At 40.7% G+C, this 57,671-nt stretch carries 58 protein-coding genes (1 of these 58 running past the window's edge); 40 read left to right on the forward strand and 18 right to left on the reverse strand.

All coding sequences use genetic code 11. From position 1 onward, the window contains the following. Positions 1-1,945, reverse strand: partial view of a multifunctional 2',3'-cyclic-nucleotide 2'-phosphodiesterase/3'-nucleotidase/5'-nucleotidase gene (locus tag FXF70_RS15435; protein WP_148780622.1) — the beginning only. Its footprint begins 2,336 nt before the window's first position; only the first 1,945 of its 4,281 coding nucleotides appear in the window; it begins with the start codon at positions 1,943-1,945; the stop codon falls past the left edge of the window. A 254-nt stretch (positions 1,946-2,199) separates the two neighbouring features. Between FXF70_RS15435 and FXF70_RS15440 the strand changes: the two genes are divergently transcribed. After that, on the forward strand, positions 2,200-2,718 hold the full coding sequence (locus FXF70_RS15440) for a type 1 glutamine amidotransferase domain-containing protein (protein ID WP_007496591.1): 519 nt from the start codon (positions 2,200-2,202) through the stop codon (positions 2,716-2,718). Between the two features lie 107 nt (positions 2,719-2,825). On the opposite strand, the gene FXF70_RS15445 is transcribed toward FXF70_RS15440, so the two are convergent. Both FXF70_RS15445 and FXF70_RS15450 read right to left on the reverse strand, forming a co-directional pair. Beyond that, positions 2,826-3,041: a DUF1128 domain-containing protein gene (locus tag FXF70_RS15445; protein ID WP_008341757.1), complete on the reverse strand. Its 216-nt coding sequence runs from the start codon at positions 3,039-3,041 to the stop codon at positions 2,826-2,828. A 75-nt stretch (positions 3,042-3,116) separates the two neighbouring features. Next, positions 3,117-4,472, reverse strand: a complete 1,356-nt coding sequence (locus FXF70_RS15450) for an alanine/glycine:cation symporter family protein (RefSeq protein ID WP_007496593.1) — start codon at positions 4,470-4,472, stop codon at positions 3,117-3,119. Between the two features lie 174 nt (positions 4,473-4,646). Between FXF70_RS15450 and FXF70_RS15460 the strand changes: the two genes are divergently transcribed. From FXF70_RS15460 to FXF70_RS19105, 4 genes are read left to right on the forward strand one after another with little or no spacing between them, the layout of a single operon-like run. Then, entirely contained in the window at positions 4,647-5,117 is a 471-nt protein-coding gene (locus FXF70_RS15460; RefSeq protein WP_019743535.1) for a low molecular weight protein-tyrosine-phosphatase, read from the forward strand. A gap of 20 nt (positions 5,118-5,137) precedes the next feature. After that, positions 5,138-5,470 carry a hypothetical protein gene (locus tag FXF70_RS15465; protein WP_019743536.1) on the forward strand — a complete coding sequence of 111 codons (333 nt, stop codon included), beginning with the start codon at positions 5,138-5,140 and terminating at the stop codon, positions 5,468-5,470. Between the two features lie 18 nt (positions 5,471-5,488). Beyond that, positions 5,489-6,307, forward strand: coding sequence for a YihY/virulence factor BrkB family protein (locus tag FXF70_RS15470; RefSeq protein WP_008341753.1), 819 nt, complete (start codon positions 5,489-5,491; stop codon positions 6,305-6,307). A gap of 31 nt (positions 6,308-6,338) precedes the next feature. After that, entirely contained in the window at positions 6,339-6,482 is a 144-nt protein-coding gene (locus FXF70_RS19105; RefSeq protein WP_019743537.1) for a hypothetical protein, read from the forward strand. A 32-nt stretch (positions 6,483-6,514) separates the two neighbouring features. On the opposite strand, the gene FXF70_RS15475 is transcribed toward FXF70_RS19105, so the two are convergent. Together FXF70_RS15475 and FXF70_RS15480 are read right to left on the reverse strand one after the other, a co-directional pair. Beyond that, on the reverse strand, positions 6,515-7,024 hold the full coding sequence (locus FXF70_RS15475) for a GNAT family N-acetyltransferase (protein WP_099496390.1): 510 nt from the start codon (positions 7,022-7,024) through the stop codon (positions 6,515-6,517). Between the two features lie 14 nt (positions 7,025-7,038). Beyond that, positions 7,039-8,202, reverse strand: a complete 1,164-nt coding sequence (locus FXF70_RS15480) for an MFS transporter (protein ID WP_148780624.1) — start codon at positions 8,200-8,202, stop codon at positions 7,039-7,041. 75 nt (positions 8,203-8,277) lie between these two features. Here FXF70_RS15480 and FXF70_RS15485 point away from each other — a divergent pair, with 75 nt between their 5' ends. From FXF70_RS15485 to FXF70_RS15495, 3 genes are all read left to right on the forward strand, one after another. Further along, positions 8,278-8,655: an OsmC family protein gene (locus FXF70_RS15485; protein ID WP_058214339.1), complete on the forward strand. Its 378-nt coding sequence runs from the start codon at positions 8,278-8,280 to the stop codon at positions 8,653-8,655. A 65-nt stretch (positions 8,656-8,720) separates the two neighbouring features. Beyond that, on the forward strand, positions 8,721-9,785 hold the full coding sequence (gene cax / locus FXF70_RS15490; protein ID WP_148780626.1) for a calcium/proton exchanger: 1,065 nt from the start codon (positions 8,721-8,723) through the stop codon (positions 9,783-9,785). Between the two features lie 67 nt (positions 9,786-9,852). Continuing rightward, the gene (locus tag FXF70_RS15495; protein WP_017366830.1) at positions 9,853-10,635 is read left to right on the forward strand and encodes a YfkD famly protein; all 783 of its coding nucleotides are present in this window, start codon (positions 9,853-9,855) and stop codon (positions 10,633-10,635) included. Between the two features lie 374 nt (positions 10,636-11,009). On the opposite strand, the gene FXF70_RS15505 is transcribed toward FXF70_RS15495, so the two are convergent. The 3 genes from FXF70_RS15505 to yfkAB all read right to left on the reverse strand — a co-directional run bounded on the left by FXF70_RS15505 (position 11,010) and on the right by yfkAB (position 13,975). Beyond that, positions 11,010-11,729, reverse strand: coding sequence for a YebC/PmpR family DNA-binding transcriptional regulator (locus FXF70_RS15505; RefSeq protein WP_007496614.1), 720 nt, complete (start codon positions 11,727-11,729; stop codon positions 11,010-11,012). 280 nt (positions 11,730-12,009) lie between these two features. Then, positions 12,010-12,846 carry a mechanosensitive ion channel family protein gene (locus FXF70_RS15510; protein WP_025206933.1) on the reverse strand — a complete coding sequence of 279 codons (837 nt, stop codon included), beginning with the start codon at positions 12,844-12,846 and terminating at the stop codon, positions 12,010-12,012. Positions 12,847-12,853: 7 nt separating this feature from the next. After that, positions 12,854-13,975 carry a radical SAM/CxCxxxxC motif protein YfkAB gene (gene yfkAB / locus FXF70_RS15515; protein ID WP_017358799.1) on the reverse strand — a complete coding sequence of 374 codons (1,122 nt, stop codon included), beginning with the start codon at positions 13,973-13,975 and terminating at the stop codon, positions 12,854-12,856. A 147-nt stretch (positions 13,976-14,122) separates the two neighbouring features. Between yfkAB and FXF70_RS15520 the strand changes: the two genes are divergently transcribed. Further along, the gene (locus tag FXF70_RS15520; protein WP_003218031.1) at positions 14,123-14,314 is read left to right on the forward strand and encodes an SE1561 family protein; all 192 of its coding nucleotides are present in this window, start codon (positions 14,123-14,125) and stop codon (positions 14,312-14,314) included. 102 nt (positions 14,315-14,416) lie between these two features. Beyond that, entirely contained in the window at positions 14,417-15,208 is a 792-nt protein-coding gene (pdaA, locus tag FXF70_RS15525) for a delta-lactam-biosynthetic de-N-acetylase (RefSeq protein ID WP_148780630.1), read from the forward strand. 233 nt (positions 15,209-15,441) lie between these two features. Here pdaA and FXF70_RS15530 read toward each other — a convergent pair whose 3' ends face one another. From FXF70_RS15530 to FXF70_RS15540, 3 genes are all read right to left on the reverse strand, one after another. Further along, on the reverse strand, positions 15,442-15,936 hold the full coding sequence (locus FXF70_RS15530) for a DUF2716 domain-containing protein (RefSeq protein ID WP_148780632.1): 495 nt from the start codon (positions 15,934-15,936) through the stop codon (positions 15,442-15,444). Positions 15,937-15,969: 33 nt separating this feature from the next. After that, on the reverse strand, positions 15,970-16,929 hold the full coding sequence (corA, locus tag FXF70_RS15535) for a magnesium/cobalt transporter CorA (protein WP_007496624.1): 960 nt from the start codon (positions 16,927-16,929) through the stop codon (positions 15,970-15,972). A gap of 131 nt (positions 16,930-17,060) precedes the next feature. Continuing rightward, positions 17,061-17,573 (reverse strand): hypothetical protein, encoded by a 513-nt coding sequence (locus tag FXF70_RS15540; protein ID WP_017366836.1) that lies wholly within the window; start codon positions 17,571-17,573, stop codon positions 17,061-17,063. Positions 17,574-18,006: 433 nt separating this feature from the next. On the opposite strand from FXF70_RS15540, the gene FXF70_RS15545 reads away from it, so the two are divergent. The 10 genes from FXF70_RS15545 to FXF70_RS15590 all read left to right on the forward strand — a co-directional run bounded on the left by FXF70_RS15545 (position 18,007) and on the right by FXF70_RS15590 (position 27,409). Further along, on the forward strand, positions 18,007-18,876 hold the full coding sequence (locus FXF70_RS15545) for a DNA-3-methyladenine glycosylase family protein (RefSeq protein ID WP_148780634.1): 870 nt from the start codon (positions 18,007-18,009) through the stop codon (positions 18,874-18,876). 102 nt (positions 18,877-18,978) lie between these two features. Beyond that, entirely contained in the window at positions 18,979-20,364 is a 1,386-nt protein-coding gene (gene rlmD, locus FXF70_RS15550; RefSeq protein ID WP_395947870.1) for a 23S rRNA (uracil(1939)-C(5))-methyltransferase RlmD, read from the forward strand. A 137-nt stretch (positions 20,365-20,501) separates the two neighbouring features. Further along, positions 20,502-20,912, forward strand: coding sequence for a DUF6508 domain-containing protein (locus tag FXF70_RS15555; protein WP_148780636.1), 411 nt, complete (start codon positions 20,502-20,504; stop codon positions 20,910-20,912). 26 nt (positions 20,913-20,938) lie between these two features. Then, positions 20,939-21,457 carry a hypothetical protein gene (locus FXF70_RS15560; RefSeq protein WP_148780638.1) on the forward strand — a complete coding sequence of 173 codons (519 nt, stop codon included), beginning with the start codon at positions 20,939-20,941 and terminating at the stop codon, positions 21,455-21,457. 134 nt (positions 21,458-21,591) lie between these two features. Then, on the forward strand, positions 21,592-22,419 hold the full coding sequence (locus tag FXF70_RS15565) for a MerR family transcriptional regulator (RefSeq protein ID WP_148780640.1): 828 nt from the start codon (positions 21,592-21,594) through the stop codon (positions 22,417-22,419). A 26-nt stretch (positions 22,420-22,445) separates the two neighbouring features. After that, on the forward strand, positions 22,446-23,621 hold the full coding sequence (locus FXF70_RS15570) for an MFS transporter (protein WP_148780643.1): 1,176 nt from the start codon (positions 22,446-22,448) through the stop codon (positions 23,619-23,621). A 190-nt stretch (positions 23,622-23,811) separates the two neighbouring features. Beyond that, positions 23,812-24,642 (forward strand): DNA alkylation repair protein, encoded by an 831-nt coding sequence (locus FXF70_RS15575; protein WP_148780645.1) that lies wholly within the window; start codon positions 23,812-23,814, stop codon positions 24,640-24,642. A gap of 239 nt (positions 24,643-24,881) precedes the next feature. Next, a complete protein-coding gene (locus FXF70_RS15580) occupies positions 24,882-25,451 on the forward strand; it encodes a hypothetical protein (RefSeq protein ID WP_035703708.1) in 570 nt (189 codons plus the stop codon). Positions 25,452-25,482: 31 nt separating this feature from the next. After that, positions 25,483-26,757, forward strand: coding sequence for a hypothetical protein (locus FXF70_RS15585; protein WP_148780647.1), 1,275 nt, complete (start codon positions 25,483-25,485; stop codon positions 26,755-26,757). Positions 26,758-27,127: 370 nt separating this feature from the next. Next, positions 27,128-27,409 carry a hypothetical protein gene (locus tag FXF70_RS15590; RefSeq protein ID WP_017366847.1) on the forward strand — a complete coding sequence of 94 codons (282 nt, stop codon included), beginning with the start codon at positions 27,128-27,130 and terminating at the stop codon, positions 27,407-27,409. A 55-nt stretch (positions 27,410-27,464) separates the two neighbouring features. Here FXF70_RS15590 and FXF70_RS15595 read toward each other — a convergent pair whose 3' ends face one another. Then, the gene (locus FXF70_RS15595) at positions 27,465-28,973 is read right to left on the reverse strand and encodes an AcpB/EbpR/MafR family transcriptional regulator (RefSeq protein WP_148780649.1); all 1,509 of its coding nucleotides are present in this window, start codon (positions 28,971-28,973) and stop codon (positions 27,465-27,467) included. A gap of 708 nt (positions 28,974-29,681) precedes the next feature. Here FXF70_RS15595 and FXF70_RS15600 point away from each other — a divergent pair. From FXF70_RS15600 to FXF70_RS15620, 4 genes are all read left to right on the forward strand, one after another. After that, positions 29,682-35,834: a SpaA isopeptide-forming pilin-related protein gene (locus FXF70_RS15600; protein WP_262368855.1), complete on the forward strand. Its 6,153-nt coding sequence runs from the start codon at positions 29,682-29,684 to the stop codon at positions 35,832-35,834. 21 nt (positions 35,835-35,855) lie between these two features. After that, positions 35,856-36,458, forward strand: coding sequence for a class D sortase (locus tag FXF70_RS15605; RefSeq protein WP_008341713.1), 603 nt, complete (start codon positions 35,856-35,858; stop codon positions 36,456-36,458). After that, positions 36,451-36,777 carry a hypothetical protein gene (locus FXF70_RS15610; RefSeq protein WP_148780652.1) on the forward strand — a complete coding sequence of 109 codons (327 nt, stop codon included), beginning with the start codon at positions 36,451-36,453 and terminating at the stop codon, positions 36,775-36,777. Before FXF70_RS15605 ends, FXF70_RS15610 begins: the two co-directional genes overlap by 8 nt. 383 nt (positions 36,778-37,160) lie before the next feature. Beyond that, entirely contained in the window at positions 37,161-37,973 is an 813-nt protein-coding gene (locus FXF70_RS15620) for a leucine-rich repeat domain-containing protein (RefSeq protein ID WP_148780656.1), read from the forward strand. A gap of 40 nt (positions 37,974-38,013) precedes the next feature. On the opposite strand, the gene FXF70_RS15625 is transcribed toward FXF70_RS15620, so the two are convergent. From FXF70_RS15625 to FXF70_RS15635, 3 genes are all read right to left on the reverse strand, one after another. After that, complete coding sequence (locus FXF70_RS15625; protein WP_017358818.1) at positions 38,014-38,328, reverse strand: DMT family transporter; 315 nt, start codon at positions 38,326-38,328, stop codon at positions 38,014-38,016. After that, entirely contained in the window at positions 38,329-38,673 is a 345-nt protein-coding gene (locus FXF70_RS15630; RefSeq protein ID WP_003217798.1) for a DMT family transporter, read from the reverse strand. Between the two features lie 80 nt (positions 38,674-38,753). Then, entirely contained in the window at positions 38,754-39,332 is a 579-nt protein-coding gene (locus FXF70_RS15635; protein WP_008341700.1) for a TetR/AcrR family transcriptional regulator, read from the reverse strand. 174 nt (positions 39,333-39,506) lie between these two features. On the opposite strand from FXF70_RS15635, the gene FXF70_RS15640 reads away from it, so the two are divergent. The 7 genes from FXF70_RS15640 to FXF70_RS15670 all read left to right on the forward strand — a co-directional run bounded on the left by FXF70_RS15640 (position 39,507) and on the right by FXF70_RS15670 (position 46,934). Then, positions 39,507-40,055, forward strand: coding sequence for a VanZ family protein (locus FXF70_RS15640; RefSeq protein ID WP_148780659.1), 549 nt, complete (start codon positions 39,507-39,509; stop codon positions 40,053-40,055). After that, positions 40,052-40,516, forward strand: coding sequence for a DUF6884 domain-containing protein (locus tag FXF70_RS15645; RefSeq protein WP_025206957.1), 465 nt, complete (start codon positions 40,052-40,054; stop codon positions 40,514-40,516). The genes FXF70_RS15640 and FXF70_RS15645 overlap by 4 nt, the downstream gene beginning before the upstream one ends. Positions 40,517-40,666: 150 nt before the next feature. After that, entirely contained in the window at positions 40,667-41,296 is a 630-nt protein-coding gene (locus FXF70_RS15650; protein ID WP_039167979.1) for a rhamnogalacturonan acetylesterase, read from the forward strand. A gap of 151 nt (positions 41,297-41,447) precedes the next feature. After that, positions 41,448-42,488, forward strand: a complete 1,041-nt coding sequence (locus FXF70_RS15655) for an NAD(P)/FAD-dependent oxidoreductase (protein ID WP_024720272.1) — start codon at positions 41,448-41,450, stop codon at positions 42,486-42,488. 75 nt (positions 42,489-42,563) lie between these two features. Continuing rightward, entirely contained in the window at positions 42,564-44,168 is a 1,605-nt protein-coding gene (locus FXF70_RS15660; protein WP_148780662.1) for a helix-turn-helix domain-containing protein, read from the forward strand. A 111-nt stretch (positions 44,169-44,279) separates the two neighbouring features. Then, complete coding sequence (locus tag FXF70_RS15665) at positions 44,280-45,206, forward strand: ABC transporter substrate-binding protein (RefSeq protein ID WP_169476138.1); 927 nt, start codon at positions 44,280-44,282, stop codon at positions 45,204-45,206. Between the two features lie 12 nt (positions 45,207-45,218). Continuing rightward, positions 45,219-46,934 carry an ABC transporter ATP-binding protein gene (locus FXF70_RS15670; protein ID WP_148780664.1) on the forward strand — a complete coding sequence of 572 codons (1,716 nt, stop codon included), beginning with the start codon at positions 45,219-45,221 and terminating at the stop codon, positions 46,932-46,934. Positions 46,935-46,989: 55 nt separating this feature from the next. On the opposite strand, the gene FXF70_RS15675 is transcribed toward FXF70_RS15670, so the two are convergent. Beyond that, positions 46,990-47,316: a YnfA family protein gene (locus tag FXF70_RS15675; protein ID WP_017358827.1), complete on the reverse strand. Its 327-nt coding sequence runs from the start codon at positions 47,314-47,316 to the stop codon at positions 46,990-46,992. A 354-nt stretch (positions 47,317-47,670) separates the two neighbouring features. Here FXF70_RS15675 and FXF70_RS15680 point away from each other — a divergent pair, with 354 nt between their 5' ends. The 6 genes from FXF70_RS15680 to FXF70_RS15705 all read left to right on the forward strand — a co-directional run bounded on the left by FXF70_RS15680 (position 47,671) and on the right by FXF70_RS15705 (position 51,524). Further along, on the forward strand, positions 47,671-48,237 hold the full coding sequence (locus FXF70_RS15680; protein WP_008341682.1) for an RNA polymerase sigma factor: 567 nt from the start codon (positions 47,671-47,673) through the stop codon (positions 48,235-48,237). Beyond that, complete coding sequence (locus FXF70_RS15685; RefSeq protein WP_048002102.1) at positions 48,234-48,992, forward strand: anti-sigma factor; 759 nt, start codon at positions 48,234-48,236, stop codon at positions 48,990-48,992. Before FXF70_RS15680 ends, FXF70_RS15685 begins: the two co-directional genes overlap by 4 nt. A gap of 99 nt (positions 48,993-49,091) precedes the next feature. Then, on the forward strand, positions 49,092-49,589 hold the full coding sequence (locus tag FXF70_RS15690) for a hypothetical protein (RefSeq protein ID WP_017366863.1): 498 nt from the start codon (positions 49,092-49,094) through the stop codon (positions 49,587-49,589). A gap of 89 nt (positions 49,590-49,678) precedes the next feature. Further along, positions 49,679-50,686, forward strand: coding sequence for a zinc-binding alcohol dehydrogenase family protein (locus FXF70_RS15695; protein WP_148780666.1), 1,008 nt, complete (start codon positions 49,679-49,681; stop codon positions 50,684-50,686). A gap of 13 nt (positions 50,687-50,699) precedes the next feature. Then, positions 50,700-51,227 carry a YfiT family bacillithiol transferase gene (locus FXF70_RS15700; RefSeq protein ID WP_148780668.1) on the forward strand — a complete coding sequence of 176 codons (528 nt, stop codon included), beginning with the start codon at positions 50,700-50,702 and terminating at the stop codon, positions 51,225-51,227. Between the two features lie 12 nt (positions 51,228-51,239). Further along, positions 51,240-51,524: a hypothetical protein gene (locus FXF70_RS15705; RefSeq protein ID WP_148780670.1), complete on the forward strand. Its 285-nt coding sequence runs from the start codon at positions 51,240-51,242 to the stop codon at positions 51,522-51,524. Positions 51,525-51,541: 17 nt separating this feature from the next. Here FXF70_RS15705 and FXF70_RS15710 read toward each other — a convergent pair whose 3' ends face one another. Beyond that, entirely contained in the window at positions 51,542-52,021 is a 480-nt protein-coding gene (locus tag FXF70_RS15710) for a MarR family transcriptional regulator (protein WP_008341672.1), read from the reverse strand. A gap of 168 nt (positions 52,022-52,189) precedes the next feature. On the opposite strand from FXF70_RS15710, the gene mprF reads away from it, so the two are divergent. From mprF to FXF70_RS15725, 3 genes are all read left to right on the forward strand, one after another. After that, the gene (gene mprF / locus FXF70_RS15715) at positions 52,190-54,760 is read left to right on the forward strand and encodes a bifunctional lysylphosphatidylglycerol flippase/synthetase MprF (RefSeq protein WP_060832188.1); all 2,571 of its coding nucleotides are present in this window, start codon (positions 52,190-52,192) and stop codon (positions 54,758-54,760) included. 93 nt (positions 54,761-54,853) lie between these two features. Beyond that, a complete protein-coding gene (locus FXF70_RS15720; protein WP_008341670.1) occupies positions 54,854-55,402 on the forward strand; it encodes a thioredoxin family protein in 549 nt (182 codons plus the stop codon). A gap of 337 nt (positions 55,403-55,739) precedes the next feature. Further along, positions 55,740-56,207: a thiol-disulfide oxidoreductase DCC family protein gene (locus tag FXF70_RS15725; protein ID WP_007496690.1), complete on the forward strand. Its 468-nt coding sequence runs from the start codon at positions 55,740-55,742 to the stop codon at positions 56,205-56,207. 35 nt (positions 56,208-56,242) lie between these two features. On the opposite strand, the gene FXF70_RS15730 is transcribed toward FXF70_RS15725, so the two are convergent. After that, a complete protein-coding gene (locus tag FXF70_RS15730; RefSeq protein WP_035391280.1) occupies positions 56,243-57,499 on the reverse strand; it encodes a transcriptional regulator in 1,257 nt (418 codons plus the stop codon). Positions 57,500-57,671: the final 172 nt, after the last annotated feature.

The following is a 57,671-nucleotide window of genomic DNA, read 5'->3' on the forward strand; positions in this document are numbered from 1 at the left end:
TGTACACGCCAAGTCCGTCTGTGCTGGCATTTCGAATAAAGTCGACGCTGCTTGATTTCTCTGCGAACGGTTTTGCAAGTAGAGAAGATTCAAAGGTGACTGTTGCGCCTTTTACTGGTGCAATGGACCAGTTTTGATCTGCGCTTGGGTTAATGGTTTTTTGTTCAATAATATAATCCATCAGCACTTGGCGGTTCTCATCTGCTGAGGCGAGCACGACTTTATCTTGTGTGAGGTGCGGGAAGCCTCCGCCGCCAGATGCACGGTAATTGTTTGTCACGACTAAAAATTCTTGATTGTCAGAAACGGGTTTTCCGTTGTAAGACAAGTTTTTGATGCGGTTCGCACTAGCGTTAATAAGTGTGCCCGTTGTGCTGTATTTAGCAGGCTGTGTGACATCTACTTGGTACGTCACACCATCGATCACATCAAAATTATATGAGCGGTATTCTTCGTTTAAAATAGGCTGTTCATTTGAAGTATTTGGTTTGATTTGGTTAAACTGACCTGCAGACATTTCAAGCCAGTCTTTTACTTCACTGCCTTTTAGTTTTACAATCTGTACGGTGTTATCGTAAAGATAGAGATCGCCGATGTTTTTAATCGCTAAATCACCTTTTGCGATATTTGTATAATAGTTCACACCGTTGCGTCCGCCGGCTTTAAATGGCGCACCCGCAGAGAGAATCGGCAAGTTTTTGTACGAAGTATCTTTCATTTTTTCTTGTGCATACCATTTCTGGGCATCTGTCACGATTTGAATAGAAGGGTCATCCATTACTTGAGCGAAAAAGCTGTTAATGTCTGCTTCTGTTTTTCCAACTGGCTTTCTGACATAATCCAGGGTGTTTTGGTGAGTTGTTTGAATGGCATCTTTCACTGTACTGTTTTGAGATGTCACCCCGGCAACGGATTCGATTTTACCTGTTCCGTCTGTGACTTTCCAGTTGCTGCCGTCTGGTTCTAGCGTTAGATCAATGACCCCGAGGTAGCTTCCCCAGTTTTTTGACATGACGACAGGAATGCCATTAATGGTTCCCTTTGCGACATCAAATTTGTCAACGCCACTATATTCAGCGCTTGGGAATGTGCCATGCTGGTGGCCAGACACAATCGCATCAATGCCTTTTGTTTTCGTGGCAAGGTCAAAGATCATATTTTCTGATCCTTTAGGTGAAGCTGTTTTTTCAATTCCTGTATGAGCAAGAGCGACGATGACATCTGCGCCTTTTGCTTTCATTTCTGGAATGGTTTCATTGGCAGACTCCACAATATCCTGCACTTGAACTTGTCCATCTAAATGTTTCTTATCCCACGTCATAATTTGTGGTGGTACGAATCCTATGTAACCGACTTTCACAGTTTGGGAGGCTCCGTTTGCATCTTTAAAGGTTTTATCCTGAATGACATAAGGAGTAAATCGGTGTTCTCCGTTTAACTTTTTGACGTTTGCATTGACAATCGGGAAGTTGGCGCCCGCAATGGTACCGTCAAGAAAAGATAAACCGTAGTTAAATTCATGATTGCCGAGTGTGCCTGCATCATATTTTAATTTGTTGAGTGTATGAATAATGGGGTGAACCTTTGTTTGATTGATGATGCTGTCTTTTTCATTTTTATAAACGTATTCTCCAAGAGGGGTTCCTTGAATCAGGTCTCCGTTATCAACAAGGAGTGTATTGGGATTTTGTGAACGGTGCTTGTCAATCAGCTCGGCTGTTTTTGCCAAACCGAATTCATTTGTTTCTTTGTCACTGTAGTAATCATAATTCATCATGTTCGCATGAACATCCGTTGTGGCTAAGATACTGACCTTTACGGCACTGCCGCTTTCTGTTTCTGCATGAGTAGGTACTGCTGGGAGAATGAGACTAATCAACATCATGGAAGTGAGCAGAATAGACAGGTTTTTCCTTCGTTTAGACCTATGTGCTTGCTTCTTCACCTGATCTCCGCCTTTCTAATTTTTTTGACCACAATACCTATTGTAGAAATGTTTCGTTAACTTTTGTAGTTATTTTTTGCAGATTATTGTAAAGATAACATAAATCATACGAATTACCTTGTTGAGGGAATGTGAATGAGTCTAAATGCTTATTTTTCTGAAAGGGGGTTTTCTCATAGGGATAGGATGTTTGATTTCAATTGGCGGGGGTATAGTGTGTAGTGTAAACGATAATCAAGCAGGAGGGTTTCTACATGGGTAAGAAAATTGCAGTTGTCTTAACAGATTACTTTGAGGATGTTGAATTCACCGAGCCTGCAAAAGCCTTTAAAGACGCAGGCCATGAGATCACAGTGATTGAAAACGAAAAAGGAAAAACAGTGAAAGGAAAGCAAGGAGAGGCAGAAGTAAGAGTCGATGCGTCTATCGATAACGTGAAACCAGAAGACTTCGATGCACTTCTGATTCCTGGCGGCTTCTCACCAGACATTCTGCGTGCGGATGATCGCTACGTGCAATTCACAAAAGCCTTTATGGACGAGAAAAAACCAGTATTTGCGATCTGTCATGGACCGCAATTGCTTATTACAGCGAAGACGCTGGAAGGAAGAGGCGCAACCGGCTATACATCCATTCAAGTAGATATGGAAAACGCAGGCGCCAAATTCAAAGATGAAGAAGTCGTCGTTTGTCAGGATCAGCTTGTCACAAGCCGTACACCTGATGACATTCCAGCATTTAACCGTGAATCATTAAAACTGCTCGCCAAATAAGTAGTTTTGACAGGATAAACAAAGCCAGCACCTTGCGAGGTGCTGGCTTTTTCTGTGCATGGATATAAGAAAGCGGCGTCAACCGCAATTCAGTATCAGGTGCACGATTATTTTCTTAAGCTTTTCAGCTCGCTTGCAATGGCTTGCATTTCACTTGGGCTGAATGAAGATTTTTTCATCACCATTTGGTGAAGAAATTCAATATCTTCATACTTATCTGGACTGAAGTCTTCTGCTTTGATGACTCCAATATTCAGCATATTGAGCTTTTGCGAAATGTCTTCAATCAGCTGATTGACTTCAGCCGCTTTTTGCTGTGACAAGGGCGGCACGTCCTTTCCTGCATGTGTCGAATAATATGTCTATTTTAACAGAAAAGCAAAAGAATAAAAGGGCTATTATGACGACACTGAAATGTTTTTTTCCTTTTTCTCCTCTTTGATCTTATCAATGATTCGTTTGGATTCAAACACCACAACACCTGATAAACCGATGAGTCCAATTAAGTTTGGAATGGCCATCAGTCCATTGAGCATATCTGCTACGCCCCAGACGAAGTCATTCTTAAACACGGCACCGAAAAAGACAGCTATCACAAACACGATACGATAATACATGACATACGAATCCTTCGCCAAATATGTAAAGCATTTTTCCCCGTAATAGGACCAGCCAATGATGGTTGAATAAGCAAACAGGAGCAGCCCAATTGCCACAATGGTTGAGCCAGCTGGACCGAGGAAGTGAGCAAAGGATAACGAAGTCAGCGCATCACTTTTTTCTGTTAAATACATATCTGCCATGACAATCGTAATGCCAGTGATAGAACAAACAATGATGGTGTCAATAAACACTTGCGTCATAGAGACGAGCGCTTGACGGGCAGGCATATCTGTTTTCGCAGCTGCAGCAGCAATTGGTGCTGATCCAAGACCAGCTTCATTGGAAAAGACGCCTCGCGCGACACCCCAGCGAATAACGGTTCCAATCGCACCACCTGCCACGGCTTGACCTGTAAAGGCATCTGAGAAAATAAGACTGACTGCGCCAGGAACAAGATCAGCATTCATGACAAGAATGATGAGCCCGCAAATGACGTAAAATAAAGCCATGACTGGTACAAAAATAGATGTCACTCGGCCGATACTTTTGATTCCGCCTAAAATCACGAGTGCCGTAAAGGCGGTAATGATGATACCTGTTACCCATGTTGGAATTTGAAAAGTAGAATTCATGACGCCTGAGATGGAATTAGACTGTACCAGGTTGCCGATCCCAAAGGCAGCACTGGCACCGAAAACAGCAAATAGCACCCCTAGCCATTTCTGTTTTAACCCGTGCTCTAAATAATACATAGGTCCGCCAGACATTTCGCCTTTTTCGTTTTTGACCCTGTATTTTACAGCAAGAACAGCTTCTGCAAACTTGGTGGCCATCCCGAAAAATGCAGCAAACCACATCCAAAATACTGCACCAGGACCACCTGCAATGACAGCTGAGGCAACACCGACGATATTCCCTGTACCGACAGTTGCAGCAAGAGCCGTCATTAATGCTTGGAAATGGGAGATATCTCCCTCTGATGTTTTGTCTTGTTTTGAAAAAGCGAGCTTTAAAGAATAAGGAAGTAATCTAATTTGAATGAAGAGAACGCGAAAGGTGAGGTAGATTCCAGTACCAACAATTAAAATCAACAGGGGAGGCCCCCACAAAAAATTGTTCATCGTCGTGACAAATTGCTCAATGATTCCCATCTAATGTCCCCCTTTGTTTGTGTAATTCTCCTAAAGTTTCTCCTTTTTTTGTGTAATTTGTCAATGCCGATGGGAGTTTTTCTTGCAAAGTTTCCAAAAGAAAAAGGGCTTGATATGATAGAGAAAAGGTTTTCCAATGGGACTCTTAGGGAAAAGATAGGAGGAGAATGAAGGATGATTCATGTATTATTTGTGTGCCTCGGCAATATTTGCAGGTCACCGATGGCAGAGGCGATGTTTAGAAAACGAGTCGAAGACGAAGGGCTGAGTGAACACTTTGTGATTGATTCAGCAGGCATTGGCGGCTGGCATCAAGGCAGTCCTCCGCATGAAGGAACACGAAAGCTGCTTGATGAAAAGGGCATCAGCTATGCAGGAATGACGGCAAGACAAATCATGGATAAGGATATCACCACATACGACTATATCATTGCGATGGATGCTGAAAATGTTGGCGCCCTCCGCAGTTTAGCCGGCTATGGAAAACATCACTTTATTGGCCGTCTTCTTGACTTTGTAGAAGACGACGATCGAGACGATGTGCCAGATCCTTATTACACTGGGAACTTTGAGGAAGTACATGATTTAATTGAAACAGGAATTGATCGTTTTTTGACGTATGTAAAAAAAGAGAAACACCTTTAACTGAAAGGAGATCAGATGAGATGGAAGAGAACAAACAAATCGTGCTTCGGGGAGCTGTTATAGGCGCGGCCTGCGGCATATTGCTGACATTATTTCATCGTCCAACAAGAACTGCACTGAAAGAAAAATGGAATGACTGCCAGCAAAAGCTGGATGAATACCGCCTGGAGCCTGGCAGGATGTCTGCTTGCGTGAAGGAAAAAATGGAAGAAACGAAGCAATTGATGAGAACGGTCTCAGATGATTTGTCTTTTCTGAATGAACAGGTGAATCAGTTAAAGGAAACAACACCAAAGGTATTAGAGATTATTGAAGAAACAAAGGATCACTTTCAAAAGAAACAGAAAGATTGATCATTGGAGATGAGGCGTATGGGTTTTGTTAAAGCGTTAATTGGACGCTTTTTGCTGCATGAAGGACCGGCAAAATCAGCTGAGCTTGCGTATTTCTTTTTGCTTTCATTATTTCCGTTTCTCATCTTCGTGCTGACGCTTGTTGGTTATTTGCCGCTGACATCAAAGGATGTTCTAAGCGTCATTTCTGGTTATGCGCCAGAGGGAGCGCTTTCGATGATTGAATCCATTGCCGAAGAGACACTGAATAACCGTAACGGCGGATTGTTGTCATTCGGGATTATTGCGGCACTCTGGTCTGCATCCAACGGCATTAATGCGGTGGTCAGAGCATTTAACCACGCTTACGAAGTTGAGGAAAATCGTTCCTTCATTCTCGTACGTTTAACATCAATCATCTTAACCATTGCGATGGTGCTTACGATTATTTTTGCCTTGATGCTGCCTGTCTTTGGAAAAGAGCTTGGCTTATTCGTTGCCAAATTAGTAGGGCAGTCAGATGCGTTTCTCACCATTTGGACCGCCATGAGATGGATTATTAGTCCACTGATTTTACTGATTGTTTTTACATCCCTATATTATTTTGCCCCTAACATCAGGCTGAAATTGAAATTTGTGCTGCCAGGTGCCATATTCGCCTCTGTTGGCTGGATTCTCGTCAGCATGCTGTTCTCATTTTATGTAGGCGAATTTGCCAACTATAGTGCGATGTACGGAAGCATTGGGGGAATCATTATATTAATGATCTGGTTTTATTTAACCGGCATTATGATCATCCTCGGCGGCGAGCTCAATGCGCTTTTACATAAGCGTAAAATCGTACCAGGCAAGGTGTGAAGAAATCTGGGCATCCTAAAGGAGAACGAACATGTTCAATCTTGACGGATGGGGGAATAACGAATGTCTAAACAATCGAAAAAAGGCGGAAGCAACACAAAACAAAACAAAGGCCATCAACCAAAGCACAAAACAAGTGGAAGTGCGAATGGGCAAAATGGGTATCACTAGATGAAAAAACTCCTCTGCATAGGTGCAGGGGAGTTTTTAATGATTCAATATCCGTATATAACGCTTCAGGAGAAAAGTTGCATCAGGCTTTGGCTGATAGTGAGGATCGAGCTGAAACCCTGCTTTCATCGCAACACGTTCACTTCTGACATGACCAACAGGACAAAAGATTTCAAATCCATCGACTTCAGGAGCAAAAGTATCTGTCATCCATTTCACTGTTTTGGTCACAATACCTTGCCCTTGTGCATCTTGACCAATCCAATACCCAATATTGCCTATCCGATGCTGAAACGTCATGCGGAACACCCCAATTAATTGATCGTTTAATACGATACCCGCTTCTATGTCTTTTCGTTCAGCATAGGCAGTGTGGGCAGATTGAATAAAAGATTGAACATCTTCTATGCGATAACAGTGATTCACCCATGGTAGCCACTCTCCCAAGTGAATTTTATTCTGCTGGATAAGTGCAAATAATGTCTCTGCATCGGCTACTTGTAAACACGCCAATTTTAAGTCATTTGAAATGTTAAATGTAAACAAAATAGATCCTCCATTTAGTTACTTTCAACCACTGCCAGCGTCCTCCCAAATCGAACACAGCAAAACACAAATAAAATCACGATACTGACAAGATAGAGTAAATTCATGCCCTCGAACGTCTGAACAAAGAATCCGCCAAGAACCGGACCGAGAATACTTCCTGCACTAAACGCCATCCCGCACATCAAATTCCCAGCAGGCAGCAGATGCTTTGGCAATAAGTCCGTCATATAACTGATGCCAAGTGAGAAGGTCGAACCTACAGCCATACCTGCGATAAAGAAACAGATCGCAACAGCCAAAACGGACTGAATGAAAATCCCTGCTAAAAGGAAAAAGAATGAACCGACGAGTGTCACGACTAAAATCATGCGGCGTCTGCCGAAATGGTCACTCAGCATCCCGAGAGGAAGCTGAAAAACAATACTCCCAATCGCAAACGCAGGTAAAATAAACGCAACAGCATCTATCGTCACCCCGCTTCTCAGCGCATACACAGGGAAGTTACTATTGAGCGTCGTTTCTAAAAAGCCATAGCAAAACGGCATCATAAACGCTACCCAGCCAAATTGAAACGCCTTCTTGAAGCGCTTCAAACTATTTGTCTGCTCTGACGTCTGCATTTCACCTGTATCAGGATATGTATTTTTTAAAACAAACACAAGCAGCCAAATACACAAACTAACTGCACCAGACACAATAAACGGCAAGGATGGATTGATTTCAATGAGTGGTGTTAAAAAAGGGCCAGCGGCAAAACCGAGTCCAAAGGATAACCCATACAATGAAATATTTCGCCCGCGATTTCTAGATGATGAGGCATAGGTTACCCACGTCTGTGTGGAGAAATGAAGCATATGATCACCGATGCCGATCATCAGCCGCAAGAAGAACCAGACGACATAAGATTCAATAAAGACAAAGCTAAACAAACTTAAAAAGACAGCAGCGCCCCCAATGACGATCAATGGTTTAAATCCGAAGCGGCGCAGCGGCGCTTCCATAAAAGGAGACGCAAGCAGCACGCCGATATATAAACCGGTGGCATGCAGTCCGTTTAACGTCGGGGAAGTGCCGGCATGTTCGAAAATAATCGAAATAACTGGCAGTAACGCTCCCTGTGAAAAACCAGATACGGATACAAGTAAAATTAAAATCATAAAATGAATTCTCGACATAAGAAGCTCCTTACAAGTTCATGCTTTCATCGTACAATGGAACCATAGGGGTTTCAATAGAAAGGTGGAAAAGGAATGAAGCTGATATACGAAAATGATCGGTGGGTCGCAAATGCTGATCAAAGGCAGCTGTCTATTTCGGGAAATGAAGAAGCGGGATACAGGCCGTATCAATTGTTCACCTCGGCTATTGCGGGCTGTTTTGGAGAAATGGTCATTCATGTATGCCGAAAAAAACGAATATCCTATCAAGGGCTGACCATTACACCTGAAACGACAAGAGAAGGAACTGTAAACAAAATCACTCATATTCATTTACATATGATCTTTGAAAGCATCAGCACCTCTGATGAACAGCTGGAAAAAGTAATGAAACTTGCGTTGAAGCATTGTTCCATGGTGCAATCCGTGAAAGGAACGATCGATATCACCCTTTCACACGAACGAATCTAAATGTATATGATGCCGGCACTCACGAAAGAATAACAGTCAGATATGATGTAAAGGAGATTGGCTGTATGAATCGTTTGTTTCTAGTGATTGTCGCAATCGGTGTTCCATTATCTGTGATTGGCAGTTTTCTTCATTTCCCGCAGGCTGTCATGTTCGCCGTCTATTGTATCGCCATCATCGGTCTTGCAAGTTATATGGGAAGAGCGACAGAGAGTCTTGCCATTATAGCGGGACCAAGAATTGGCGGTTTGTTAAACGCTACTTTTGGAAATGCAGTGGAATTAATTATTTCATTTTTTGCATTAAAACAAGGACTCACTGCCATTGTCCTTGCTTCACTCACTGGCTCAGTGATTGGCAATTTACTGCTCGTGGCTGGACTGTCCTTTTTCGTTGGCGGATTGAAATTTAAACGACAAGAGTTCAACGTCCACGATGCAAGGCATAACTCTGGGCTGCTTATGTTTGCGATTATTGTGGCATTTGTCATTCCAGAAGTCTTTTCCATGGGGATGGCAGAAGATCGTCAATTTGTTTTAAGTATCGGCATTAGCATCGTGATGATTTTGCTTTATGTCGCAGCACTCTATTTCAAACTTGTCAGCCACAGGGGTGTTTATGTTGCCAAACAGGAAATTGCGGAAGGGGAAGCGACGGAAGAAGAAACACCAGAATGGTCTGGGAAGTTTGCCACGGCGATTTTACTCCTTGCGACAATTGCTGTGGCGTATATTTCAGAGCGGCTCGTCCATACATTTGACACAGTCGGAGAACAGTTTGGCTGGAGTGAACTGTTTATCGGGGTCATCATTGTTGCGATTGTCGGTAATGCAGCAGAACACGCATCTGCTGTGATTATGGCGTATAAAAACAAAATGGATGTCGCGGTCGAAATTGCTTTCGGTTCCACGCTTCAAGTCGCCATGATGGTCGCACCGATCCTTGTGATCAGCTCTCTGTTTTTTGAAAAGCAAATGCCACTGATCTTCTCATTACCAGAGCTCATTGCCATGGCATCCTCTGTTTTACTAACGGTCATCCTCTCAAATGATGGGGATACGAACTGGTTTGAAGGTGCTACATTGCTCGCTGCCTATTTCATTATGGCGATTGGATTTTTCCTTTTATAATCTTTTGTGGATAAGGGACGTCTTTCGGGAAAATACTATGGAAAAATGAATGAGAAAGAGTGATGATATGAAAAAGATGCCCCGCATCATGTTTGTTGTTCTCTTATCCTTAAGTTTCCTATACAGTTTTCCAGCCGAGGCAGCAAAGCCGTTTAAGGTGCCATCGTCTGTCGCCAGTATCTCAAAGGAAAATACGTATCCAAATGCGTCACAAGATCAACCGCTGCTCCAGCCGAGCGAGCTGACGGCCGAATTATTTAAAACAACAAGTGTACCAATTGAAAATACACATTTGATTAAAATGCTGAATGAATCCAGTATCTCAGGTACACCGCTAGCAGTTGGCTACAGAGCAACGATTTTTCTTGGAAGATGGGCACTTAGCTATGATTCAAACGAAACCGTCGCCAATTGGGAATACAAAAAAGTGAACACGAATCACATTGATAATAGAGGCGGAAACAAAACAGCCATCGGCAAATATGTGCAAAAGCAACAAGTAAAAGTAAGTGGAGGGCTCACAGCAAAAGTACCAAACCCAGAAGATGTGAAAACATTGATGATGCAAAAAGCCATCCAAAAAACAAAACTTCCGCTCGCCTTCGACACAGTGATTGGTGCAGGAACAAAGCGAGATCAGTCCTACCACGTATCTCCAAAAAAAGCAGCAACCCTGCATGCATACGCTCCAGCCATTAACGAAAAAGGAAAGGTTACTTACGGAGAAGTGTACCTTGTGCTCAAGGGAAATAAACGCAAACTTGTCGTGAAAAATGTGACCTCACAAGGAATTGGCGCTTGGATTCCTGTTCAGGATCACCTGACGTTTGGGTTTCAAGGGATGAATTAAAAACAGTCATCTCCTCTTACCAAGGGGAGATGACTGTTTTTTGATTAAGATGTCCTATCTTTTTTCTTTTTCATTTCATGAATGTAAAAATCAAAGGCGTTATATAAAACCCATACAAAGAAAAGAAAGAGAAAGACTTTAGTGAATATCGTCAAGTTGTTGAAAATTAAGCATAGGCCAATAAAAGGGAGGATCATAAAGCCATAATACGAAAACCACCATGTTTTAAAAATGAAACTCAGCCCCTTGGTTATTTGTGGAAACGACTCTATCTTCATATTACATGGTCTTGAGTAGAACGTAAACCTTACCTAGACAATAAAAAAGCCAACGCAGAAGTTGAATGAATCCAACAACTACGATGGCTTAGCTGATTATTCCCCTAAATCCACATTATGATAAACCTGCTGCACGTCTTCAAGCTCTTCTAATACATCGATGAGTTTTTCAAATTGTGCTTTCGATTCATCATCTAATGTCACTTCGTTTTGAGGCAGCATTGTGATTTCGGCTACAGTAAATTCTTCTACGCCTGCCTGTTTGAACGCTTCTTGAACTTGATGGAATTGATCTGGTTCAGCGTAGACGATCACCGTATCATCTTCTTCCATAATGTCACGTACATCAATGTCTGCTTCCATTAAAAGTTCAAGCGTTTCTTCTTCACTTTTCCCCTCGACACCGATCACCGCTGTTTGGTCAAACATGTAAGCAACAGATCCACTGACGCCCATATTTCCGCCGTTTTTCCCAAATGCTGCACGAACATCAGACGCTGTGCGGTTGACGTTATTGGTCAGGGCATCAACAATCACCATAGATCCGTTTGGACCAAATCCTTCGTAACGCAGCTCATCGAAGTTCTCTTCTGCGCCGCCTTTGGCTTTTTCAATCGCACGGTCCACAATGTGTTTTGGGACACTATATGTTTTTGCACGTTCTAGGACAAAACGAAGTGCTTGGTTTGATTCTGGATTTGGCTCACCTTGCTTGGCAGCCACATAGATTTCACGCCCGAATTTTGCGTAAATACGACTTGTATTGGCATCCTTTGATGCTTTCTTTTCTTTAATGTTGTTCCATTTACGACCCATCTTATTCACTCTCTTTCAATTAGTAAATACACAGTATGAGGGTCCCCATGCTGCATGAAATCAATCTGCTTTCTATTATACATGAATCAGTCAAGAGGATAGAAGTAAGAGGGCTGAAATGAAAGGAATTTCTTAGCTGAAGTGTTCGAGCTGTTCGAGTGTCTCATCTTTCTCATATGGTCTAGTCAGCTCATCATACCGAATGATCTAGTGAACTACATGCATGATAATTAACTGATTAACAAAAAGTGATCAAAAAAATAACCCCATCAAAATGAGGTTATTTTGCAGGCTGTGGATAGACGAGATCCTCAAGCAATTTCACATCATGCTGATGAAGTTGTGTGATCATTTCTTTTCGCACAGCGAGGGCGGCTTCGAAGTATTTTTCATCTTCGACCATTCCTTTTACGGTGATCTCAATCCCGCGATTCAATTTATTGAGCCCCATAATGCCATGAACCTGAAAAGGTTCAATGGCGTTTTGGAATTCATCTTTTTTCAGTAAATCATGATGCATTTGATTTAACTGATCACATGCTGTTTCTAGCGCCTTGAAAGCAATGTCAGGATTTTGGTTTGCACTGATCAAGACTGACTCTGTGATACGCATGTAGTGCATATTGTAGTTTTGGATTTGACGAATGTCTCCGTTTGAAATGGTTAACAGCTTGCCGCTCCATTCTCTAATTTGCAAAGACCGGAGACCAATTTCTTCAATGGTTCCGTTAAAAAGATTATTGACCGTCACATAGTCACCTTTATGAATTTGCCGTTCATAAATGAGGAAGATACCAGCTAAAATGTCACGAATCAAGGTTTGAGCACCAAAACCAATGACAATTCCAGCCACACCAGCCCCCGCAAGAATCTTCCCAAAGTCATGAAAAAATAGAGAAATCACATATAAGACAAAACATATGGAAGCTGTATACTTTGAAACCGATTTGACCAAGCTCTCAATCGTTTTTTTCTTCTTGTCTTCAATGAATTCAGTGCGTTTAAAGAAAATCTGAAGCGCTTTGTTGATCATAAAGACGGCAAGCCAAAGAATGAGTCCAACAAGGAGAATTTCAATGTATTTGTTTTTGACCACTGTCAGAAATGTTTCGTCCATCTATCGGTTACCCCCTGGCTGTACGAGAAGTAAAATCAACATCTTGATAATAACTGTTTTTCACAAGAACATTCGGACCAAGGCATTGCACACTTGGGCAATGACAATTCAGTTCTTTTGCCAATTTTGTGTTCATCCAGCGTGTATAAGCTGATTGCAACGTATCAGTTTCAATATTTCCTAATGGCGGTGTATCGCCAAAGTCTGTCACAATAATATTCCCATCAAAAATATTCACATTCAACCGTGAACGGCCATCAGGGTCATTTCGTACTGTCACATTTTTCGCTTGACGCAATCGAGTCAAGAGGCGCTGGTCTTCTTCATCTGTGCTGCATGAATAAAATGGCAATGTGCCAAACAGCATCCATGTGTTCTCATCACGAACATCGAGCAACTGATGAATCGCATCCCGCATTTGTGGAAGCGACAATGATTCAAGGGCGCTCGCAAAATCACTTGGATACATCGGATGAACTTCGTGGCGCTGGCATTTCATCTCGTCCACGATTTGACGATGAATGTGTTCAATATAAGGAAGCGTACGCTTATTCAGCATCGTTTCAGCAGATACGGTTACACCCGCTTTCACAAGGGCCTGACTATTCTCAATCATGCGGTTAAACAATTTCTCACGCTGCTCAAAGGTTGGCTTTCGGTCCATCATTGCAAAACCAACCGTAGCAAACTCTTCGACCGTCCCCCAGTTATGTGAAATGTGTAGGACATCCAAGTATGGAATAATCTCTTCATATCGAGCCAAATCAAGTGTTAAATTCGAATTAATTTGGGTACGGACGCCGCGTTCATGGGCATACTTTAATAAAGGAACGACATATTCCCGTACAGATTTCAGAGACAGCATCGGCTCTCCGCCTGTAATGCTAAGGGAACGCAAGAGCGGTACTTCATCTAAACGGCGAAGCAGTAAATCGAGTGGCAGTGCATTCGGATCTTTTGGCTGCAAAGTATAGCCAACCGCACAGTGCTCACATCTCATGTTACACAACGTCGTTGTCGTCAATTCAATATTTGTCAGCTTCATTTCTCCGTAATCCTGCACATCGAGATAGGCTTCCCAAGGGTCGAATGCAGGTGTAATCGGACGAAGTGCTGTTTTTTGGTTCATGGTATCTATCTCCTTTTCATTCGGGCAAACATAGACCCGCCAACAGTTAATTTTAAGCCCCATCACCGTTATACGCAAGAGGGGACACAATTGATTTACAAAGGAAAAAAAGATAAGCTATAAACAAATGCTAAAGGGAGTGTATCTATGGGCAAGGCAGCAGACAGCAAAGAGCAGCAGGTTGATTATTTAAAGAACCGATTAGATATGTTTATGAATGTGATTGATTCATTAGATCCTGAATCAACAGACGTTGAGGATATAGACAGACTCATCCAGATGATTGACGACCTAGAAGCGAAATATGAACGATTTAAAACCGATTGGAAGGAAGAATAGCTCGCGCTGATGCGGGCTTTTTTCTTTAAATTGGCAGGTCAAAAAGTGTATGAGTACCCGGTATATTCTGCACAATAGAAGAAAAACCGGGAAGTGACGTAAATGAAAAAATGCATACTGATCTGTCTATGTGCGCTTTTTGTATCGATGCCTTTTTCAAACTTAGAAGCCGTGTCTAATCAGCCGATTCATTGGGGATTTGCTAAAAGCAAAGAGCACAAGCCAGCAGATGCCGGCAAGGAACTGACGACACTCTTAAAGAAATATGATGCTTTCTATTTAGGAAATACGAAAAAGAAAGAGATTTATTTTACTTTCGATAATGGCTATGAAAATGGGTACACACCCAAAATCTTGGACGTGCTGAAAAAACATCAAGTACCCGGCACCTTTTTTGTGACTGGGCACTTTGTAAAGGATCAGCCCAAGCTCGTCAAACGTATGGCAGAGGAAGGTCATATTATTGGCAACCATTCCTATCACCATCCAGATTTAACAACAAAGAGCACGAAAGAAATCAAAGAAGAGCTGGATCGTGTCAATGAAGCGGTATACAAAATCACAGGAAAACAAGATAACCTCTACCTTCGTCCACCGCGCGGGGTATTCAGTGAAAGGGTACTAAAGGAAACGAAACAGCTTGGCTACCAAACCGTTTTCTGGTCAGTAGCGTTTGTAGATTGGCACATCCACCATCAAAAAGGAAAACAGTATGCGTACAATCAAATGATGAAACAGGCGCATCCGGGTGCCATTTACTTACTTCATACCGTTTCAAGGGACAATGCCGAGGCACTTAATGATGCCATCACTGCTTTAAAAAAACAAGGATATACCTTTAAAAGCTTAGACGATCTCATGCTTGAAAAAGTATGGCATCTCCCTCAGCTATAGAAAAAAGCTTGCAGACATCTGCAAGCTTCAGCGTGTAGACAAACCCTCGCATTCTTTGTCAGTCCTGCGTGCTGGTGCTCACGAATGTCAAATTCGCTCCGCGCCAGTACTCGTCCTTCCTAGGGCTGCAAAGGTTTTCTATCACGCTGAAAAGAAGACAAAGGGCTAAAATAAAGTTCATTTTAGCCCTTTGTCAACAATCTGGAGCTTGCAGACACTGCAAGCTTTTTGAATTATCCTTCTCTTATTATACGCTGGAACAAAAGGGGGCGATGACGAGTAAAGGAGTCAATCAAGCCCTCACCGAAAATCGTGATGCTTTGCTCCCAAGGGTGTCCTAGTAAACCCCAGGTCATCTCTTTTGATAAAAAGAAATAGTCATCTCCATTTGGGAGCACAGGAACTCTCCATTCTCCAAATTCATCTTTTTCAAATGAGCCGTATGGTGTGATCCAATAGCATTCGTGCTGCCAATCAAGTACCTGCATATATTCGCCGGTTCCGGTGATATTCTCCTGAAAAGACAGCAGTGCCTTCTTTTCAAGGTCTTCATCCGCACTTAGGAGAGAAGGGTCCTCGAAATAAGCAGAGATATCATATGTGATGTAAGGAGAGGGTGCTTGAAAACCGGGAAAGCGAGAAATGCTTGGGTTAAATTTAAACTTTTGATCAAATGTTTTCCATGCGTACTTTAGTTCTTTGTCTGACAGTGGAATCCAGTTTTCCATAGTATCTCCCTTTCAAGCACTTCTCTCAAAAAACTATTTGAAAATCCTAAACCATCCTTTATGTTTAAACCACAAAAGCATCCCTGAGACAAGCAAACCCATGAAAATCAGTACGCCAAAATAGCCATATTTCCAGTGTAATTCAGGCATGTTATCAAAGTTCATCCCATACACCCCAACAATAAAGGTGAGTGGAATAAAAATCGTCGAGACAATGGTCAGTGTCATCATGATGGCATTCATTCGGTTGGAATTTAGTGTTTGATAGCTGTCTCGTAAATCGGCTGTCATATCACGGTTTGACTCAACGATCTCTGTTAGTTTCAATAGATGATCATAAATATCATTAAAATATGCTTGCCGGTTTGCATCGCTTTTCATCATATTCGTATTCACAATTCGATATAAGAGGTCCCTCATCGGGATAATGGTTCTGCGCAGTTTGAGCAAATCGGATCGAATACCGAATACTTCGTTCATTAATGTACCATACGTTTTATGCCCTTCTTCATCCTCGATTTCATTGAGCCTGTCCTCAATTTGATAAATAATAGGAAAATAATCATCGACGAGCTGGTCAATCAGCATATAAGCCATATGCTCTGGACCGCTCTCACGTGCTTTGTCAGACCCTTTGAGCTTTCGAATGACTCGATCAATGTAGGGCGCTTCCTTCAAATGAAAAGTAACGATATAGTTTTCTCCAACAAACAGGTCGACTTCTTCAGATCGAAGTGTTTTTTGATTGAGGGCATGAAGGACGAAAAATAAATACCCTTCATAAAAATCAAGCTTTGGCCGCTGTAAATAATGGAAGCAATCTTCAATCGCAAGCGGATGGAACTGAAAAAATTCCTTTAACAGTGCTGCTTCCTTTTCCGTTGGCGCATAAAAATCAATCCAATACCAGGCAATATCGGGGCTTGAAAGCTGCTGCAATGTTGCATGTTCAATCAAGTCGCCGTTTTTTGTCACTGCAAGTTTTTTCAGCATGTGCACCCCTCCAGACTTGCATTATATCATGAAGCAGCAGCGGTGAACTTATACGTTTTCACCATAAAAAAGCCGATCTCATCGCTGAGATCGGTCCAATGTGCGTGTATGATTGATGGATAAAGCGAGAATTAAGGACGATGGAACGTAACGAATTTATTTTGACGGTCAAACCAGCCTCTAAATGCCCAGTTATCCCAGCCGCCATCGCCGTTGTTTTTAAATGTACCGCTCTCAAAAACCCAAATACCGTAAACAACATTACCAAGGTTAGCAGTAGCGAAAGTTTTCACGCCATTAAAGCGGTCTTCATAGTTTTGGCTTAGGTTAAAGACCATGACGTTATATCTGCCGCCAGCAGCATAGAATGTGCTTTCCATTACACCTTTAACGAATCCAGAACGGTTGGCATTTGCATTTACTGCGTTAATGATTGCATTGGCAATTCCAAGGACATCGAAATTGACGTTAACATTAGGACTAGCTGTCGTTCCAGCTTTACCTTCAGCAGCTTTGTTTAAAACAGTTTGCTGTAGTGTAGTAGAGACGGGTGCTGATGATGTTTTTTCAGCAGCGTCAGCGAATACTGGTAGTGTCGAAGAAACAGCAGTGGCAAGGGCAACAGAAAGAATTGTTTTTTTCATTGGTCGGATCTCCTTTGTTTTTAAATTTTGGGTCTTCTTTTAGTAAAACGTGAAACTAGGTAAAGCCGGTTATCAATGAGGTAAATATGTTCCTGCAAGATGAAACAAATGATTGCCTAATCCGCTAATTCCTTTGTTCACCTCCTTGATATGTCATAATTATACAAATATTTTTAGGATCGAAGATATCACCCATAGGTTCTATTTCTAATTTAAGGAAAAAGCTCCTAAAATGTTGAAGATTGCTGTCGAATTTTAGCTGAATTCGACTAAAAATTTTCATCTATCCAAAAGGAGAATGACCATAAATAAGGAAGATATAACTGATAAATTCTTGTACTCTTTATATTTAAAAGTATTCAATATAGAGAATCATTCATGCAAAGTGAAACAATCACATCTGCGTGTGTTGGCAGAAAGGAAGAGGGAAAACATGTGGGAAAAACACCTATTGGTTGAACCGCCCTATCACTTCGATCAAGTGCTGAGACGTTTGTCGAGCGATCCATTAAAGGCGGTCGATCTGGATAAAAGAGAAATCAAAGTACCGATGAGGCTGAATCATAAACCGTACATTGCAGTCGTTCAAGCGACAGGAACAAAAGAAGCGCCTTCGTTCCGGATACAGGCTAACGGGCCGGAGGAAGCCATCCTTTCTGAGGTGAAGCGGATATTTGGCATGGAGCATCAATTACATGCCGTGCATGACCATTTTGCTCAAACAAATCTTGCGCCCATTTTTGAACGTCATATCGGAACGCCGCTTATGCTGGATTTCCATCTATATCATTGCTTGATGAAATGCATCATTCATCAGCAGCTCAATCTTGCATTTGCTTATGAGCTGACGAAACGGTTTGTTCATACGTATGGTGAGCAAATCGACGGCGTTTGGTTTGACCCTTTACCGGAAACCATTGCATCACTTGAAACCGATGATTTGAGAAAACTGCAATTCAGTCAGCGAAAAGCGGAATATGTCATTGATGTCTCAAAGCGAATAGTGAGCGGCTCTCTGGATTTAGAAGAATTACACGACTTACCGGATATTGAAATTGAAGAACGTCTGCTTCCGATTAGAGGGATTGGACCTTGGACGGTTCAAAATGTCCTCATGAATGGACTTGGAAGACCAAATCTCTTTCCAATGGCAGATATCGGGATTCAAAATGCGATCAAACGTCACTTTGACCTGCCAGAAAAGCCAACAAAAGAAGAGATGGCAGTTTTAAGCAAGGAGTGGGCACCGTATTTAAGCTACGCCTCCCTTTATTTATGGAGAAGTATTGAGACAGACAAATAATTGAAAGGCATTTTCTCTCTTCGTCCAAGTCGTGATATACTATTCAGATGGAATAAAATGAGGACAACCGATAAAGGTTTAAATAGAACGGAGAGAATAAACGTGAAAGAAAAACAGCAAGGAGCCCTTCTGCAAAAGGGGCAGCAGTTCCCGCTTACCATTAAACGCCTTGGCATTAATGGGGAAGGGGTCGGTTATTTTAAAAAGCAAGTGGTCTTTGTCCCAGGTGCACTTCCAGGTGAGGAAGTAGTAGTGGAAGCAACGAATGTTCAAGCGAAATATGCAGAAGGTACGGTGAGGAAAGTTCGCAAGCGCTCAGAACATCGAGTGAAACCGCCGTGCCCAGTATACGAAGAGTGCGGAGGCTGTCAGCTTCAACATTTGGCGTATGAGCAGCAGTTAAAGGAAAAACGCGATATTGTCATTCAATCAATGGAGCGTCATACAAAGCTGTCGGTTGAAAAGATCGACATTAGACCAACAATTGGTATGGAAGATCCGTGGCACTACCGGAATAAAAGTCAGTTCCAAGTCGGAAGATCACATAGCGGCGACATCATCGCAGGGCTTTATGGGCTGAATTCTCATAAACTTGTCCCAATCAAGGAATGTATCGTCCAGCATCCGAAAACGAACAAAACAACAGGCGTCGTCCGCAAAATTTTAGAGAAATTCGGCGTATCTGTCTACAACGAGCGGACAAGAAAAGGCGACGTGCGCTCGATTGTTGTGCGTGTCGGCTTTGAAACAGGTGAAGTCCAAGTCGTCCTTGTCACATCAAAGCCTGAGTTTCCAAAGAAAAAAGAAATCGCCGAAGCCATTCAAAAACGTCTGCCAGAAGTGACGTCTATTATGCACAATATCAATGGCGAAAAAACATCAGTCATCTTTGGGCATAAAACATCGCACCTAGCTGGCAACATGGTCATCCAAGAATTTTTAGGAGACGTCTCATTTGAATTGAGTGCACGGGCTTTCTTCCAATTGAATCCGAAGCAGACATTAAAGCTTTACGACGAAGCGAAAAAAGCGGCCAAACTGACTGGCAAAGAAAAGGTAGTCGATGCGTATTGCGGTGTTGGAACCATTGGAATGTGGATCTCAGATGGCGCAAAAGAAGTAAGAGGTATGGATGTCATCAAAGAATCAATTGATGACGCGAAGAAAAATGCCAAAAAACACGGCATGAAAAACGCGACTTATGTGACAGGCACAGCCGAACACTGGCTGCCAAAATGGGTTAAAGAAGGCTTCCGTCCCGATGTTATCGTCGTCGACCCGCCAAGAACAGGCTGCGAACGCACTTTCCTAGACACCGTCAAACAAGTCAAACCAAAACGCTTTGTCTACGTCTCTTGCAACCCATCTACACTAGCAAAAGACCTCGAATACATGTCAAAAGACTACAAGATCGAATACATGCAGCCAGTGGATATGTTCCCGCATACGGCGCATGTGGAGTGTGTTGTATCAATGGTAAGACTGTAAAAAGTGAAGTAAATAAAAGACTGTCCGTAATTTGAATACTAGTGTCTAGCTGGTAGGATAACTACGGATTTTTTTATATACTAATCCATGGGTGTCGATCAGAGTAAACCATATGAATGAGGTAGAGGAGGATGGAAATGAGTCAATTCGAGATTCTAACAAAATACATACCGATGCTTCACGAGGACCATATCGGAGAATGGGTCATAGATCAAGAAAATGATGGAACAGCGGAACACCCGATTCAGATGCCCTATGTGAATTATTCCGAAACGGTCCGTCGTTTTATCGAGGATGTCTATACATTTGCAGAACAGCATCAAGAACTGGAGGTTACCCGCTATAGAGAGATCCTCAAAGAAAATGGAATTGAATGGGGAATGAACGACATGGAGGATGTGGACGTTTCCAATTTAAATTCGCAGTGTGTGCTGGCTCTCATCATGGGGGTTCTGAGAGCTGAACGATTTTGCGAGGGTGTCATACTCGATTTCTTTAAAAACGGAGCTATTGTCAAGTGGCTTGAAAGATTGGAACGTTTGGAGTAAGAGAGACTAGATTTTGGGGTGATCCAATGAAAAACAAAACAGATGTAGCCCGCATGTTTCCTCCTATGAAAATAGAAGAAATTGATCATAATTTATTATATGATTTTGATGCAATAAAAATGGAAAAAGAAGATGAACGTATAAAATTCATTTTACAAGATCCCTATTGTCCTGATAAACATCATATTCACAGTGTGTATGTCATCTATAAAAGGTCTATACTCAATTTACTTGAAGGTAGGATTCGTTCTATTCATAGTCATGAATTCATGACTGCTAAGAAAAAGGATCAAACGATTTCTATAGAAGATATAGAATATGTATTAGAGATCGCTACAGTTTTGGTTCTTGCAAGTGGAAATAATGGAATATTGACGAATTATTTTTATAGTGGAGTCGGACAAAGGTTAGATTGTATTTTTAATCTATGCTTAGGTTATTCAACAGATTTACAAAAGAAAGAGCATAAAGTAAGTTTGCAACGATTTATGGATGATATAAAGATTGTTGAAGAGATGGGATTGTTAGAAAAAATAGTAGGATAATGAGCAAAACCTAGATTTTAGAGAAATCTAGGTTTTTTCGTGCTTTTGAAAAATTTAATCAACTTCATGTTGACCTTCCCCTTAACTGAAAGGTTTATACTGTGATCAGATCAACAAATCGGAGGAGATGCAGGATGTTCAAGATCGGCGATTTTTCTATGTTAAGTAAAGTGCCTGTCAAAACCTTAAGATATTATGACCAAATTGATTTATTAAAGCCTCAGCAGATCGATCAAGATTCGGGATACCGTTATTACTCAGCTGAGCAGCTACTTGAGGTCAATCGAATTTTTCTCTATAAGGAATTAGGCTTTACGTTAAAACAAATGGGGCAGCTTCTTCGTGAAGATATTTCGGTAGAGCAGATTCAGGGCATGTTTCTCTTGAAAGAGAGTGAGATTCAGCAATTGATCGAGAGAGAACAGCAGAAATTAGCCCGTATTAAGGAGCGGATGCACCTCATCAAACGAGAGGGTTGTGTTGAAAAAGAACAGGAGGTCATCATCAAATCGGTTGAAAGCAAACGCATCATGTCTTTTCAATCCAACGGAACTGTTGATGAAATCCCATCATTCTTTCAAACGTTTCATCATTTGTTACATAAACACCCGCAAGAATTGAACTCAGAGCCACAAATCGTGCTGTGGAGGGAATCACTTGCTAAAGAAAGTGAGTTCGAATTTGAGGTTGGGTATTCCGCTAAAGCGTTAAGGGGCTCTCTTCCTCAGGGAATTACGATGCGCACGTTACCAGCTGAAGAAACCATGGCGACACTATTATTTCATTCACAATCCCCATTTGCACAATCTGCTTGTGTTGACTTGGCGACATGGATCGAACATAACGGATACCGCGTGAAAGATGATCAGCCGGGCCGAGAAATCTATTACCCATTGTCAGAAAATGAAGAAGGCAGACTCATTGAAATTCAAATTCCTATTAAGAATGAAATCAAATCGTAAACATGGCCCAAAGGAGAAACGTCACGATGAAAAATAAAACCGTTGTCTATTTACTTGCTTTAGCAGCTTTTTTAATCGGAACGATCGAATACATCATTACTGGCATTATTCAAATGGTCGCACATGATTTACATGTCACAACGTCTACTGCTGGCTTATTGGTCACATCTTTAGCACTTTCGGCCGCAATCGGTGCACCGATTGTCATCGCACTAACCATCAATATGGACCGCAGAAAAATATTATCATGGGCGCTGATCATTTTTATTTTAAGTAACTTTATCACAAGTATCAGCCATTCGTTTGAAATGGTCATGATCACAAGAATTTTACAAGGAATCAGTGGGGGAACGGCGATTGTAGTGGCGATGGCGGTTGCAACTCGTCTTGTAGAACGGGAAAAAAGAGGAACAGCCATTGGCATCATTTTAATGGGATTAAGCAGCTCCTTGGTTTTAGGCGTTCCAATCGGGACATTTCTAAGCAGTATGATCGGATGGAAAGCATTATTCGCAGCCATTGGAGTGATCACGCTTATTCCGCTGATTGTGGTGTATAGGCGGATCCCTTCTATGAAAGAACAAGAATCGGTGACGCTTCGTATGCAATTATCGATTTTAAAAGACAAGCGAATATTGCTTGCAGTGGCAGTCACGTTATTCTATGTAGGGGGATATTCGACTTTATTTACCTATTTAACGCCTTTCCTCCAAAAATCAGCCAACCTAAGCATCACAGAAATCAGTGGCATTTTGTTACTAGCGGGAATATGCAGCTTTTTAGGATCAAGTCTTGGAGGGATGGCAGCAGATAAAAAAGGACCCATCTTCACGATTTTTTCTGGCATCATCTTGCAAATCATGATGCTCATGCTACTAGCATTTGTCACAGGGAATCTCGTGGTCATGGTGGCTGTTATCATGATATGGATGATCGCAACATGGAGTACATCACCAGCTCAGCAGCTGTATCTTGTAACCCTTGTTCCAAAATCTCCTGATATCGCATTAAGTGTCAATACATCATTTATTCAATTCGGATTTGCTTTAGGCTCGGGGTTAGGGGGGATTGTATTGAGCAGGACATCTATATTGCACCTGAGCTGGATCAGTGCTGGAACGGTTCTTCTCGCTTTACTGATGGTGGCGTTTGACAGAATCTCTCAGCAGAAGAGTTTGAAGGTGATCGAGCAAGGAAGGTAACTTAAATTCAATTTTGTATGGAAGGGACTACTTATTTTGGGTAGTTCCTTTTTGGTTTGAAGAATGCACCATTAAAGTTGTTTATTTGATACAATAGGGGGCAATATCCAAAGATTGAAGGCATTCATATATTTCTTTTAAAAACGATGAATATCAAACAAAAGCACCACTAGGCGAGGAGAGAAAATAAATGCAAATAAGCGAGGAGATCATCAATCGAAAAGGTGCTCGAAAGGGGACTGATATCCCTCATGACGTCTTGTTCCTTTTGAATCAGGGAAAAATAGAGAGTGTAAATTTAACTGAATGGCTGGCTGTCAATCATATGACGTTATTACGTCATGTTTTGCCATCCGTTGGTTTAGACCATCATTTAGACGGTTTAACATCTAAGATCACTCAACAAAAGGCTGAGTCTGGAATGAAAGCAATTCGTCTTATCGGTCAATTGTTAGATGAATGGCTACAGAAAGAGAATGGGGAAAAACAAGCGGAAGTGCTACAGGCATTTACTCACCATGTATCTGATAGCGTCCGCTGTTGGGCTGCTTATATGAACAAACACCGTTTATCAACTTTGGAAGAGAAATTGGCGTACATTCAGCCATTTGCAGCTGATCCTCATTTTGGAGTTCGAGAAATTGCGTGGATGTCAGTGAGAGAAAGCCTAACGGATCAGCTCGATCAAAGTATAGAACATTTAACAGCATGGGCTAAAAGTAAAGATGAAAATATTCGCCGATTCTCAGTAGAAGCTATTCGCCCAAGAGGTGTTTGGACAAAGCATATTGAGTCATTAAAACAAGAGCCAATGAGGGCACAGCCTATTCTAGACTTGCTCAAATCTGATCCATCAACATATGTTCAAGATTCTGTAGGAAACTGGCTCAATGACGCTAGTAAAACACAACCAAATTGGGTCATAAACCTGTGTGAACAGTGGTTAAAAGATTCTGATACAAAAGCAACCAGCAGAATTGTCAAGAAAGCCAAAAGAACGATTGTGAAGGGGAATTTTTAAACACTAATATCAACTGATTAGACAGTCCATGAAAATGAGTAAGCAGTCAATTCAGCGGTTTGAGAATAGGACTAAACCCATAGAGGCAAGCGAAAAAGTAAAGGGGATTACTCTTTACTTTTTTCGTGTGAAAAACCAAATTCACAATAGAAAGGAAAAATATTGAAACATTTTTTCGATAAAAACGTAGTACAGATAGAGCTTTTATTAGAACCAATAGAGACGGAGAGGAGTATTGTATGGAACAAGTAGCACTGAAAAAAATGAGAACAAACCAATTAGTCACATGTAATTTAATAGCTGGCATCATGATCGTGACGTTTTCAATCTTTTTTCAATTCTTACATATTCAATTAACTCATTTGTTTTTTTGTCTAGGAATTGTCATGCTCTTTCAAAGTATTTTAGGATTTTTTAAAAGGAAATCAACAAAATCTATCATTCCAATTTTTGAGCAGGTAGCTATTTATGAAAAAGAGAAGTTAGGAAAAGAGTGGGAGAAAGAACAGAGAACAGAAAATATTTCGAGAGTAGTGTTGAGTGGTCTGATGTTTTTTCAGTCATTTAGCTTCCGAGATGTAACGAACCCATTCTTTGAAATACAACCTGCATTTCTATTTTTCTTAGTGGCTATGTTTCTAGTTATTATGAATGTAAGCATGCTTTTTCGCTTTAGAAAAATTGATCGATCTACTGAGGAACACGAATTAAAAGGGTATACAAAGGAATCAAATATGATGGGTTTGGTTTTAGGCCTTTTATCAGCTATCATCCTATTCGTTTTTATCGTCATATTCGTCCTTCCATAAGATAATCACTTAACAGATTGAGGTGAAACAAATGAATGAAACTCTACAGCATCTAATAGATGATACAAGAAAGAAGTTCGGCTTAGATGATTATCGTTTAAAAAACTACGAGTATTACCGAAATGTGAATATGTTTAATGAAACAATTTATAAATTGTGTATGGAATGGTTTCCTCCACATGAAACGGAACCTGTGGACGAAGATTTAAACCCGGATGGCACAGCCGTGATAGAAGTGAATCTGAATACAGGAAAGGTTGAGAGTGCTGTTTTTGTCATGGGTAAAACATATGCAAAGGAGGGTGTGTGCTTTGATAGCGGTCAGAATGACGCCATCAAATGGATTGAACAAGAAACAGGGTTGATATATGGAGAGCACTTTCACTTGCATAAGGAGGAAAAAGGGGAGCTTATTTTTGAGGAAAAAATTGCTGGTGTACCAGTGACCCCTTCGGGCATGATTGATGTGAAATGGGATGAACATGGACAACTCATTTACTTTGTTCTTCACGGCCCATTTGTTTCTATAAAAAAGCACAGGGCTGAAAAATATACGCTGCTCATTGAGAAGATTGAAAGCTTAGCCCTTCAGCAAGTGCAACGAATCGAATGGCCTTCCTTTGATCAGAATAAAATTCGTCCAATTTATGCGTTAGAAGAAGTGTATGTAAAGAATGATGGAACCGGAATCCTCCCGTTTGAAGGTACGATACAGGAACATCAATGTCTCAATATCAACCAAATCATCAAATGGGATGAACCAATAACTGAACCTTTTGTAAGAAAGGAATTAAATATTCAAGAAGACATCTCAGATGATCAAGCCTTTTCAATTGAACCCTCACCAGATACAATGCCCATAACAGAGGAAGAAAAAGATAAGTGTTTGAAAGCAGTTCAAAACTTGTTGAGTCAGGAATATCCTAACGACACCGGAAAATGGGTTTGCATTTCTCTTCATCGTGATCATTACATTCATGCAACAGTAAAAGCAAATAGACAAGAGAAAAGCTTGCTTACAGATAAAATCTTGATATTCATTGATGCCCTTACATTTGAAGCCGTTAATTACATAGATAGAAAAGAAATGTTTAAGGAGTGTGGCATGTTGGATGAACTCCAACCCCCTGGCGAAATCACCCTGACAAAACAAGAAGCCTTCGAAAAATTAAAAGATCGGTTAGAGCTGACCCCCATCTATGTATATGATTTTACAGAAAAGCAGTATGTCTTATGTGGAAAACTAGATTGTCATGATGGAGTGGATGCAGTGAGCGGGGAAGTCATTCCTTTACAGGATATTTGAATTGGCATTTTACGCTATCGAAAGAACAGTCAGTGCTGTTCTTTTTTTTGTCCCATCTCCCTCTTTTTTGCAGAAAAATGGAATATTGTAGCAGGAAGTTGTCGTTTCATCACGAAAGAAAACAGGTAAGAATATGATCATAGGTCCATTGTTTGGATTCGTGGTGGAGTCAATGAGAAGACATAGGAAACGTTATACATATTGAACATTCGTGACAGTACAGTTGATCTACAGTATCAAGTCTAAAAAGTGAGTGATCATGTCTCAAGCCGTATGCGAAAATACGTGTACCGAGATCATATGATGAGTTGGTTCCGTTTGTTTTTAGGTGAGTTTGAAGCCAAGTTAGAAGAAAGTGAGGATATCTACCTTGAGTACATTGGAAGTGTTTCGTCAGTTTTTGGTTGACCATTATCCTGCGTTACAAGATGAGCTTTGGCTGAAAGATGTTGATACCCTTCGAATCTCTCCTATTCTTCATCCTTTTCTGAAAAGCAAGCTGCCAGATGGGATTGAAAAATTCACTTGTGTCCTATTCACGCAGCAAACAGATCAAACCACTGCCCCGCTCAAAGTATACCTTCTATTAGATGAATATGGGCAATCGCTTTACGCCATTGATTTGATGAATGAACAAATCGTGCTTCATTAATACAGAACCAAAAAGCTGCTTGAGCTTGTCTCAGCAGCTTTTTTTATGATGAACATCAGTTTGTCATATCAACCAATCTGCGGTGCAAGTTGTCCAATTCTTTTTTTGTTGGAAAAGAGCTGATCAGCAGCGTAGATCGCCCGAACTGAAGAGGAAGCTCAGTATCGGTCACAATCATATCAATCCCAAGTTGATCCATCGTGACATCATTTAACGTATTTTCTGGACTTGTGAAAATGTGAATGAGAGGAGGCACACTTAATTTAATTAAATCAGCAATAAACAAACTATGATAATAACCTAATGTTGAAGTAACAAAAATGTTCAGCGCGTTTCTCCGTTCCATCTCCAAATGAACAAGCCCTCTCCAGGAAGATGTAATGATACGAATCAATTCCCGTTCATTTTTCACAAAAGAAGCGAGGATATCGTCTGTTTTTAACTCTTGGATGATATGACTAATCCTCGAATAGAAGTAGGGAAACTGTTTTTTCACCTCTGATAAATAGCTCGATTTCTTTTTGAAAAGGAATCCATCTCTCACGGTAATTTCATTGGAATACACATAATATTGGAGAAGAACGAGTGTCATCACCTTACGATTCGCTATTTCTTGATGAAAAATCGACTCCAACTGGGTGATAAATGAATGAATGGCATCATAGAGGCGTGGTGTATGCGACTGAAAGAACGTCAATTTTTCTTCGACAGACTCAATTGATTTAAAGTGTCCAATAGCTGGTTCGATCAATAGCAAAAAGACAAATTCATGATGATCCAGCGTCACATCAAATACGTCTTTGGCCATTCGGCAGATGTGCTCTTCCCATCTTCTAATTTGATCATAGATTCCTTTAGCTGTAGAGGTTTGTTTTTCTTCATTCATTGAGTATGTATATTTACGGCTGATTGTAAAACCTTTTCGCATTCGGTGAATGGAAACGCCGAGCCACAGGCAGTATTTATCTATCGCGACATCTGGTACATTGACTTCGAGCACCTGAAATAGTTCTTGTAATAAATGAACTGCGTCTTGTTTTTGAATATCATCAAATGGCCAAAGGCGGCTTCCATACACTTCAAATAAAAATTCAACAAAGAATTGACGAATCTCCTTCTCATTCCCATGGAACTGCATACTATCTGGGCGTAACTCGATGTCATAGGATGTAAGGATCGAGTTGATTTTATGAATCGTGTTATACAATGTGGATCTACTGATATTAAGCGTTTCCATCCATTCATAGAAAGATCTGTTTTCTTCAAAAAAAATGCCGTCAATCAATCGAATTTCAATCGTATCCTTTAGAATTTCTTTGATATAGTAATCCACTCGTATCGTCTGCGTATTACAAATGGATATACCTTGTCTTGGCTTTATGTGGATTAACGGTTCTCCGTTCTCGGTTTGGAACGATTTCATTTGTTCTAAATCGCTTTGAATGGCACGAACCGAACCGATATGTTCATTCGATATCTCTTGAAGGCTCCACCACTTATTTTTGGATACAAGCAATTTTAAAATGTTTATCCATCTCTTTGATTTATTATCAATGAGCTCCATCAAACAACTAACTCCTTCCTTTAGCTTGCCTCTATATTATGAAGTTCACTTAAAGAACATTTGATTCTCAAAATAGGCATGAAATGATTGTAATGTTTAGGCTAAATCGTTTTGTCTTCACTTTTCATGATAAAAGAGAAAAAAATTAGACGAAAACAAATGTTATGCCCTGATTCTCCATATTTTTCTATTGAAAGGTGATAAATATGCCAAGAATCCTATAAAAATGGATCATTTTAGATATTTTGTTTATTTTTTTGCTGCTTAAACGGTAAAAGTAAGAATAAAAAGCATCGGCTTTTTGATTACCATATGGAAGGGAGTAGAAGGAATGCGATCTATATGATGCTGAACTATCTCACCATACATACCATATGAGTCATGCTTGTTTTATATGAACGTTCTATATGTGAATACATGCTTATATATGCATGTACTAATCATTTGTTGTTCATTCCAGTATAAATAGAAAAATTCACATTTATTCTTTTCATGTTCCCTCTCACTATTCCCCATTGCTATAGACCCCTATCCAGCTACTATATCTACTACTCATGATGACCTTTCAAACTCATGATTGATCAACTCATTTTATTCATAGGGTCTTAAGGTGCAATTTTTAGAAAAATTTGATCAGAAGCGGAGTGATTGATCAGACAGTATACAAATGCTTTTTTAATCGTTGTTGAAAAATAATTGTAGAAAAGGGTGGATGTATTGAAAAGAATATTGTCGCTGGCACTGATGACCGTGTTAGTCATACAGTCTAGTATATTAGGAATCTTGCCTTTAGCAGGGGCACAAGCTAAAGACATTCAAGAGAATATTTATGGAAATATTGAGTTTGCTGATAGCGAAGGCAACAAGTTATCAAACATAGAAGATCAGCAAGTAAGAAAGGCCATTGTGCATTGGTCTATCAAAGGAATTGATCTCAAAAAGCAATATCCGTATATTCTCTCTCTTCCTTCAGTCATTCAGGTAGAGAAGGAGCAGAAAGAACGAATTACTGTCAATGACATACCTGTTGGTGAGTATACCGTTTCGAAACAAAATGAAGTGACGGTCACATTCAATGAGGATATTGAGCTTGATCCGAATTTAGAAGGATCTATAGATATTGACGTCACCAGTATAGCTGAGAAAAAAGAGAAAACAAAGCAAAACGAGCGTGAAGAAAATCTTTTAAAAGATGATTCAACCTCATCGGAGAAAGACAAAGCTGCTAACAATCAAAAAGCAGCGCAAACGACACAAAACGATGAAGATGAGTTACTAAAAAACAAAGTGAATGTCTCTAAACGTGTAGGACTGCAAAGTGTGTCGAAACAAATGACAATCCAAGAAAATCTTCTCACTGATGCGCAATTGATATTTGAAGATCAAGAAGGAAATTCAGTAGAAAGGCCTGATATCAACTCACTGATTTCCATTAACTATAAGTGGGCCATCCCGAATGGTCATAACTATAATGGCGGGGATGAATTCCATTTCAAGGTTCCAGAGGAATTAGTCATTTACGAAAAAATCGATCGTCTCGAGATGAAATTTAATCAATCGATCATCGGTTATTTTTCTGTAGATGAAAGCGGAAATGCCTCCATCGAGTTCACAGATTTTATTAAACAATATTCAAATATCCAAGGAACACTTCAAGTATGGACACAATTAGATAAACAAACAGTGATCACTGAAGAAAAAGAAGTGGTGATTACCCCGATTGAAGGCAAAGATACGATATCGATTCCGATTCAATACATTCCAAATGGTCCAAATGTCTCTAAAAAGGGAGAACCCAATCGATCTTACAATGCTGAAACCATTCAATGGACAGTCGATTTTAATATGGACTTAGATGATGTGAAACAAGCGAAACTGTTAGATCCGATTCAAGAAGGTCAAGCGTTAAAAAAAGATTCAATCAAGCTTTATCGTGTAGATACAAAGCTAAATGGTGAAACATCGCTTGGACAGCTGCTTGACGAAAATCACTACACCATCGGCCAAACAGCAGATGGTCAAGATTTCACGATCGAATTTAAAGATGACGTGCATCTCGCTTACCGTTTAATGTATGAAACGGACATTACGAATCAAGATCAGTCTGTGTTTCGTAATAAAGCGTCCCTTGTCTCTGCTGATAAAGAGATTAGTTCAGCAGAAGGAACAGTGAATGTGACAAGAGGCAGTCCTTTAAATAAAAAAGCCGCCCACTACGATCCAGTCACTCAAACGATTACTTGGGAAATTCGGTATAACTATAACGAAAAAAAGCTGGCTCAAAAGGATGCTTTAATAGAAGACTTCTTTAACGGTACACAGTCGCTAATATCTGATTCAATTCAAGTCAAAGAAGTCACAATTGATGAGAATGGCAAAGAATCAGGAACAAAAGCGTTTGAAGATTATGTGGTTCAACCTCAAAAAAAGGATGAACAAAACGGGTTTACCTTGCAATTCAATCAAGATATCCAATCGGCTTACCTGATCACATATCAAACAAAAGCAACCGAGCGAATTTTCGAAGCTGAAGACATTATCAATACTGTAACAGCTGGCAAAGAGAGCGAACAAGGGAAGCAAAGAATTGATCAGCAAATCCTAACGAAAGACCACGGAACACCGGATTACAAGAACAAGACCATTCCATGGCGTATCATCTTCAACAAAGATCAACAAACCATGAACAACGTAATATTAAAAGATACGTTTACAAACGAAGGATTGACGCTGCAAAAAGATAGTTTAAAAGTGACGACAGGTAATACAGTGCTTGAAGAAGGCACAGATTATCAAATCGTTGAACATGCAAATGGATTTGATATTCAATTTACGAAAGAAATCAAGACAGAACATACCATCACATATACAACGTCTTTTGATTATGAAAAAAGAGCAGATAAAGATCAAAAGAACCTGCGTAACCATGTAAAACTTGAATGGGTAAATGAAGATGGCAAGGATTTGACGAAGGAAAACCAATCTGTCTTTACGCCTGACACATACACGCAGTCAAATGGGTTCAAGAATGGAACATATGATGCAAAGAAAAAACAGATCACATGGAATATTGGTGTGAACTATAATTTGAAACATCTAGAAGAGGCGAAAATCGAGGATTTCATTCAAGGAAATCAGCGTTTGCTTAAAGATTCAATTATCGTCTACTCGCTTGATTTACAAGGCGGAGAAAATGGAGCAGAAGAAAAAGAGGTATTAGCAAAAGAACATTATGACATCAAATTCCTTGAAAATGAAAAGGGAGAATCAGGTTTCGAAGTCATTTTCAAACATGCCATTGATTCCCCATACAAAATCACGTATCAAACAAGTGTTGAAGGAATGGATTTAGTACAGAAAACCTACAAAAATAAAGCGACCCTTTATGATGGAAAGACGAAAGAATCAGACGTGAATGCTGTGGTGTCCATTCCAAACGGAGGGAAATACACGAGCAAATCAGGAAATCAACAAGGGAAAGTCATTGATTGGAAACTGAATATCAACTTTGGTCAATCAACAGTCCAAGATGCGACGATTATCGACCATCCGAGCAGTAACCAAGCCATAATAGAAAACTCATTTCATCTGTACTCGACAACAATAGATGAAAAGGGGCAAGTGACTAAAAAGGATGAGCTGGAAAAAGGGAAGGATTATGAACTAGACCTTGAATTCGATCCAGATTCTTTTCAAATCAAATTTAAAGAAGAAATCACGAGACCCTATATTTTAGAATACCAATCTCTCATTTTAGATAAGGTGGGAAGTACACTTCAAAACGAAGTAACGTTTAGAGGTGAAAATGTAAAAGAAATCAAAAAGGAATCCGAAGCCTCAATTGTGGTCAAACGTACCGCTGGCATGGGAGATGGCACAGGAGCGATTGGCGCTTTAACCATTCATAAGGTAGATGCGAGTAGTGGAAAAGCGCTAAAAGGAGCAACCTTTTCTCTGACTGATGCTGCGAGCGGTATCGTCATTGGAACAAAGACAACAGATGAAGAAGGAGCTCTTCGATTTGATCGTCTTCTGTATGGTGACTATATCGTGACAGAAGAGAAAGCACCTGATGGTTATTTGAAAACGAAGGAACCGATCAATGTCACGATTGATCAGCCTTACGAATCAGGAGATCAAACGAAAATAGGAAACAGCATGACGGTGCAAAACCAAGAAATCCGCCAGCATGTGAAGCTCACGAAAAAAGACAAAGAAACGGGTGCGGCATTAGAAAATGCAGAATTTGAACTGAAAAATGAATCTGGAGATACCGTCCAAACCCATTTGAAAACGGATGAAAAAGGAGAAATCCTATTCAAACATCTTGAGCCAGGTTCCTATTATTTTGTTGAAACAAACGCACCGAAAGGCTATCAATTAAATCAGCAAAAATGGCCGTTCACCATTAAAGAAAATCAAACAGAAACAACGGTTGTCACCGCAGTAAATGACATCATCAAAGGCTCTGCAGAATTGAGCAAAATAGGTGAAGGCGGAGAGAGACTAGAAGGTGCACAGTTCAAGCTCTTAGATCAAGATGGGCATGAGCTAAATGGTGCGCTTGTCACAGGAAAAGATGGCAAGATCACGATCAATGAACTAAGACCGGGTACGTATCAGCTCATCGAAACAAACGCACCAGACGGTTATGTATTAGATGAAACACCCATCACATTTGAAGTACCACTCGATCCAAAAGAACCAGTCATCATTTCACAAAAGAACCTCTATGAAACAAGTGCATTAGAAGTGATGAAAGAAGGGGAAGATGGCAAGAAGCTTCAAGGTGTTCGATTTGAAGTCTTGGATCAAAATGACAAAGTCGTGCGTAAAGATTTGACAACAGATGAAGATGGAAAGCTGTTGGTCGATGACCTCAAACCGGGCAAATATCAGCTTGTGGAGACAGAGAGTATTGATGGTTACCAAAAGAAAAATAAACCTTATCCGTTTACCATCGAAATCGCACAAAAAAAACCGGCAGAGATCAAAGTGATCAATGATCTCAAAACTGGAGCTGTCCAGCTCACGAAGCTCGGTGAAAAGAATGATGTGCTTGAAGGAGCAGAATTCAAGCTAGTAGATGCAAATGGAAAAGAGATAAAAACAGGTCTTGTCACAGATGAGAACGGGAAGATCATCGTCAACGATCTGAAACCTGGAACCTATCAGTTTGTTGAAACGAAGGCGCCATTCGGTCATGAGCTTGACGAAACACCTGTCACTTTTGCTATGCCATTTAACCCTGAGAAGCTGGTCAGTGTGACAAAAGAAAATAGCCGCACAACTGGCGGAGTGCTGTTACACAAAAAAGGTGAAGATGGGAAATCATTAGAAGGGGTTGTCTTTGATCTATCTGATGCCAAAGGAAAGATAGTGGCAGGAGGAGAAGGGATTACAACCAATCAGGATGGAAAGATTACCTTCACAGGTTTAAAACCTGGAACCTATCAATTTGTTGAAAGAAAGAGTCTTGAAGGCTATGAATTGAGTGCGAAACCACTTGTCTTTGAAGTTGAAGTAGGTCAAAAAGAATTGATTCAAGTGGAGGCGATCAATCAGCTCAAGAAAGGTTCTGTAGAACTCACAAAAATAGGGGAAGAAAAAGAAAGATTGAAAGGCGCAGAATTTACACTTTTCAATGACAATGGTAAAGAATTGCTGTCAGGTTTGACAACCAACGAAAAAGGCATCATCACTGTCAACGATTTGAAACCAGGTGCTTACCAATTGGTTGAAACGAAGGCTCCTTTTGGACATCAACTTGATGCAGAACCAGTAGACTTTCAGATTGATTTCAACCCAAATCAACTGGTGAAAGTGACAAAAGAAAATATTCGCACGACAAGTGCTGTGAAGCTTCAGAAAAAAGGGGAGGATGGTCAGTTGCTCGCTGGCGTGACCTTTGACCTGATTGATGCGCATGATCAGCGTGTGAAGAAAGATTTGAAGACAGACAAAAACGGTCAACTGACAGTCGATCAACTGAAGCCAGGAACCTACCAATTTGTCGAAACAGCAAGCATTGCCGGCTATGAATTGGATCAGACACCTGTCTCATTTACGATTCGTTTAGGTCAAGACAAACCCACAAAAGTAGAAATGATCAACAAACTGACGCCGGGAGCAGTGGAACTGACCAAAGTAGATGATGAGGGACACACGCTGGAAAACGCAGAGTTTGCTCTTCAGAGTAAAGACGGGAAAACGCTGAAGAAATCACTTGTAACGGATCAAAAAGGAAAGCTTCACATCAACGATCTAAAACCGGGAGAATATCAATTCGTTGAAACGAAAGCGCCTCATGGCTATGAATTAGATGATCAGCCGATCCGGTTTACGATTGAGAAAAATCAGCAGAAGCCTCTTCAATTAACAGCGAAGAATCACTTGATTTTAGGAAGTCTGCGTATCATAAAGGTAGACCAGCAGACTGATAGAACCTTAAAAGGTGCAGCCTTTGACATTCGTACAAAAGCTGGGAAAATCATCAAATCTGTGACAACAGGAAAAGACGGAGAAGCCATTGTCAAAGGGCTTAAACCTGGTGAATATACACTCACAGAGACGAAAGCTCCAAATGGTTATGTAGCGTTAAAAAAACCACTCGCTTTTACAATTCAAATGGGCGAAGTGGAGATCAAGACATTGATTGTGAAAAATGCTCCAATGAAGAATGAAGTGGACCACACAAATCCTCCAGCTTCAGATCAAGGGGATCAACATCCGCCTCATGACTCAAACGGTGAATTGCCAAAGACTGGGGAAGAATGGCTACGTTATTTGATGTATGCAGGGATTTTACTAGTAGTGTCTGGAACTGTTCTTCTTGTAGTCAGAAGAAGGACCATTCAGTAAAAGGAAGGAACGAGTGTATTGATGAAAAAAAGAACCTTATTAGGCAGCTTTTTGGTGGTCGCAGGACTAATGCTCATCTCCGTTCCTTTTCTATATGAGTGGCGAACGTCTCAAGAGGCAGCAGCCATGGAAGAGGCATTGAAAATGATTGAAGAAAATGACAGTGATGCCCTTTCTTCTATTCCACATTTAACTGTGTCAGAAGAAGACCTGCGAGATACGATGGAGCTTGAGATCCCGTCAATTGATTTAAATGAAAAAGTGCTACCTGTTACATCAAAAGAAAATTTAAGTATTGCACTGACTCAAATCAAATCTCATCAAATGCCAGGGGAAGGAAATTTCACGATTGCAGGCCATAGAGGGTATAGGGGCGACCGGCTTTTCCGGCAGCTGCCAGAGGTGCCTAAAGGGGAAAAAGTCGTCTTACATCATCAAGCAGAAACATACGAATACAAAATTGTCAGCTCAGCTACGATAGAACCGACGGATGTTGATGTACTAAAGGATCGCGGGAAAAATGAACTGACATTGATCACTTGTACTCTTGATGGCCAGAAACGATTTGTCTTAAAAGGAATACGAATCAATGCTTCAAAGGATAAGCAGCCGTCGGATGTATAACACCAACATAATAGATGATGAGTTTGATGGAAAAGCAGCGCTCACGACCGACATGTTACACCAATTGTTAGTAGAACATTATCCCACTTTAAAAAACGAACGTTGGGATGTGGATATAGATACAATTCGGACTTCGCCTATTCTTCATCCTTTATTAAGAAGGAAGATTCCGATAGGTATTGAAAAATTCACATGTGTTTTGTTCACGCAGCAGACAGGGTCCTTTGGAGAGCCTTTGATTGTGTACTTTTTATTGGATGAAAAAGGCGAATCGATTTACGCAATGGATTTCTTGCTTGAGCAGCATGATCCACATTAAACGAGAAATAAAAAAGCAAGATCTTTAATGAACGGGTTCGGTTTTAAGGTGGGAAAATTGTATTAGTCATATAATGAGGACTCTAATTCGTATATGAATTGGAGTTCTTTTATTTGTTTATATGAAAGAGTACAAGCTATCGTCAAGACCTGTGCAGAATATATGGAGTATAGTGAAAGCGAAGTCGTTGATATGTTGTTGCTCCATATTTTAGATGATAAAGATTTTATAAAATGGATTGAAAATAGACTTAATCATCGGCGGATTGTGGTTAAACGGACCAAAGAAGACCATCTCGATTTTATCCCTTTCCCTGTTTCTTCGGAAAAACTCTGATAAAATTCATTTAGATATCCGTCATTAGTAGGTATGGAGGTAAAAGAATGTTAAAAGAAGACCCTGAATATATTTTTCGTCATGATGCACGACCAGAAGCTGTTCATGATTTAGCCGATGTAGATGAAAATGCCACTGAGTTAGTAATCACAGGAAAAACAAAAAATATTGAAAGGTTGAACTCTTTTTCTAACCTGACGAAATTGTGGATTTACAAAGTGGGCCAAAAGGAATTCAATACGATCTTGAGCTTAGTTAATCCCAAAATGCTCTATATGCGTGAACTGAGAGTAGAAGATTTATCAATCATCAGTTCTCTTCAAGATGTTGAGGTATTGTCACTTGAATGGAATACAAAGGCACAAAATTTATGGGATCTATCAAAAAACACTTTTTTAAAATCTTTATCCTTAACAGATTTTTCAAAGTTGAATGACATAGCCCCTTTGCAAAAAAACACTGGTTTAGAATGGTTACAATTGTCAGGTGGGATTTGTAATACATTAAATTTAAATACGCTACAGCCTTTAAGATACCTCAAACATTTAAAATATCTGTGCTTATCAAATATAAAAGTGAAGGACGAGTCTTTAGAGCCAATATCGGCATTAGAGGGACTCAAGGAACTTGATATTTCAAACCAATTCCCGACAGAAGAATACGCTAGATTATCCGTCACCCTTCCAAATACGAAGTGTGATCGTTTTGCACCATATATCTTTTTATCAAGTCCTATTGTAGATAAAGATGTAATGGTGATTGGAAAGCGGAAACCGAAATTAAATTCAAAAGTCGATGGGGAAAAGTTGCAAAAATACGAAAAACAATTTAAAGCGTACCAAGAAAAGTATAAAAATTAACTGAAAAAGCAATGGATAATCTATTCCATTGCTTTTTCTATTACGCAAATAACTTCAGCCCAACGACGCCAATCACAATCAGCAGCAAGCTGAGGATACGAATCATGTTTTTCGGCTCTTTAAATAGAATCATATTAAACAAGACAGAACCCGCTGTTCCAAGTCCAATCCAAACCGTATAGGCAACGGAGACTTGAACGGAAGAGAACGAGGCGTACAAAAACAAAAAGGATAAGGCAAATCCGCCGACAAATATAATACCTGTCGTGAGTTGCTTTTTCTTACTAAACATATTGAGACCAATGGTTCCGCCAATTTCACAGGCAGAGGCCAACAGTACAAAAAACCAGCCCATTTATACCGCTTCTCCTTTCTGCTCATGTGCATCTCCATCAGACACTTTCAGTCCAATAATTCCGAGAATTAAAATACCCATAAATAAAAGCTTTTCTAATGAAAACGAACCGCCGAATAGCGCATAATCCATCAAAGATGTACCAATCGTTCCAACTCCTGCAAACACGGCGTACACAGTCCCTGTCGGCAGCTTCTCGCAGGCTTTCATTAAAAAATAAAAATCAACCGGGATCAGGCAGATTATGATCGCCCACTCCCACACAGCATCAGCTCTATTTAAACCAAACACCCAAAGTAATTCAAATAAACATGTGAGTGCAACATACATCCAGCTTTTTTTCATCGTATTTCCTCCTAAAACTTAAAACTGACGATTCGTCATTTTGGAGCCAAAAAAGAGCGTACAGCAAGTGCTGTACTAAGTTAAGGTGTCTCTATGCCAAGTGCGTAAAGGAGAAATTGCTTCACCTCTCGTTTTTGAATCAGAACCTCTTCTGTATCTGTTTCTGTAAATAAGTACATTTGCTCAGCTGATGATTCAAGTAAACCGATAATGAATTTCGCAGCATATTGACAGTTCAAGTTCGCACGTACTCTTTTGTCCTGTTTTGCCTTTTCTAAAAAAGAAGCGACCCATTTGTAAATCGGTTCATAAATATCTTCCCATTCCTTTAAATGCTCGGTGGCAGCTAAACCTGAATACGTTAGGGCAAGAACATCACGGTATTGTCTTGTAAAAGAGAAAATAAATTCAACTAGCGCATCTGCTTGATCAAGTACATCCGCATGCTGAGTGAGTTCCTTTTCAATGGCAGGGACCATCTGTGCGATTAGATGTTCAGCGATGGCAGGCATGACAGACAGCTTTGAAGGAAAATATAAATAAAAAGTTCCTTGCGCTACTCCTGCTGTTTTCACAATATCCGATATAGTCGTCTTTTCAATTCCCTTCTCTTTAAAGGCATCAATCGCAGCAAGCATAATTTTTTCTCGTTTTGACACAGGATCACCGACCTTAAAATGACTGAATGTCAGTCAGTATACCGAGAAAATGACGATTTGTCAATATGGGTTTCTCGTCATTGAATAGGAGAATAAGTGATGAATAGATGCGGGCAGGCCTGAATAAGCTGTAAATATGGTCAAGCATGATGTGAGAAAGGGGCAGCTCTCCGTATGACATTCAGTGCGATGTTTTCCATGACTTATTTTCTCTTGCTCGTCCCGCTCTATTTACATATGAGATACAGACAGGCGAAAAAACAAAAACGATTTATCTATTTACGAACTGAAATCGTTCTTGCCTGTCTGTTTATGTATACAAATGTTTTATTATATTTGACGGTCTTTCCTAATCGTTTTTCCGCACCAAGGGATCAGGTGAGTGTCAACCTCATGCCTTTGCAGTCCATTTATCAAAATCTCCATGCCTATCATCATGGCTATCCCAATCTTGTTTTTTTAAATTTGGCAGGGAACATTTTGTTATTTGTGCCACTTGGTTTTTTTCTTTATCAAGCATTCCGAACCTTGCGCTGGCAAAAGGTGATTCTTGCTGGCTTTTTCTTGTCAACAATAATTGAAGTGCTTCAATGGATATTCTCGCAATCTGGTATGATTACAAGAAGCAGCGATATTGATGATATTCTCTTAAATACACTTGGCACAGCGCTAGGTTGTATGTTGTATCGGATGTATCAACGAAGGAAGGAGAAAATCAAGTGAAGCGAGTTTGTATCATTCCATGTGGGGCGAAGAAAATATGGGACGTCCATCCAGAGGCAGGGAGCCAGCCGGCGAACCTCGTTTATTTAAGTCCGCTGCATCAGCGTACGAAAAGCTATGCCCGAACGTTCTTTTCAGACTACCTAATCATTTCAGCGAAGCATGGATTCTTAAAGGCAGATGATATTATTCATGAAAATTATGATGTGGCTTTTGGTACACCGCATACTGATCAGATAACAAGAGAAGCACTAAGTCAGCAATTTCATGAAAAACATCTCACTGCATATGATGAATTAGTGATACTAGGTGGAAAGAAATATCGAAAGGTGATCGATCCGTTATTACTTCCTCATCAGACAGCGATTTATCCGCTGGCTCCATATAAAGGAATTGGCTATATGCTTCAGGCGTTAAAGCAAGCCGTTGAGACAAAAGTAGAACTTCCGCCGCATATTTAACGTATTCACATCTACCGGTAAGCAGGGTTTTGATCATTAAAAAGAGAATGAATGAAGTAGCGATGCTGATTGTTTCATATCTTTTCAGCAGCCACTTGGATGTCCGCATCGCTTATTAGAGTGGCTATATGAAAAAGGGGGCGTATGAACATGACAACCATCTATTTAGCTGGTGATTCAACCGTTTCATCTTATCCAGATCGTCCTGTTCAAGGAGGGTGGGGAGAGTTTTTACATCGCTACACAGCGCAGGGTGTGAGCGTCGACAACCGCGCAATCGGTGGAAGAAGCTCAAAAACATTCATTGAAGAAGGACGGCTTGATAAAATATTGGCTGACATTCAGCCTGGGGACTGGCTGTTTACACAAATGGGGCACAATGATGCTTCAACGGAGAAGCCCGAACGGCATACAGATCCTTTCACAACGTATAAAAGCTATTTGTCTCAATATATTCACGGAGCAAGAGCGAAAGGAGCTACACCGCTTTTATTAACGCCAGTCGGCCGCTTTCATGAAAAAGACGGAGAATATATCAACGATTTCCCTGATTACTGTGCCGCGATGAAAGAACTAGCTGATGAAGAAGAAGTCCTTCTTGTAGATTTAAATACGGCAAGCCTTCAGTTTTATCAAATTTCCGGCATAGAGAAAACGACTTCTTATTTTATGCTGTCAACAGGCATAGAGGATCGCACGCACTTTACAAAAGAAGGAGCAGATGCGATTGCAAGGCTTGTTTCGCTGGAATTAAAGGACCTTGGATTAACGATTGTGTGATGGATGACAGGACGAGAAAGTGCTCGTCCTGTTCTTTTTATAGAAAGCTATTGATTCCCTTCGCTAGAGTAGACTACAATAGATACATATGATAATGAGAATCAATATCAATGATAAATAGATCATTCAATGAAAAAACGGAGGGACTCAAATGACAGATCAGCTTGAATTGTTTGACGTCACCATTATTGGCGGCGGTCCAGCAGGAATGTACACCGCCTTTTATAGTGGGATGCGGGATTTAAAGACGAAGGTACTGGAGTATAACGAAAGCCTTGGCGGAAAAATCCTCCTATATCCTGAAAAAGTCATTTGGGATGTGGGCGGTTTGCCGCCAACAAGAGGTGAACAGCTGATTCAGCAGCTAGAAACACAGGCGAAAACATTTGAACCAGAGATTGCGTTGAATCAAAAAATCACGCAATTCGAGCGGGATGAGAATGGTCATATCCTGCTGACGGCTGAAAATGGCGATCGTCATTTGACAAAGACCCTCATCTTAGCCATGGGTCACGGAATTCCAGTTCAGCGAAAACTTGAAATCGAGCATGCAGACCGTTATGAAGTAACAAACCTTTATTACACCGTGCAGGAGCTAAAGACGTTTGCAGGAAAGCGGGTGGTCATCTCTGGAGGAGGAGACTCAGCTGTTGATTGGGCCAATGCCCTCGTTCCAATTGCTGAAAGTGTGACCGTTGTGCATCGTCGTGATATGTTTGGCGGACATGAAAAAAACGTCGCCAACATGAAAGCATCCAGTGCTCGCATTCTCACACCGCATGAACTCACAGAGCTTCATGGTCAAGGTGACAAAATTGAAGCCGTCACCATTCAGCACTTAGAAACAGGCGACATCGAACGAATCGAAACCGATGCTGTCATCGTCAACCATGGCATGAAAGGTGATTTAAGTGTTCTATCAGAATGGGGACTGAAGCAAGGTGAGTGGGGACTCATCGAGGTCAATGAAAAGATGGAAACCAATTTACCTGGCGTCTATGCAGTTGGCGACTTATGCACACATAAAAGTAAAGTGCGTTTAATTGCCGGTACGTTCGTTGATGGAGTCAATGCACTCAATAGCGCAAAGTTATACATCGAACCAGAAGCAGAAAAAGTAGCGTACGTGTCTTCACATAATGAACGCTTTAAAGAGAAAAACAAAGAATTACAAACGGCTGGAGCGCGATAATCACCATTCAGTCAGACATTGAAGTGCTAAAATGGTTTATTTTAGCACTTTTTTATATGGAAGGAGAAAGAGAAAATGACCGCCTATACTCATACAATTCTTCGCATGAAAGAAAGCAGTAAACGATCTCTTTCTGTGAAACAAACGGACTCATGGCAAACATCTTCACTGATGTTCTTGACTACGGACGGTTCGGTGAGACTTGACATGGAAGGAATTCGATATGAGCTAAACGCCAAAGACAGTGTGTTGATCCGCTCAGGAATAGATGTCATGGTTGAATCTTTATCCAGCAAGCAAGTAGTGATCTATACGGTCACATTTGACCAATTCACTCTGGCACATGATGCACAAAATGAATTGGTCTATAAGGTGAATCATGATCATCTCCCTGATAACGGGGAAGTGGTGAAAGGCTCTGCCGTCCTTTTTTCTTACATCAAACAAATACAGGCGAGCCAAATCATACAAGAACAGGCGAAATGGCTGGAAGAAATCATGTTCATTTTCCGCAAACAATCCAAGCCATACAACGAAAAAGTGCATTATTCGATTAACATGATCTTGCAGTATATGGCTGAGCATTATGATCAAAAACTAACAAGAAAAGACTTAGCTCATAAGATGGGGTTTCATGAGAGTTACTTTTCTACCTTTTTCAAACAAAGTATGGGAATGAGTGTGACAGAATACATTGCACAAATTCGAATAGACGAAGCCAAAAAACGTCTTTTGCAAACAGACGATCAAATTCAAATCATAGCACGGCAAGTCGGGTATGCAGACAGTTTATATTTCAGCAGGAAGTTCCGTCAAAAAACAGGAAGAACGCCCAGTCAGTTTAGAATGAACCGAAGACCAGAGCGGATTGCGGCTTTTCAATTTGTCGGGTCATTGGTCGCAATAGGCATTGAGCCTGTTTGTATTGACGAAGAAACCGATCTCCATTCAGATATACTCAAAGAACAACTGGCCGGTTCGCTCGTCATAAATGAACACACGCCTGATGACGTCTTCAAATCACTTCAATTAGATGTCATCATCGTCCCTAACTATTACTATTCAAAACCTGCATTGATCAAGCGGTTGGAGCGGATCGCACCAGTTCTTGTTCTGCCATACGCCGGTCATCATGCTGTACAAGATGTACTGTCTATAGGACGCCTTTTAGGAAGAGAAAATGAGGCAAACGATTGGGTGAAACGATTTGAACAGCTTAGTCACAAGGCAAGACACACCCTGTCTTCCTTTAGAGAAAAAGGCGAGACCGTTGCGATCTATGAAATGAGAGGACATGACAAAGTGTATATGTGGTCCTATGAGGCAAGAGGGGCCTTCTATCTTTACGAAACGCTTGGCTTAAAACCTCCAAAAGCCATTTTAGAAGAAGTTCTTCTTCCTAATCAACATACAGTCATTCCTTTAGAGAGACTTGGAGAATACGAGGCGGATCATATGTTTTTTATTGTCTCTGACCAATATGGGTGGTATAAGCAAATGGACAAGCGAATGGAAGAAAGTGATGTTCTTCGTCAATTATCGGCTGTGAAAAATGGTACCTTTTATCCAGTAAAACTGGAGGAGTTTCGATTTGATGAAGGAGAGCGTGCACTTCTTTTGATGGACCGGTTTGTCTCTCAATTGACACAGCCAGCCTATCCAACAATTGTCCATATGTAAGTTGCGAGAATCCTCCATAGACCACTACGGGTGAGGTTGATAGAATACATGAGACTAGTAATTGATAACTATTCTCATTTGTAGTGGCGAAAATGAAGGAGGAATATGGAGATGAAAAAGACGTATTGGATATGTGCTGTCATTCTTCTAATGATATTGACGGCTTGTGGCAATAAAGAACAAGCCAAAACAGCAGAATCAAAGCAAGAAACGAAAACGGTTGAAACAGTGAAAGGAAAGATAGAGATTCCAGCTGAACCTAAACGAATTCTTGTAGATGGATATTTAGGGAGTGTGATTGCACTTGACGTTCAGCCTGTGGGATCGACCACGCAGGATTTAAAGAACGTACACTTAAAGGGCAAGATAAAAGGAATAGAGGACATCAGTGACGAGCGTTCAGCTGAAAAAGCACTTAGCTTAAAGCCTGATCTGATTATCACAGCGGTACAGGATGAAAAAGTCTATGATGTGTACAAAAAAATAGCCCCTACCATCGTGTATCCTTACGGTTCTTTCAAAGATGCACATGAAGAATTAACGACGCTGGCAAAAATTTTAAATAAAGAAGAGGAAGGAAAAGCATTCCTCACCGCCTTCGATCAACGAATTGAGGCTGCTAGGAAAAAAGTGAAGTCTGCTTTAAAAGAGAATGAAACGGTCTCGATCATGGGTGCTTTTAAAAATGATGTCTATGTATATGGTAACGGAATTTATCGAGGCGGGCAGGCATTATATCAGCAATTACAGGTAAACCCGCCAAAACAGGTCAGAGATACAATTTTAAAAAGTAAGACAGGGTATGAAGTCATTTCGTATGAAACCCTTCCTGAATATGCAGGAGATTACATTTTCATTGATGAAAGCAACGGCGGAACATTTGATAAAAACAATTCTATTTGGAAGAGTCTAGAATCTGTCAAAAAAGAGCAGACCTATCAAATGGATACAGAGTTCTTCTGGCCTTACGATCCGATTGCAGTAGCCAATCAAGCGGAAGAGTTTGCTGACATATTGACAGAAATGTCTGATCGGTAGGAGGTCTGTCAATTGTTAAAGCGTTTCTTCTCATACTACAAACCATATATGGGGCTGTTTATATTAGATTTTTCCTGTGCGGTACTGGCAGCCTTACTCGAATTATCCTTTCCCCTTGCCATCAGTAAAGTGATGGACGATTTACTGCCAAATGGTGATTGGAATGCCATTTGGTTTTGGGGCATTCTGCTCCTCGTTTTATACGTGATCAGTTCTACGATGCATTATGTCGTCACCTATTTTGGGCACAAATTAGGCATTAATATAGAAACGGATATGAGGAATCAGCTATTTTCTCATGTACAAAGAATGTCCTTTCGCTTCTTTGACAAAAAGAAAACGGGAAAACTCGTGTCCCGTATGACAAATGATTTAATGGATATTGGAGAAATCGCGCATCATGGCCCGGAGGATTTATTTATCGCGATCATGACACTCACGGGTGCCTTTGGCTTGATGCTGTCGATTAATTGGCAGCTGGCAGTTCTCACATTTATTGTCGTTCCATTCTTGATCGGATTATCCGTCTACTTTACGAAAAAAATGTCTGCTGCTTTTGATAAAATGTTCTCGAGTATTGGTCAATTCCATTCACGTGTGGAAAACAATATTAGTGGCATACGTGTTGTGAAAGCATTCGGAAATGAATCACATGAAATGGACCGATTTATTGAACATAACGAGCAATTTAGAAAGACAAAGCTAACCACATATCAAATGATGGCTGTGCATACCGCTGTCAGTCATTTTCTTATTAAGAGTGTGACAGTGTTTGGCCTTGTATGCGGCGCATGGTTTGTGCTGCAAAAAAATATGACGTATGGGGAATTTGTATCATTTGTGCTATTAACAGGCATCTTCTTAGGACCCATTCAACAAATCAATGCAGTCATTGAAATGTATCCAAAAGGTGCAGCGAGCTTTAAACGATTTGCATCACTCATCGATCAATCGCCAGATGAAAAGGATGCGGATGATGCCATTGAAGTTGATCAGTTAAATGGGGATATCGTTTTTGATCACGTGTCTTTTCAATATGAATCAGACAAACCGGTTCTTCATGACATCAATCTTGAGGTGAAACAAGGAGAGACCATTGCGGTCGTAGGTCCCTCTGGTGCTGGGAAATCGACGCTTTGCAGTTTGCTGCCACGTTTTTACGAATGGCAGGAGGGTACCATTACAATTGATGGCATAGAGACAAGAAAGATGACACTGCCTTCGCTGCGGAGACAAATTGGTGTCGTCCAGCAAGATATTTATTTATTCCATGGGACCATTCGAGAAAACATTTTATACGGAAAACTCGATGCATCTGATGAAGAAGTGTGGCAGGCAGTGGAGAAAGCCCAACTGAAGGATCTTGTAAATAGCTTGCCAAATGGGCTTGATACGATCATCGGTGAACGCGGAATGATGTTATCTGGCGGACAAAAACAGCGTATCTCCATTGCACGTATTTTCCTTAAAAATCCGCCAATTTTTATTTTAGATGAAGCCACATCTTCTCTGGATACGGAGACAGAATCCTTTATTCAGGGCTCACTTGAAGAACTATCTGAAGGACGAACCACGTTTATTATTGCGCATCGCCTAGCGACCATCCAGCATGCTGACCGGATTGTGGTTTTAACAAAAGAGGGTATCAAGGAGCAAGGCAGGCATGAAGACCTGCTGGAAATGGACGGCATGTACCGGCGTTTGTATGAAACACAGTTTAGAATGTAAAAGAGGAAAAGCCGGCATATTGCCGGCTTTTTAGCGTGTGATCATCATCCGACCTTTAACTGCGGGGGGCAAATAACATCACACTGACACCAGCTAAACAGATCAAAGCACCCATCCAGTCATAGAAATCAGGGGTTTTGCGATCGACCCACCAGCCCCAAAACACAGCGAGAACGACAAAAACACCGCCATAGGCCGCATAAACCCGCCCAAAGGTCGGGAACTGCTGGAATGTAGGGATGACGCCGTAAGCGACCAAGATGAGGCTACCTGCGATTCCGTAGCTGACGGGTTTTGCTTCACGCAGCCACAGCCAGACAAGGTAACCGCCACCTATTTCAGCCAGACCAGCTAATAAAAAAAGAACAATCGTTACAATCATTTACGGACACTCCAGTTCTCCTGTTTCGTTCTATTATGACATGATGAAAGGATGTGTTCTACCTGATGTAAATTGAGAGCCTGACGAGAGTTTGCTAAAATCAACTGAACAGTGAATGAAACACATGCATTCTTGACTTTCCTTGAGGCGGGTGATCCAAATGGTCAATCCATCCGTTTAGTAAGTACATTCTCATGAGGAACACATTTCCTTTTTCAGCGCTCTTTTTTTCTCCTTGAAAAAAGAGTAAAGTACAAAGGAGGCTTATCTCAGCAATTTGAGTGATGAGCCATACGTGAAGATTTCATGATGAATGCATAATGCTCTTTCTCATGAAAAAGGAAGGAGATGACCATGGACACACTGAAGGATTTTGAGCTGTATCACAAGATCAAACATGATCGACACAAGCCCTCGCTTGAAATATTGTACGATCGCTATGAACGTGTGTTATATTCGTTTATTTATAAAATGACTGGAAACCGTGAGCTGGCGGAGGAAGTGCTTCAAGAAGTCTTTATCAAGCTCTGGCGCGGCATAGGAGAATATAATACAGATAAAGGGAAATTTTCCTCATGGTTATTTATGATGTCACGAAACACGGCAATCGATCTATTAAGGAAACACCGAAATGAAACAGCTCTTGAAGATGAGCATATTGAATACTTGGCAGATCATCAAGAAGATGTGTCAAAAGAAGTAGAATGGAACGAAGAAAAACAAATCATACGTGAAGCAGTATCAACATTGTCGAAAGAACAGCAAACCATCATCGAAGATGTCTATTTTAAAGGAATGACACAAAAGAGCATTGCGGAAAAACTTGGCATTCCTATTGGAACGGTGAAGGGAAGAGTTCGATTGTCATTGAAGCATTTACGAACGAAACTGTCTCGCGGAGGAAAGGAGGAAGAGGCATGACTCAGTGTAAACATCAAGTCATTGATTACTTTAACGGGCATTTACAAGGAGAAGAAAAGGCGCAGTTTGAAGAGCACATCAAACATTGCTCGGATTGCAAAGAAGAGCTTGAAGAACTGACATCGCTCATGTCTGATATTCCGTTTCTAGCAGAGGACGAAACGCCTCCCGCAGGGATGAAAGACCGCATTTTATCCAGGGTATTTGAAGAAGAGATACGAGAGACAACAATCGCTGCAACATCGAACCCGCCTCAAGATCTCAAAATGGTTCGTGATGCAAATGAGATGAAACCGCCAATGAAGAAAAAAAATCAATGGCTTTTGCCTCTCGTTGCCGCACTGCTTCTCATTTCTGCAGCTGGGAACGTGTATTTCTTAACAAATGGAACAGATCAAGCAGAAGAATCTATCAAAGTTGTTGCGACAAAATCACTGGCATCTGCCGAATCAGCAAAAACAACGGGTGCTTTTTCAGTGATTGAGCATCACGGCAAAAAAGAGCTTGTCGTGAGTGCCGACGGATTAAAAGATCAGCTTGATTCATCAGCTGTTTATCAAGTATGGCTCATTAAAGGAGATCAGCCTGTTCCGGCCGGTGCCTTTAAAACAGATAGCAAAGGGGAGGGCACCGTCACCTATGCGTTATCTGAAAAAGAAGCAAACGAATCATGGGATACTGTGGCTGTCACCCTTGAACCAAAAAAGGATAACAAGCTTCCGCAAGGTCCTGTCGTACTGAGTGCTGCATTTTAAGCTTGATTCATGAAGGATGCCTTTTTCAGGGCATCCTTTTTTGATATGCAGAAGGAACCTTATGACAAATGAGACGTACTACATATAGAGGTGAGACACATGCAGCGATACATAGAAAAACAACTATTTCTCTTATCAGCTAGACACGTATTTACCGCATTTTATTTTTTGGTGATCCCTTTCATTATAAAAGACCTTTTTGAATCAACTCCTTTATTGATGGTCATGATCGCTCTTTTTATCATTCATCATCTAGTGACAAGTATCGTATGGTTTTATAAATCGAGAAACATTCGAAAGCGCCAATCAGGTGACCTAACCAAACGGGGACATCTCGTTGTCCAGATCGTGCAGAGGCTCGAACAGCTCATGATGCTCGGTTTTGTGATGTTATTGATCAGTGGATGGATGCAGGGAGACATTGTAACGCTATCATTCACAATTTTTCTGTTCATCGTCGTTTTCTTGCAGCACATTCAGTTTTATTATGTTCAGTACTTTTTTAAATCGAGCGGCTGGTTCACCTATGTCCTCTCTTTACAAAAGGCTCGTCCTTCTTACATCGTGAGGGAACGAAAGGCTTTGAAGAAATCCTAAATGTGCAATCGCTTGCTGACTGATCCATCAGCATCAGAAATGTATGATAAAATGTGGAAAAGAAGCATGGAGAAAGGGAGTGCGAGCGAGTGAAAGCAGTTGGATTATTTGAGTATTTGCCAATTGAGCATAAACAAAGCCTGATCGATCAGGAGGTGGCAAAGCCCAAAGCAGCTGGCAGGGATGTTTTGGTGAAAGTAGAGGCTGTGTCGGTGAATCCAGTGGATACAAAGGTGAGGTCACCGAAGAATCAGAAGGAAGAAGAACTGAAAATTCTTGGCTACGATGCAAGCGGTACGGTGGTGGAAGTGGGCGAAGCGTGTACGTTGTTTCAGCCGGGTGACCACGTCTATTACGCAGGAGATATCACGCGACAAGGCTCAAATAGTGAATACCAGCTTGTGGATGAGAGAATTGTGGCGAAAAAGCCTGCAAATCTCTCTTTTGCCGAAGCAGCTGCCATGCCTCTTACAACAATTACGGCATATGAAGCGCTATTCGACCGAATGCATATGAAGCGGAATGCAGAAGGCTCGACCTTGCTGATCATCGGTGGAGCAGGCGGAGTGGGCTCTATCGCCATTCAACTCGCCAAATTAGCGAAAGCGACTGTGATCGCCACTGCTTCAAGACCTGAAACAAATGAATGGTGTCTCTCATTAGGGGCTGATCATATCATTGACCATCACCAGCCGCTCTTAGCGCAGCTTCAGGAAAAAGGGATTGGCGAAGTGGATTACATTTTATGCTTAAATGATACAGATGGCCATTTCAAAGGGATGGCAGAAGCGATTAAACCTCAAGGGACGATCTGTACCATTGTTGAAAATCAGCAGCATTTAGACATTCAATTACTCAAAAATAAAAGTGCTGCATTTGTATGGGAATTCATGTTCACACGGCCGATGTACAAAACATCGGATATGATGAAGCAGCACGAGCTTTTAAAAGAAGCGAGTACATTATTTGAAGAGAAGAAGTTAAAACATACATTAACAAAGGTGCTCAGCCCCATCAATGCCGCCAATTTGAAGCAGGCACATCAAACACTTGAGCAAGGGAAGATGATAGGTAAATTTGTTCTAGAAGGATTTTAAGGAGGGGCAGTAGATGACATCATTACAATATCCGATTGGCTTATATGAACCGGTGGAACAACAAACGAAAAAGCAGCTGGAGGCATGGATTGATGAGCTGGCACTCATTCCTCAAAAGTATGAAGAGGCAGTTGTCCCATTGACAAATGATCAGCTGGATACCCCATATCGGTCAGGAGGATGGACCGTTCGTCAGCTCATTCACCATGTAGCGGACAGCCATCTGAACGCCTACTTGCGATTTAAACTTGCGCTGACAGAAGAAACACCGCACATACGTCCATATGATCAGGAGGCATTTGCTTCACTTCCTGACAGTAAGGCGTCTATCAGCCTATCGCTGCCGTTAATCAGCAGTCTACATCGCCGGTGGGTCACATTACTTCGCGAGATGACAGAGGAAGATTTCAACGCTGCATATTACCATCCAGCCGATCAACAAACGGTGTCCTTATATGATGCAACAGGAATGTACGTCTGGCATTCACAGCATCATCTCGCCCATATCACGGAATTAATCAAAAGAAATCAGTGGAAGTAAAGGAGTCAACACATGTCTAGTAGAAGAATTGTCGGCGCTATGTTTATCTGCATGGCGGCATTGTTTTATATAGCAAAATTCGTTTTGTTTGAGATTCGTTATGGTGGAAATGTAGGCGCAGAAAGAACAATCGAGGAACTGGAAGATATACTCCCAGGCGGTACGTGGATCAGCATCATTTTTCTCATTATCGGTTTAGGTTATCTTTTGTGGGATGACCGGGAAGTCATTCGTCAATATCTTTTCACCCCAGATAAACAAGAAAAAGAAGAAATAAAAAAGACGGACTTCAAGTGACCGTCTTTTTTCCTTTTTTAGCCACGTTCAGGACGAAGTGCTTTTTCTAAAATAGCTAGACCTTCATTAACTTTTTCTTTTTCCTCGTCATTGAGCCGTTGCAGGGAATTTTTAATTTTTTCATGCCCTTTTTGATAAATACTTCTGAAAATATTTTTCGCTTCCTCTGTCAATTCTACGACAATGATTCGACGGTCACGCTCAGAATGCTTTCGTTCCACAAAGTTCGATTGTTCTAACCGATCAAGCAGCCCTGTCATATTGGACAAAGAAGCCCCCATTTTTTCAGCAATTTCGGACACCTTAAGAGAGCCATGGTTATTGAGCAGCATGAGCACTTTCATTTGAGGCATACTCATATCAAGCTTCATCCATTCAGAAACATCTCCAAGTCCTGCAGCAGTGAGCACTTTCATATACAGCACCCATGTCTTTTTTTCCTCAGGAGATAGGATTTCCTCTTTTAGTACGGTGGTGTCATGAATATTATATTCCACGCTTGTTCACTTCCTTTAAGCGGCTCTTTTCTTTATATTACTGATTTTTACTTCTAATTGAAAGTATCATGAAGCTTTTGAATGTTAAACTGCATGAATTAAGTGGTATTTGTTGTATAATAATGGTCAGTTGAAATTAATGAAGCAACTTAGAAAGTTGGGAAAAACATGTGGAACAAAAAAACGGGTATGACGATCTTAAAAATGCTCTTTCCGATCGTGATCATCCTTGTCTTAATTTTTGTCGCCAAGCAGGAGCTGAGCGGCCTTTCCATTAAAAAGACGTTTTATATTATTGACAGCTTGAATCGAATGGACTTGTTTATTCTTGTCTTTCTTGGACTTGTCGCTGTTTTATCCATGTCCTTATATGATTTTATTTTAAGAAAAAGCCTTGATATGCCCATCAGCGGCTGGAAAACGATCCGAATTTCTTGGATCGCCAACTCCTTTAACAGTGTACTTGGATTCGGTGGTTTATCAGGAGCAGGGCTTAGAACGCTTCTATACAAGGAATACATAACCGATACGAAAAAACTGCTGAAAGGCATAGCCCTTTTAACATCCTCCGTTCTGCTAGGCTTATCTATTTTCAGTGATTTGATTTTAGTTAGGGTCCTGCCAGTTGAAAGTATTATTAGTCAGGAGCCGTGGTTATGGGCATTTGTCATTATTTTTGCTTGTATTGTGCCCATTTACATCATCATGGCGTCCATTCGAAAAAGCTCGATTGAGAGCGGTGAAAACGGACTGAAGCACCCAATCTATGCTTATATTGGTGCATCGTTTTTAGAGTGGCTGGCAGCTGGTCTTGTCATGTACATGGCTGTTGTCTCTATGGGGATGAACGTTGATGTCCGTATTGTATTAGGCGTCTTTGCGATTGCGTCAATCGGCGGTTTAATCAGTATGGTTCCGGGCGGATTTGGTTCGTTTGATCTGATCTTTTTACTCAGTATGCAATACATTGGGTTTGATAAAGAGATGGTACTGACAGCCCTTGTATTGTACCGCTTCGTTTACTCCATTTTCCCGTTTATTCTTGGACTCTGTCTAGCGGCATACGATTTAACTGGAACAACACTCAGGCGTCTTGAAGGCAATCCGAGAATGGCGCCTGCTATTGAAACAACGAACGTCTTAATTGTTTTGCACCGAGCGCTACTCATCCGTTTATTGTACGGATCTTTGTCCATTTTAACGTTTGGAAGCGGTTTGCTCATTATGGCTTCCGTTGTGCTTCCTGTTGATCGTTTAGGTGTGATCACAACCATTCCACGCTTTTTGTTATCAGGATTTAATGGTCTTTCTTTAATGTTCGGGATCATTTTAATGATTTTGTCCATTGAAGTGTATAAAAGAACAAAACGGTCTTATCTATTGACAATGATTGCCCTAGCAGGCGGCTTTGTGTTTACTTTACTAAAAGGGTTTAACCTAAGTTTGATCTTTATATTGCCGGTCATCATGGTGGTATTTTTCTCGCTTCGAAATCAATTTGTGAAGCAGCAGGCGCCTTATTCTTTGAATCAGTTTGTGGCCGCCGCCGCCGGATATTTACTCGTGTTGTTTAACTATAATGTCATTGGAAACTTCATTTGGATGAAAATTGGTCATTTCTTAAGCAAGGACTATTTGGTTCATAATGAACGGCATATCACGATGACCAGTATGATTGCTTTAATTGGCGTCCCTCTTTTCTTTTTCATTAGCAAATTGATTTTTAACAAAAAAGCAGTTCCAATCGGCGAAGAAGCCGATGAAGAAAAATTAAAAACTTTTCTCGAAGAAAAGGGAGGAAATGCTCTTAGTCATCTAGGTTTTTTGGGAGACAAAAAACTGTTTTTCTCAAGTGATGGAGAGGCGATGCTTCAGTTTGGCCGGATTGGCCGCTGCGTTATTGTGCTTGGAGATCCTTCTGGGCGTAGAGCCTCTTATCCGCTTGTACTGGAAGAATTTTTGGAGCAGACAGAAAAAGCAGGCTATCGTGTCGCTTTTTATCAAGTAGAACGTGAAGGAATGGCGCTTTATCATGACCTAGGTTTTCACTTCTTTAAGCTTGGGGAAGAAGCCATGGTCGATTTAGAAACGTTCTCTTTGTCAGGAAAGAAAAAATCAAACTTACGGGCTGTTGCAAATAAATTTGAACGAGAAGGCTATACGTTTGAAATGCTGGAGCCGCCCTTTTCAGAGGAATTGATCTCAACCTTAAAACAAATCTCTGACAGCTGGCTGGGCAAGAAAAAAGAAAAAGGATTTTCATTAGGCTATTTCCATGAAGACTACCTTCAAAAAGCACCGATTGCGATTTTAAAGGATGAACAAGGGCAGATCATATCTTTTGTGTCCTTAATGCCGATGTATCAAAAAGGAGAGATATCCATCGACCTCATGCGTCATATGCATGATGCACCGAACGGGATGATGGATGCACTCTTTATCCACCTTTTTCAATGGGCGAAAGAAAAAGGCTACACATCCTTTAACATGGGAATGGCGCCATTATCGAATGTTGGCACGTTCCACCAGTCCTTTCTGACAGAACGTTTGGCGAGTGTCATCTTCAATAACGTCAGATATATGTATAGTTTCAGCGGCTTACGGTCGTTTAAACAGAAATATAAACCAGAATGGCGCGGAAAATATTTAGCGTATAAAAAGAATACATCACTGCCTGTCACAATGGTGCTCGTCACTAAGCTGATAGGAATGGACCCAAATCGAAAACGGCGTCCATAAGTCCAAAGAACCTTTACCTTTCACTAGGTGAAGGTTTTTTTAGACAAAAGAATAGCAAAAGTGGTAAAGTTGAAGGGTAAGGGGGATGTTCACATGACACTAAATGAATGGTTTACAAAGGGATTAGCTGAACGTACATATGTACACAACATGGAGAAAAACCGTGAAAACTTACTCACGGTGTACAACCAGTACGCAATTCATCAAAAGGAAAAAGAGCTGCTTCAAAAACTTCAAAAGAAAAAACTGAGAGCGCTTGTGATCACGGCAGATTGGTGCGGCGATGCGATGGTCAATGTACCTATTTTCATGCGTATTGCAAATGAAGCACTGATTGATGCGCGCTATTTCATTCGGGACGAGCACCTAGACCTGATGGATCAGTATTTAACGAACGGGACCGCAAGATCTATTCCGATTATCGTCATTATTGATCAGGACGGGAAAGAAGTGGGGAAATGGGGACCTCGCTCAGCAGAAGCTCAGCGCTTTGTCGACGAGAAAAAGCCGGATAAAGATGCACCCGATTTTGAGGAAGCATTTAAAGTGTTTGCGAAAGAAGCCGCACATCACTATACGACAGATCGTTACTTATGGAAAGATATTGAGAAAGAAATAGTAGAAGTTTTGGCAAAAATATAAACCAAAAGACTACTTCGCCGCAATGGGAAGTAGTCTTTTTTTATCTTGTTTTTGCGTTTCACCTACAAAACACCGCATAAAGATGTAGAAAAACCGCAGAATTCTATCAAATACCGCAGAAAACCGCAAAGCATCACGATTTTCCCAACCACTTTTAGTTGAAAAACCTCATATATGCCATGAAATCAGCTATTTTGCCCTTATCTAAAGGCTCATATAACGCACATCGGATGGCTTTTTCCCAATACAAGAGGCCCAGCAACTATAGTAATCTAGTTGTAATCTCCTTTGAACGAACTAAAAAAATAAATGAAGGAAAAGGGCTGGCGATCAATTTATGAAAAAAATCATCTATCTCGATCAAGAAAAAAAGAAGCTCGCTGAATCAAAGAAAAGAGAACAGCGTTCCATCAAATCACTCAGACTGCTTGTGTTTTATGACGGACAAAGTCCTTCATGTGCAAAAGCAATTGACCTGTTGAAATCACTCGATTGGAAAAACCGAATTCACTTTGAATCATTTAGACACTCACAGCTGCTGAGACTGAATAAAATTAGTGAAGAGAAGGCAGAGAAACGAATCGTGTCTATTTCCTTAGCGAAAAATCAAAAAAACTCAGGGATTTATACTTGGCTGAGAATGGCTTGTCACATCCCTGCATTATGGGGAACGGTCCCATTCATTGTACTCAGCATTTGGCTTGGCTTTGGGCAGCATGCTTACGATTATTTTGCGAGAAAACGGTACATTCATTCTGTCGAACAAGTCACCCGTCCCGATACAGATCAACAAAAAACCATCTAATCATAGAAAAAGCATGACCTTCGATCGGCAGAAGGTCATGCTTTTTTGTAATATGGGATAAATGATGCTAAGTGATCAAGCAGCTTCGTTGTGTAAGACATATATGCACGCTTATCAAGCTCAGAAGCCGCATAGGAAAGTAAGGTTCTAAGAGCAAACAAGTACTCATTGTGGAGCTGATTGTGTTCAAAGTAAGGAATCGCTGCTTCTACTAAATAAGTTTTCAAATCATGAGGATTCTCTTCAATCATCAATTTATAGATTTTAATCATATATAAACAGTTTGGTTGAATACGAGGCTGTTTGAGCAGCTCGTGTATGTATGGAAGCGCCTTTTTGCGATCATATTCCGCATACAATGTCGCGATTTCATAGAGCGTTTCACAGTAACGATCTTCTATCTGTTCTTGATTAAAATAATTGAGTGAATCTAGTAAATAAGGCACAGCGGATGAGAAATCTCCTTGGCGTTTTAAGAGAACCCCGTAATAAAAATAAGCTGTCATCTTAATATAAGCATCAGGGTGAAGCGACGTGTGTAAAATCACTTCTTTTAAATATCTTTTAGCTGTTTGAAAGGCCTTTAATTCCAGTGAGATGACCCCATGAATGAGTGTACAATGAATGACCCGCTTGAAATTATTTTTTTGTCTATACAAATCCATTGCTTGATGTGTGGCCTCAAGCGCATCACCGAGATGCCCCATAGCTCCAAGTGCTTTTGCATAGTGATAATACAGGTCGCTCTGTTCAACAGAAGCGTAAGAAAAGCAGCTTTCAAGTCTTTTCAATCCTTCTTCAAGCTGACCGATTTTAATCTGGTGGATGCCATCTAGATATTCAAACGTTTCTTTTTCTGTGTCAATAAAGGTTTTTTCAAACTTCTTAAGCACGCGGTGCGTTTTTAAGGCAAGCTGCTGTTTTTCTGTTAATAAATAAAATTGAAATAAGGACAAATGATACTGAATCCCTAAATCTAGCGAAAAGAACTGTTCCTCGTGATGAATGATCATTTCTGCATTTTGCTCTGCTTGATCGAGCGCATAGAAATACATGTTCATCTGAAACTCATCGAGTAATGACAACAGATGACGCGCCTTTTGCGACAGCGTTTCTTGACTAATTCCAAGCCGTTCAAGCAAAAGATTGATCGTATCTTGATTGGCCTCTTTTGAGCCATTTTCAATTTTACTTAAATGAGAGACAGAACAAATTCCTTCTGCCAACTCCGATTGGGTCATATTTTGTTTATAACGATAGAGTTTGATGATTTGCCCAATATTGATTTTCATTCCATCCAGAAGCCTCCCTTCCAATCATGGGTTGAAAGCTTTTTGAAAAAATAGCCGCATGAGACAAAGTGGAAATACCTGAAATCATTTCATCATCTTGGCCTTTTTCTCAAAATTTGTTTAAAACGTAATATGATTGTAACATTACTTGAAAAAGGCAAACAACTTTTTA

It is taken from the genome of Bacillus sp. Y3, assembly GCF_008123875.1.
GTDB lineage: Bacteria > Bacillota > Bacilli > Bacillales > Bacillaceae > Bacillus > Bacillus altitudinis.

What these genes read in the sequence shown, in the direction of transcription:
- FXF70_RS15555 (WP_148780636.1), top strand. Translation starts at nt 20,502, where the DNA reads ATGAGTCAATTCGAGATTCTAACAAAATACATACCGATGCTTCACGAG.
- FXF70_RS15605 (WP_008341713.1), top strand. Translation starts at nt 35,856, where the DNA reads ATGAAAAAAAGAACCTTATTAGGCAGCTTTTTGGTGGTCGCAGGACTA.
- FXF70_RS15700 (WP_148780668.1), top strand. Translation starts at nt 50,700, where the DNA reads ATGACATCATTACAATATCCGATTGGCTTATATGAACCGGTGGAACAA.
- FXF70_RS15485 (WP_058214339.1), top strand. Translation starts at nt 8,278, where the DNA reads ATGAAGCTGATATACGAAAATGATCGGTGGGTCGCAAATGCTGATCAA.
- FXF70_RS15510 (WP_025206933.1), bottom strand. Translation starts at nt 12,846, where the DNA reads ATGGACGAAACATTTCTGACAGTGGTCAAAAACAAATACATTGAAATT.
- FXF70_RS15480 (WP_148780624.1), bottom strand. Translation starts at nt 8,202, where the DNA reads ATGTCGAGAATTCATTTTATGATTTTAATTTTACTTGTATCCGTATCT.
- FXF70_RS15520 (WP_003218031.1), top strand. Translation starts at nt 14,123, where the DNA reads ATGGGCAAGGCAGCAGACAGCAAAGAGCAGCAGGTTGATTATTTAAAG.
- FXF70_RS15570 (WP_148780643.1), top strand. Translation starts at nt 22,446, where the DNA reads ATGAAAAATAAAACCGTTGTCTATTTACTTGCTTTAGCAGCTTTTTTA.
- FXF70_RS15625 (WP_017358818.1), bottom strand. Translation starts at nt 38,328, where the DNA reads ATGGGCTGGTTTTTTGTACTGTTGGCCTCTGCCTGTGAAATTGGCGGA.
- FXF70_RS15690 (WP_017366863.1), top strand. Translation starts at nt 49,092, where the DNA reads ATGCAGCGATACATAGAAAAACAACTATTTCTCTTATCAGCTAGACAC.
- FXF70_RS15580 (WP_035703708.1), top strand. Translation starts at nt 24,882, where the DNA reads ATGGAACAAGTAGCACTGAAAAAAATGAGAACAAACCAATTAGTCACA.
- corA (WP_007496624.1), bottom strand. Translation starts at nt 16,929, where the DNA reads ATGCTGAAAAAACTTGCAGTGACAAAAAACGGCGACTTGATTGAACAT.
- FXF70_RS15725 (WP_007496690.1), top strand. Translation starts at nt 55,740, where the DNA reads ATGAAAAAAATCATCTATCTCGATCAAGAAAAAAAGAAGCTCGCTGAA.
- FXF70_RS15505 (WP_007496614.1), bottom strand. Translation starts at nt 11,729, where the DNA reads ATGGGTCGTAAATGGAACAACATTAAAGAAAAGAAAGCATCAAAGGAT.
- FXF70_RS15450 (WP_007496593.1), bottom strand. Translation starts at nt 4,472, where the DNA reads ATGGGAATCATTGAGCAATTTGTCACGACGATGAACAATTTTTTGTGG.
- FXF70_RS15565 (WP_148780640.1), top strand. Translation starts at nt 21,592, where the DNA reads ATGTTCAAGATCGGCGATTTTTCTATGTTAAGTAAAGTGCCTGTCAAA.
- FXF70_RS15610 (WP_148780652.1), top strand. Translation starts at nt 36,451, where the DNA reads ATGTATAACACCAACATAATAGATGATGAGTTTGATGGAAAAGCAGCG.
- FXF70_RS15560 (WP_148780638.1), top strand. Translation starts at nt 20,939, where the DNA reads ATGAAAAACAAAACAGATGTAGCCCGCATGTTTCCTCCTATGAAAATA.
- FXF70_RS15730 (WP_035391280.1), bottom strand. Translation starts at nt 57,499, where the DNA reads ATGAAAATCAATATTGGGCAAATCATCAAACTCTATCGTTATAAACAA.
- FXF70_RS15680 (WP_008341682.1), top strand. Translation starts at nt 47,671, where the DNA reads ATGGACACACTGAAGGATTTTGAGCTGTATCACAAGATCAAACATGAT.
- cax (WP_148780626.1), top strand. Translation starts at nt 8,721, where the DNA reads ATGAATCGTTTGTTTCTAGTGATTGTCGCAATCGGTGTTCCATTATCT.
- FXF70_RS19105 (WP_019743537.1), top strand. Translation starts at nt 6,339, where the DNA reads ATGTTCAATCTTGACGGATGGGGGAATAACGAATGTCTAAACAATCGA.
- FXF70_RS15640 (WP_148780659.1), top strand. Translation starts at nt 39,507, where the DNA reads ATGACATTCAGTGCGATGTTTTCCATGACTTATTTTCTCTTGCTCGTC.
- FXF70_RS15650 (WP_039167979.1), top strand. Translation starts at nt 40,667, where the DNA reads ATGACAACCATCTATTTAGCTGGTGATTCAACCGTTTCATCTTATCCA.
- FXF70_RS15720 (WP_008341670.1), top strand. Translation starts at nt 54,854, where the DNA reads ATGACACTAAATGAATGGTTTACAAAGGGATTAGCTGAACGTACATAT.
- FXF70_RS15655 (WP_024720272.1), top strand. Translation starts at nt 41,448, where the DNA reads ATGACAGATCAGCTTGAATTGTTTGACGTCACCATTATTGGCGGCGGT.
- FXF70_RS15460 (WP_019743535.1), top strand. Translation starts at nt 4,647, where the DNA reads ATGATTCATGTATTATTTGTGTGCCTCGGCAATATTTGCAGGTCACCG.
- FXF70_RS15595 (WP_148780649.1), bottom strand. Translation starts at nt 28,973, where the DNA reads ATGGAGCTCATTGATAATAAATCAAAGAGATGGATAAACATTTTAAAA.
- FXF70_RS15660 (WP_148780662.1), top strand. Translation starts at nt 42,564, where the DNA reads ATGACCGCCTATACTCATACAATTCTTCGCATGAAAGAAAGCAGTAAA.
- FXF70_RS15620 (WP_148780656.1), top strand. Translation starts at nt 37,161, where the DNA reads ATGTTAAAAGAAGACCCTGAATATATTTTTCGTCATGATGCACGACCA.
- FXF70_RS15540 (WP_017366836.1), bottom strand. Translation starts at nt 17,573, where the DNA reads ATGAAAAAAACAATTCTTTCTGTTGCCCTTGCCACTGCTGTTTCTTCG.
- mprF (WP_060832188.1), top strand. Translation starts at nt 52,190, where the DNA reads ATGTGGAACAAAAAAACGGGTATGACGATCTTAAAAATGCTCTTTCCG.
- FXF70_RS15470 (WP_008341753.1), top strand. Translation starts at nt 5,489, where the DNA reads ATGGGTTTTGTTAAAGCGTTAATTGGACGCTTTTTGCTGCATGAAGGA.
- FXF70_RS15685 (WP_048002102.1), top strand. Translation starts at nt 48,234, where the DNA reads ATGACTCAGTGTAAACATCAAGTCATTGATTACTTTAACGGGCATTTA.
- yfkAB (WP_017358799.1), bottom strand. Translation starts at nt 13,975, where the DNA reads ATGAACCAAAAAACAGCACTTCGTCCGATTACACCTGCATTCGACCCT.
- FXF70_RS15530 (WP_148780632.1), bottom strand. Translation starts at nt 15,936, where the DNA reads ATGGAAAACTGGATTCCACTGTCAGACAAAGAACTAAAGTACGCATGG.
- FXF70_RS15585 (WP_148780647.1), top strand. Translation starts at nt 25,483, where the DNA reads ATGAATGAAACTCTACAGCATCTAATAGATGATACAAGAAAGAAGTTC.
- FXF70_RS15665 (WP_169476138.1), top strand. Translation starts at nt 44,280, where the DNA reads ATGAAAAAGACGTATTGGATATGTGCTGTCATTCTTCTAATGATATTG.
- pdaA (WP_148780630.1), top strand. Translation starts at nt 14,417, where the DNA reads ATGAAAAAATGCATACTGATCTGTCTATGTGCGCTTTTTGTATCGATG.
- FXF70_RS15545 (WP_148780634.1), top strand. Translation starts at nt 18,007, where the DNA reads ATGTGGGAAAAACACCTATTGGTTGAACCGCCCTATCACTTCGATCAA.
- FXF70_RS15575 (WP_148780645.1), top strand. Translation starts at nt 23,812, where the DNA reads ATGCAAATAAGCGAGGAGATCATCAATCGAAAAGGTGCTCGAAAGGGG.
- FXF70_RS15465 (WP_019743536.1), top strand. Translation starts at nt 5,138, where the DNA reads ATGGAAGAGAACAAACAAATCGTGCTTCGGGGAGCTGTTATAGGCGCG.
- FXF70_RS15440 (WP_007496591.1), top strand. Translation starts at nt 2,200, where the DNA reads ATGGGTAAGAAAATTGCAGTTGTCTTAACAGATTACTTTGAGGATGTT.
- FXF70_RS15495 (WP_017366830.1), top strand. Translation starts at nt 9,853, where the DNA reads ATGAAAAAGATGCCCCGCATCATGTTTGTTGTTCTCTTATCCTTAAGT.
- FXF70_RS15675 (WP_017358827.1), bottom strand. Translation starts at nt 47,316, where the DNA reads ATGATTGTAACGATTGTTCTTTTTTTATTAGCTGGTCTGGCTGAAATA.
- FXF70_RS15705 (WP_148780670.1), top strand. Translation starts at nt 51,240, where the DNA reads ATGTCTAGTAGAAGAATTGTCGGCGCTATGTTTATCTGCATGGCGGCA.
- FXF70_RS15630 (WP_003217798.1), bottom strand. Translation starts at nt 38,673, where the DNA reads ATGAAAAAAAGCTGGATGTATGTTGCACTCACATGTTTATTTGAATTA.